Annotated in this window: 52 protein-coding genes and 1 tRNA gene (1 of these 53 only partly in view); 29 read left to right on the forward strand and 24 right to left on the reverse strand. The window is 47.6% G+C overall.

The window, feature by feature from the left end; translation table 11 throughout:
• The 4 genes from BTV99_RS00455 to BTV99_RS00470 all read left to right on the forward strand — a co-directional run.
• On the forward strand, positions 1–3,397 hold the final stretch of the coding sequence (locus BTV99_RS00455; RefSeq protein WP_075100391.1) for an Hpt domain-containing protein. The gene continues 3,581 nt to the left of window position 1, outside the view; only the last 3,397 of its 6,978 coding nucleotides appear in the window; its start codon lies off the left edge, out of view; its stop codon occupies positions 3,395–3,397.
• Positions 3,387–4,388, forward strand: coding sequence for a chemotaxis protein CheB (locus BTV99_RS00460; protein WP_075100392.1), 1,002 nt, complete (start codon positions 3,387–3,389; stop codon positions 4,386–4,388). Before BTV99_RS00455 ends, BTV99_RS00460 begins: the two co-directional genes overlap by 11 nt.
• Before the next feature lie 17 nt (positions 4,389–4,405).
• Entirely contained in the window at positions 4,406–4,912 is a 507-nt protein-coding gene (locus BTV99_RS00465) for a hypothetical protein (protein WP_075100393.1), read from the forward strand.
• Between the two features lie 121 nt (positions 4,913–5,033).
• Complete coding sequence (locus BTV99_RS00470; RefSeq protein WP_075100394.1) at positions 5,034–5,561, forward strand: cytochrome b; 528 nt, start codon at positions 5,034–5,036, stop codon at positions 5,559–5,561.
• Positions 5,562–5,771: 210 nt separating this feature from the next.
• On the opposite strand, the gene minE is transcribed toward BTV99_RS00470, so the two are convergent.
• The 5 genes from minE to BTV99_RS00495 all read right to left on the reverse strand — a co-directional run bounded on the left by minE (position 5,772) and on the right by BTV99_RS00495 (position 10,719).
• Complete coding sequence (minE, locus tag BTV99_RS00475; protein WP_075100395.1) at positions 5,772–6,062, reverse strand: cell division topological specificity factor MinE; 291 nt, start codon at positions 6,060–6,062, stop codon at positions 5,772–5,774.
• A gap of 2 nt (positions 6,063–6,064) precedes the next feature.
• Positions 6,065–6,877, reverse strand: coding sequence for a septum site-determining protein MinD (minD, locus tag BTV99_RS00480; protein ID WP_075100396.1), 813 nt, complete (start codon positions 6,875–6,877; stop codon positions 6,065–6,067).
• Between the two features lie 511 nt (positions 6,878–7,388).
• The gene (minC, locus tag BTV99_RS00485) at positions 7,389–8,225 is read right to left on the reverse strand and encodes a septum site-determining protein MinC (protein WP_075100397.1); all 837 of its coding nucleotides are present in this window, start codon (positions 8,223–8,225) and stop codon (positions 7,389–7,391) included.
• A gap of 135 nt (positions 8,226–8,360) precedes the next feature.
• Entirely contained in the window at positions 8,361–9,458 is a 1,098-nt protein-coding gene (locus BTV99_RS00490) for a hypothetical protein (RefSeq protein WP_075100398.1), read from the reverse strand.
• Between the two features lie 295 nt (positions 9,459–9,753).
• Complete coding sequence (locus tag BTV99_RS00495) at positions 9,754–10,719, reverse strand: acyltransferase (protein WP_075100399.1); 966 nt, start codon at positions 10,717–10,719, stop codon at positions 9,754–9,756.
• 456 nt (positions 10,720–11,175) lie between these two features.
• Here BTV99_RS00495 and BTV99_RS00500 point away from each other — a divergent pair, with 456 nt between their 5' ends.
• The 7 genes from BTV99_RS00500 to BTV99_RS00530 all read left to right on the forward strand — a co-directional run bounded on the left by BTV99_RS00500 (position 11,176) and on the right by BTV99_RS00530 (position 19,791).
• Positions 11,176–11,832: an OmpA family protein gene (locus BTV99_RS00500; RefSeq protein WP_075100400.1), complete on the forward strand. Its 657-nt coding sequence runs from the start codon at positions 11,176–11,178 to the stop codon at positions 11,830–11,832.
• Between the two features lie 304 nt (positions 11,833–12,136).
• Complete coding sequence (locus BTV99_RS00505; RefSeq protein WP_075100401.1) at positions 12,137–13,597, forward strand: imelysin family protein; 1,461 nt, start codon at positions 12,137–12,139, stop codon at positions 13,595–13,597.
• Positions 13,598–13,869: 272 nt separating this feature from the next.
• The gene (locus BTV99_RS00510; RefSeq protein WP_075100402.1) at positions 13,870–15,531 is read left to right on the forward strand and encodes a di-heme oxidoredictase family protein; all 1,662 of its coding nucleotides are present in this window, start codon (positions 13,870–13,872) and stop codon (positions 15,529–15,531) included.
• Between the two features lie 95 nt (positions 15,532–15,626).
• Positions 15,627–16,775: an imelysin family protein gene (locus BTV99_RS00515; RefSeq protein WP_075100403.1), complete on the forward strand. Its 1,149-nt coding sequence runs from the start codon at positions 15,627–15,629 to the stop codon at positions 16,773–16,775.
• Positions 16,776–16,778: 3 nt separating this feature from the next.
• On the forward strand, positions 16,779–18,377 hold the full coding sequence (locus BTV99_RS00520; protein ID WP_075100404.1) for a DUF1513 domain-containing protein: 1,599 nt from the start codon (positions 16,779–16,781) through the stop codon (positions 18,375–18,377).
• A gap of 70 nt (positions 18,378–18,447) precedes the next feature.
• Positions 18,448–19,074, forward strand: a complete 627-nt coding sequence (locus BTV99_RS00525) for a M48 family metallopeptidase (protein WP_256713693.1) — start codon at positions 18,448–18,450, stop codon at positions 19,072–19,074.
• Between the two features lie 114 nt (positions 19,075–19,188).
• Positions 19,189–19,791 (forward strand): methyltransferase domain-containing protein, encoded by a 603-nt coding sequence (locus tag BTV99_RS00530; protein ID WP_075100406.1) that lies wholly within the window; start codon positions 19,189–19,191, stop codon positions 19,789–19,791.
• On the opposite strand, the gene BTV99_RS00535 is transcribed toward BTV99_RS00530, so the two are convergent.
• Together BTV99_RS00535 and BTV99_RS00540 are read right to left on the reverse strand one after the other, a co-directional pair.
• Positions 19,772–20,440: a hypothetical protein gene (locus tag BTV99_RS00535; protein WP_075100407.1), complete on the reverse strand. Its 669-nt coding sequence runs from the start codon at positions 20,438–20,440 to the stop codon at positions 19,772–19,774. The two genes, BTV99_RS00530 and BTV99_RS00535, sit on opposite strands and share 20 nt — an antisense overlap.
• Positions 20,441–20,494: 54 nt before the next feature.
• Positions 20,495–21,403: a hydrogen peroxide-inducible genes activator gene (locus BTV99_RS00540; protein ID WP_075100408.1), complete on the reverse strand. Its 909-nt coding sequence runs from the start codon at positions 21,401–21,403 to the stop codon at positions 20,495–20,497.
• Positions 21,404–21,696: 293 nt separating this feature from the next.
• On the opposite strand from BTV99_RS00540, the gene ahpC reads away from it, so the two are divergent.
• On the forward strand, positions 21,697–22,263 hold the full coding sequence (gene ahpC, locus BTV99_RS00545) for an alkyl hydroperoxide reductase subunit C (protein ID WP_075100409.1): 567 nt from the start codon (positions 21,697–21,699) through the stop codon (positions 22,261–22,263).
• 532 nt (positions 22,264–22,795) lie between these two features.
• Here the strand turns inward: ahpC and BTV99_RS00550 are convergent.
• Positions 22,796–23,044, reverse strand: a complete 249-nt coding sequence (locus tag BTV99_RS00550; protein ID WP_075100410.1) for a YdcH family protein — start codon at positions 23,042–23,044, stop codon at positions 22,796–22,798.
• 411 nt (positions 23,045–23,455) lie between these two features.
• Here BTV99_RS00550 and ahpF point away from each other — a divergent pair, with 411 nt between their 5' ends.
• Entirely contained in the window at positions 23,456–25,033 is a 1,578-nt protein-coding gene (gene ahpF, locus BTV99_RS00555) for an alkyl hydroperoxide reductase subunit F (RefSeq protein WP_075100411.1), read from the forward strand.
• A gap of 180 nt (positions 25,034–25,213) precedes the next feature.
• On the opposite strand, the gene BTV99_RS00560 is transcribed toward ahpF, so the two are convergent.
• The 4 genes from BTV99_RS00560 to BTV99_RS00575 all read right to left on the reverse strand — a co-directional run bounded on the left by BTV99_RS00560 (position 25,214) and on the right by BTV99_RS00575 (position 28,431).
• A complete protein-coding gene (locus BTV99_RS00560) occupies positions 25,214–25,546 on the reverse strand; it encodes a TIGR01244 family sulfur transferase (RefSeq protein ID WP_075100412.1) in 333 nt (110 codons plus the stop codon).
• A gap of 199 nt (positions 25,547–25,745) precedes the next feature.
• Positions 25,746–26,072 (reverse strand): beta-lactamase hydrolase domain-containing protein, encoded by a 327-nt coding sequence (locus tag BTV99_RS00565; RefSeq protein WP_075100413.1) that lies wholly within the window; start codon positions 26,070–26,072, stop codon positions 25,746–25,748.
• A 259-nt stretch (positions 26,073–26,331) separates the two neighbouring features.
• Positions 26,332–28,041, reverse strand: coding sequence for a SulP family inorganic anion transporter (locus tag BTV99_RS00570; RefSeq protein ID WP_075100414.1), 1,710 nt, complete (start codon positions 28,039–28,041; stop codon positions 26,332–26,334).
• Between the two features lie 102 nt (positions 28,042–28,143).
• Positions 28,144–28,431: a helix-turn-helix transcriptional regulator gene (locus BTV99_RS00575; protein ID WP_075100415.1), complete on the reverse strand. Its 288-nt coding sequence runs from the start codon at positions 28,429–28,431 to the stop codon at positions 28,144–28,146.
• Positions 28,432–28,792: 361 nt separating this feature from the next.
• Between BTV99_RS00575 and BTV99_RS00580 the strand changes: the two genes are divergently transcribed.
• Both BTV99_RS00580 and trxC read left to right on the forward strand, forming a co-directional pair.
• A complete protein-coding gene (locus BTV99_RS00580) occupies positions 28,793–29,662 on the forward strand; it encodes an MBL fold metallo-hydrolase (protein WP_075100735.1) in 870 nt (289 codons plus the stop codon).
• An 85-nt stretch (positions 29,663–29,747) separates the two neighbouring features.
• Positions 29,748–30,185 (forward strand): thioredoxin TrxC, encoded by a 438-nt coding sequence (gene trxC / locus BTV99_RS00585; protein WP_075100416.1) that lies wholly within the window; start codon positions 29,748–29,750, stop codon positions 30,183–30,185.
• A 290-nt stretch (positions 30,186–30,475) separates the two neighbouring features.
• On the opposite strand, the gene BTV99_RS00590 is transcribed toward trxC, so the two are convergent.
• The 4 genes from BTV99_RS00590 to BTV99_RS00605 form a co-directional block, all read right to left on the reverse strand.
• Positions 30,476–30,877 (reverse strand): hypothetical protein, encoded by a 402-nt coding sequence (locus BTV99_RS00590; protein ID WP_075100417.1) that lies wholly within the window; start codon positions 30,875–30,877, stop codon positions 30,476–30,478.
• 214 nt (positions 30,878–31,091) lie between these two features.
• Positions 31,092–31,451, reverse strand: a complete 360-nt coding sequence (locus tag BTV99_RS00595) for a SirB2 family protein (RefSeq protein ID WP_075100418.1) — start codon at positions 31,449–31,451, stop codon at positions 31,092–31,094.
• A 95-nt stretch (positions 31,452–31,546) separates the two neighbouring features.
• Positions 31,547–31,867 carry a BolA family transcriptional regulator gene (locus BTV99_RS00600; RefSeq protein WP_143507013.1) on the reverse strand — a complete coding sequence of 107 codons (321 nt, stop codon included), beginning with the start codon at positions 31,865–31,867 and terminating at the stop codon, positions 31,547–31,549.
• A 251-nt stretch (positions 31,868–32,118) separates the two neighbouring features.
• Positions 32,119–32,931, reverse strand: a complete 813-nt coding sequence (locus BTV99_RS00605; RefSeq protein ID WP_075100420.1) for a M48 family metallopeptidase — start codon at positions 32,929–32,931, stop codon at positions 32,119–32,121.
• 378 nt (positions 32,932–33,309) lie between these two features.
• Between BTV99_RS00605 and BTV99_RS00610 the strand changes: the two genes are divergently transcribed.
• Positions 33,310–33,384 (forward strand) — tRNA-Gly (locus tag BTV99_RS00610).
• A gap of 229 nt (positions 33,385–33,613) precedes the next feature.
• Here BTV99_RS00610 and BTV99_RS00615 read toward each other — a convergent pair.
• Positions 33,614–34,540, reverse strand: coding sequence for a LysR family transcriptional regulator (locus BTV99_RS00615; RefSeq protein WP_075100421.1), 927 nt, complete (start codon positions 34,538–34,540; stop codon positions 33,614–33,616).
• Positions 34,541–34,931: 391 nt separating this feature from the next.
• Positions 34,932–35,540, reverse strand: a complete 609-nt coding sequence (locus BTV99_RS00620; RefSeq protein ID WP_075100422.1) for a YceI family protein — start codon at positions 35,538–35,540, stop codon at positions 34,932–34,934.
• A gap of 223 nt (positions 35,541–35,763) precedes the next feature.
• Between BTV99_RS00620 and BTV99_RS00625 the strand changes: the two genes are divergently transcribed.
• The 4 genes from BTV99_RS00625 to BTV99_RS00640 all read left to right on the forward strand — a co-directional run bounded on the left by BTV99_RS00625 (position 35,764) and on the right by BTV99_RS00640 (position 39,189).
• Positions 35,764–36,351, forward strand: coding sequence for a YoaK family protein (locus tag BTV99_RS00625; protein WP_075100423.1), 588 nt, complete (start codon positions 35,764–35,766; stop codon positions 36,349–36,351).
• Positions 36,352–36,636: 285 nt separating this feature from the next.
• Positions 36,637–37,350: a pirin family protein gene (locus BTV99_RS00630; protein WP_075100424.1), complete on the forward strand. Its 714-nt coding sequence runs from the start codon at positions 36,637–36,639 to the stop codon at positions 37,348–37,350.
• 88 nt (positions 37,351–37,438) lie between these two features.
• Positions 37,439–38,377, forward strand: coding sequence for a pirin family protein (locus BTV99_RS00635; protein WP_075100425.1), 939 nt, complete (start codon positions 37,439–37,441; stop codon positions 38,375–38,377).
• Between the two features lie 200 nt (positions 38,378–38,577).
• Positions 38,578–39,189, forward strand: coding sequence for a nitroreductase family protein (locus BTV99_RS00640; RefSeq protein ID WP_075100426.1), 612 nt, complete (start codon positions 38,578–38,580; stop codon positions 39,187–39,189).
• 205 nt (positions 39,190–39,394) lie between these two features.
• On the opposite strand, the gene BTV99_RS00645 is transcribed toward BTV99_RS00640, so the two are convergent.
• The 3 genes from BTV99_RS00645 to nadR form a co-directional block, all read right to left on the reverse strand.
• The gene (locus BTV99_RS00645) at positions 39,395–39,841 is read right to left on the reverse strand and encodes a DUF962 domain-containing protein (RefSeq protein ID WP_075100427.1); all 447 of its coding nucleotides are present in this window, start codon (positions 39,839–39,841) and stop codon (positions 39,395–39,397) included.
• Between the two features lie 266 nt (positions 39,842–40,107).
• Positions 40,108–40,839: a nicotinamide riboside transporter PnuC gene (pnuC, locus tag BTV99_RS00650; RefSeq protein WP_075100428.1), complete on the reverse strand. Its 732-nt coding sequence runs from the start codon at positions 40,837–40,839 to the stop codon at positions 40,108–40,110.
• A gap of 182 nt (positions 40,840–41,021) precedes the next feature.
• A complete protein-coding gene (gene nadR, locus BTV99_RS00655; protein WP_075100429.1) occupies positions 41,022–42,068 on the reverse strand; it encodes a multifunctional transcriptional regulator/nicotinamide-nucleotide adenylyltransferase/ribosylnicotinamide kinase NadR in 1,047 nt (348 codons plus the stop codon).
• Positions 42,069–42,776: 708 nt separating this feature from the next.
• Here nadR and BTV99_RS00660 point away from each other — a divergent pair.
• The 4 genes from BTV99_RS00660 to BTV99_RS00675 all read left to right on the forward strand — a co-directional run bounded on the left by BTV99_RS00660 (position 42,777) and on the right by BTV99_RS00675 (position 47,587).
• Positions 42,777–42,989, forward strand: a complete 213-nt coding sequence (locus BTV99_RS00660; protein ID WP_075100736.1) for a PspC domain-containing protein — start codon at positions 42,777–42,779, stop codon at positions 42,987–42,989.
• Positions 42,990–43,626: 637 nt separating this feature from the next.
• Positions 43,627–44,673 (forward strand): glycine--tRNA ligase subunit alpha, encoded by a 1,047-nt coding sequence (glyQ, locus tag BTV99_RS00665; protein ID WP_075100430.1) that lies wholly within the window; start codon positions 43,627–43,629, stop codon positions 44,671–44,673.
• 9 nt (positions 44,674–44,682) lie between these two features.
• The gene (gene glyS, locus BTV99_RS00670; protein WP_075100431.1) at positions 44,683–46,776 is read left to right on the forward strand and encodes a glycine--tRNA ligase subunit beta; all 2,094 of its coding nucleotides are present in this window, start codon (positions 44,683–44,685) and stop codon (positions 46,774–46,776) included.
• Positions 46,777–47,272: 496 nt separating this feature from the next.
• On the forward strand, positions 47,273–47,587 hold the full coding sequence (locus BTV99_RS00675) for a hypothetical protein (RefSeq protein ID WP_075100432.1): 315 nt from the start codon (positions 47,273–47,275) through the stop codon (positions 47,585–47,587).
• Positions 47,588–47,715: 128 nt separating this feature from the next.
• Here the strand turns inward: BTV99_RS00675 and BTV99_RS00680 are convergent, their stop codons facing one another.
• The gene (locus tag BTV99_RS00680; protein ID WP_083608458.1) at positions 47,716–48,129 is read right to left on the reverse strand and encodes a cell division protein ZapA; all 414 of its coding nucleotides are present in this window, start codon (positions 48,127–48,129) and stop codon (positions 47,716–47,718) included.
• Positions 48,130–48,194: 65 nt separating this feature from the next.
• Positions 48,195–48,635, reverse strand: coding sequence for a hypothetical protein (locus BTV99_RS00685; protein WP_075100433.1), 441 nt, complete (start codon positions 48,633–48,635; stop codon positions 48,195–48,197).
• Positions 48,636–48,862: 227 nt separating this feature from the next.
• Between BTV99_RS00685 and BTV99_RS00690 the strand changes: the two genes are divergently transcribed.
• The 3 genes from BTV99_RS00690 (at position 48,863) to BTV99_RS00700 (ending at position 52,038) form a co-directional block, all read left to right on the forward strand.
• Positions 48,863–49,516 carry a UPF0149 family protein gene (locus BTV99_RS00690; RefSeq protein ID WP_075100434.1) on the forward strand — a complete coding sequence of 218 codons (654 nt, stop codon included), beginning with the start codon at positions 48,863–48,865 and terminating at the stop codon, positions 49,514–49,516.
• Positions 49,517–49,573: 57 nt separating this feature from the next.
• Positions 49,574–50,809, forward strand: a complete 1,236-nt coding sequence (argE, locus tag BTV99_RS00695; protein WP_075100435.1) for an acetylornithine deacetylase — start codon at positions 49,574–49,576, stop codon at positions 50,807–50,809.
• A 494-nt stretch (positions 50,810–51,303) separates the two neighbouring features.
• Complete coding sequence (locus tag BTV99_RS00700) at positions 51,304–52,038, forward strand: LysE family translocator (RefSeq protein ID WP_075100436.1); 735 nt, start codon at positions 51,304–51,306, stop codon at positions 52,036–52,038.
• Positions 52,039–52,164: 126 nt separating this feature from the next.
• Here BTV99_RS00700 and miaB read toward each other — a convergent pair whose 3' ends face one another.
• The gene (gene miaB / locus BTV99_RS00705) at positions 52,165–53,658 is read right to left on the reverse strand and encodes a tRNA (N6-isopentenyl adenosine(37)-C2)-methylthiotransferase MiaB (protein WP_075100437.1); all 1,494 of its coding nucleotides are present in this window, start codon (positions 53,656–53,658) and stop codon (positions 52,165–52,167) included.
• A gap of 451 nt (positions 53,659–54,109) precedes the next feature.
• Between miaB and BTV99_RS00710 the strand changes: the two genes are divergently transcribed.
• Complete coding sequence (locus BTV99_RS00710) at positions 54,110–56,122, forward strand: transglycosylase SLT domain-containing protein (RefSeq protein WP_372046325.1); 2,013 nt, start codon at positions 54,110–54,112, stop codon at positions 56,120–56,122.
• A 534-nt stretch (positions 56,123–56,656) separates the two neighbouring features.
• Positions 56,657–57,286, forward strand: coding sequence for a hypothetical protein (locus tag BTV99_RS00715; protein WP_075100738.1), 630 nt, complete (start codon positions 56,657–56,659; stop codon positions 57,284–57,286).
• The last annotated feature ends 385 nt before the right edge of the window (positions 57,287–57,671 follow it).

Below are 57,671 nucleotides of genomic sequence, written 5' to 3' on the forward strand. Positions count from 1 at the left end.
GCAAGCCATGCTTGGTGAGCAGTATCTCATCCATGACGATCAGACAGCCTCCGACAATAAGCCAACGATTGAGCAGTTGTTGGATGACAATATTGATGAGTTATTAGACGCTGAGTGGGAGCTAGAGGAGGCGCTAAGTCAGGGGGATATCTCGCAGGCTCAGCGCTATATAGAGCAGCAACTTAGCCAAATCAAACACCTCACCAATAAAGCCCAAGAATTTCCAAAATTCACTGCCATCCTTGGCGGTTTGGCGCACGCTTATGCTTATCTACAGCGGCATCCAGAATCGGCAAAACAAGCAGAGGTGCAGGCGGTGTTACTCGCTGGCCACGCGCAATTGGTCGGCTTGTTTGATGCACTCGCTGGCAGCACTTCACTAAAAGTCGACCCGCAAGTGCTACATGAGTTGCAGGCGCTTGCTGGCTTCGATGACGGCGATGATGCTGAGTCGATGGTTCGCACGGTTGCTGCACCCGAGCTGCAGCTTGAGTCGATCGATACCGATGTAGAGCTGCTTGAGATTTTCTTAGAAGAAGCGCAAGAGCTAGATGACGCGCTGGATGAAAGCTTTAGTAAGTGGCGTGCCGATATCACCAATATCAACGCGCTTAAAGTATTGCAGCGTCACCTACACACCATCAAAGGTGGCGCAAGAATGGCGGGTATTAGCAGTATTGGCGACCTGACCCACGAGGCGGAGAGCATTTATGAAGCCTTTGTAGAAAACAGGAAAACACCAACCGCACAGTGGTTAAAGATTATGCAAGTGGTGCAGGACACCATGTCATTGCAAGTCATGCATATCGTTCGTCATCAGCAGTCGTTTTTTGCTACAGAATTGATTGAGCAGTTACAACAGTTTGAAAAAGCAGACACATTGCCAGCGGTGGTTGAGCTGATCATACCAGCACCGACCAACCACTTCGACGCCGCCACCCAAGTACAGGCTGACAATACCCAGCAGAGCCATGAAGTAGCAGACACGGTCAGCTTAGATACCATGATCAAGCAATCATGGGCCAATGGCTTGCCTGATCCTGATCTTTTGGCGGTGTTTTTAGAAGAAGCAGAAGAGCTGACCAACCAAAACCGACACTTGCAAGTGTTTTTACAAGATGCCGAAGATACCGTGGCGTTACAGTCGCTACAGCGTGATCTGCATACCATCACAGGTGGCGCCAAAATGGTCGGCGCCAGCGGCATCGCTGACTTGGCTTATGAGCTAGAAGCGACGTATAAAAACTTTGCCAGCCGTCGCCGTCCTGCAACCGAAAAAGCTCAAGCATTGATTGTTGCTTGTCACGACTGGCTGGCAGATGCGGTATTTATGCTAGGTCTACAGGTCAACCCGCCAACGCCGACGCTACTGATTGAAGCGCTCCAGCAGTTTGGTAAAAACCCTAATAGCCTAAAACAAGTGCCGAAAGAGTCGCTGCAAGCACAGCGTACAGCGATCTTGCTGGCAAAAGAAGCACAGGATTCACAATATCTAGAAAAAGACATCAGTCAGATGCCATCGATGTTTGCAGAGACTGATGAGGAAGAGCAGAGTGCCAGCAGCAATGAGATGATTCGTATCTCAGGTGGCTTGATTGAGCATATGATCAACCTATCGGGTGAGTCTGCGATCAACCGTGCTCGTATCGATATGGGTATGAGCAGCTTGACCAACAGTATCGAAGAGATGGGCATTACCGTACAGCGCTTGGCCGATCAGCTGCGCCGTATGGAGACGGAACTTGAAGCACAGATACTGTCGCAAATCGATGACGAGCTGATTAATAATGAAGGTTTTGATCCATTGGAGATGGATCAGTACTCGTCACTCAATCAGTTGTCCAAATCATTGTCAGAGTCGGCATCGGATTTGGTCGATATCAACCACACTTTATTAGAAAAAACCCGTGATAGCGAAAGCTTGCTGCTGCAGCTGGCACGTACACAAACCGAGCTACAGGACGGTTTGATGAACTCGCGTATGGTGCCGTTTACGCGCTTGACCCCGCGTCTGGAGCGTATCGTCCGTCAGACTGCAAACGAGCTTAATAAATCTGTAGAATTGACCATTATCAATGCTGATGATGAGATGGATAGAACCATTTTGGAGCGGATTACCTCACCGCTTGAGCATATGCTGCGAAACGCTGTCGACCACGGTATCGAAAACACCTCGGCTCGACTCAAAGCAGGCAAAGAGCGTAGCGGTCATATCACTTTAGAGGTGCACCGCGAAGGGAGTGAAGTCGTCATTCAGTTATCGGATGATGGCCGCGGTATCGATGTAGAAGCCGTACGCAACAAAGCCATCTCTCAAGGCCTTATCGATGCCAATGACGATAGCCTGACTGATGTCGATATCATGCAATATATCTTTAATGCCGGCTTGAGTACCAGTAAGCAAGTGACGCAAATCTCAGGCCGCGGCGTTGGTATGGATGTGGTGATCAGTGAGATTCGCCAGTTGGGCGGGGCGGTCACCGTGGTGTCGGAGCTGGGCAAAGGGTCACGCTTTACCATGCGCTTACCACTGACAGTTGCCGTGTCTGATGCGCTGGTCGTGCGTGCCGCCGATCGCTACTATGCCATTCCACTGGTACAGATCGAGCGTGTGGTGCGTATCAACCCAGAAAAACTTTATGAGTATTATCAGTCCAACGACGCCACGTTAGCGTTTGAAGGGAATGATTACCGCGTGCGTTATCTCAACGAGATTCTCTCGGGTAATAAGCTCAACGAGCTGATGGTCAATACCAACACTAGCCTACCCCTGATTATCATCAAAAACCGCACGGGACAAAACATCGCCTTACAGGTCGATCAGATTGCAGGCTCGCGTATTGAAGTGGTCGTCAAACCACTGGGACAGCAGCTATCCAACCTCTCAGGCGTTTCGGCGGCGACCATCATGGGTGATGGCTCGGTCATGCCGATTTTGGACTTGATTGCCCTAATGCGAAATGCCCCAAGGGTCAAAAACGTGACCAAGCCTAGCGGCACTCAGTCAAAACCGACGGTACTGGTGGTGGATGACTCAGTCACGGTACGTAAAGTGACCTCTCGCTTCTTAGAGCGTCAAGGTTTCAATGTAGCACTTGCCAAAGATGGTATCGATGCTATCGAAATACTACAAGAAACCACGCCAGATATGATATTGCTCGATATTGAGATGCCGCGGATGGATGGCTTTGAGGTGGCAACACAAGTCAGAAACAACCAGCGCTTACAGCATATTCCAATCATTATGATCACCTCGCGTACTGGTGAAAAGCATCGTCAGCGCGCCTTAGAGATTGGGGTAAATGACTATATGGGCAAACCGTTTCAAGAAAAACAGCTGCTTAACAAAATCCAGAGACTGCTGGGCGATGAGGTCAGCTTAACTTATGAAGGATAATGCAGGTGTTTTGGCACTAACAGGGAAGACAAAAGCAAATATAAAGGTGCTGGTGGTGGCCGAAGACCATCATCAGCGCATGGCGTTTTCAGACACGGTTCGTAGCTGCGGTTTTGCGCTAATAGACTGTGTATCGCGCGCGCAATTGCAAAAAAAAACCGCACTTTTTGAGGCCGAAATAGACATTTGGCTGATCGATAGCGACTATGATGATGATATGGCGACGGTGACGGCTGCTTCCAAACCTGCCGCCGTGCTGGTGGGATTTAGTCAAGCCCCTTATCTCAATGAAGCGCAGCTGTATGCTAAATGGCAGCGTAAACTAAAGCGTAAGCTGGCGCAGATGCTGGCATTGCCCGTGTTGGTGCATACGCCTGTCTATAAAAGCGATGATACTGATAATGACTGGCATTATGTGGTGTTTTTGGGTGCCTCTATGGGTGGGCCGAGCGCGGTAAAAGAGTTTTTGGATAACTTATCGCCCACGCTACCGATTTGTATTTTACTCGCGCATCATTTTAACCAAACTATGATTGGTACGCTGCCACGTATTTTAAATCGCCACAACGAGTGGCGCTGTCAGGTCATCACCTCATCGCAGCGTCTGCGAGCTGGTCAATGTCTGATAGCCCCTATAGACAAGCAGATAGTCTGTGACTCTACTGGGCGGGTGATACTGCTAGAGCAGCCTTGGGATGGTGAATACAAACCAGCTATTGGCCAGATTTTAAAAAACACCAGCGATGTGTACGGCAGTGAGCTTATCAACATCATATTTTCAGGTATGGGTGATGATGGCTCGCAATACTTGGATCTTATTCAAGACAATGACAGCCAATTATGGGCACAAGAGCCAAGCTTGAGTGCTTGTCCGAGCCAACCGCAGGCCATCATTGATTCAGGTTATTGTGGTTTTGTCGGCAGCCCTGTTCAATTGGCACAAAAACTTACCGACTATATTGGTGAAAAGGCGACGGCCTCTTTGCGTTAACTTACTGTGAGCGATGTATGAAACAAATTTTACGACACTCGTTTGAAGCAGTCAGCTTGCTGACCACAAACCACGGTATGCTGGATGTCACTTTTGTTCCCGCTTTTAATCAGCCTGATTGGATTATTCCAAGCGGTCTGATTTTGAGCATTGAGGACACTCATGAGCGCGCCTCCAGCTATTATTGGCAGCAGCAAGTATTGCCTGTGTTTGATCTGCTCACGCAAGAACAAACGCCTGATAAGATGATTATACTAGAAGGTAACACCATAGAGCACCGCATGGCGCTCCAGACGTCAGGTCAGTTGTATCAGCGCCAAGTGGGTATCTCTGATGTGAGAGATACAGATAGGCAGGCGTATTTTGCCGACTCTGACAGCGCGGATAAAATTAACGCTGAGGGACGCTTTACGGCAGAGGGTATGCTATCCTACCTTTTTCAAACGGTGATGATTGAGGACACCGTTTATGTGGTGCCTGATTTAGAAAAAATCGCGCATCAGTTGGTTGAGATGGACAGCTAGCGTTCGGTTGGTATCGTTAATCGGTTTTAAAATAGGTACAAACCTACGGCTATTCGTTTTTCTTGTGTGCATTGCCAACCAATCACTGTCATAAATAGCGATAAGGGTAATAGAGCAGCTCATGAATAACACACAGTCAAATATGTCCAAGTGGTCAGTCACTAGTCGCGTGTTTCATTGGATTAGTGCGGTTTTATTGCTAATCACTTGGCTTCTGATATTGTTATACGAAAACCTCGATAGCAATCTTTATATCGGCTTGCATAAGGCGTTTGGGGTCAGTTTATTGTTTTGGATGATTGCGCGGGTGATTAACCGTGTCTTTACCAAAGCGCCGCCAGCACTGCCCATGCCAGCTTGGCAGTTGTGGGTCTCTAAATTGTCGCACTTTGCCTTGTATGCCACATTGATCGCGATGCCGTTGGCGGGTTTGTTGATGTCTGTATATGGTGGCAGACCGGTGGATATTTTTGGTTTGTTTCAGATTCCGGTGTTTGTCACACCAGATAGAAGCTTGGCGCGTTTTTTTAATGACATGCATACCGATATCATTTGGCCGATGATTATCGCCTTTACATTGCTACATATCGCTGCAGCGTTGTATCATCAGTTTGTCAAAAAAGACAACCTGCTCGCTCGTATGAAATAAGCACACTGAGCATCGATATTAAGCGTATGCAGCGTAGGTGATGGACTGACGCAACGAGGTATAACAGAAGATCGTCTCATATGAGTAATGTCATATCACTTGCTAAAAGTCACCCGTCAGATTGCCACATAGAAAAGCCCTAAGTAAGATGCTTAGGGCTTTTTCGTATGCGTCACAAAATCGCTGATAAGAGGCGCTGTACTGCCAGACTTATCTTTTGTGCTCAGGCAAATTGATGTTCATTTCTAAGACGTCTAAGCTGTCTTCGGAGCGATGATTGATATTGACATCATCAATCTGTACACCATTGACGTATTTATTGACCACCTCTAGTATTTCACGCTTCATTTTTTCGATGCGATCGACGGTGAGACGACTGTTTAGGCGGTTTTCGCTTGCAACGATGACCTTAAGACGCTCAGTGGCTAAGTTGGCGCTACCAGCACTACTGCTGTCATCAGTACCAAATAGGCTACTCCAAAATCCTTTTTTCTTACTCATTATTAACTCCCAAACCAGCGCTGTAGTAGACTCTTTTTCTTCACATCGATATGACGCAGCGGACGCTCTTCACCCAAAAAGCGGGCGACGATGTCATCATAACATTGACCAGCAACCGAATCGCCATAATGAATCACAGGCTCACCATGGTTAGAGGCTTCTAGGACAGAGTGGCTTTCGGGCACCACACCGAGCAATGGTACTTTTAAAATATCATTAGAGATGGTGTCAATGTCCATCATCTCATTTGCTGCTGCACGTTCAGGATTGTAGCGCGTGATGACCAAATGCTCGCGGACAGAGCCTTGGTTTTCTGCAACTTTTTTTGTTTGACTTTGTAAAATACCAATAATGCGATCTGAGTCACGAACCGAGGAAATCTCAGGGTTGGTGACGATGATGGCTTCATCAGCATGATACATGGCCAGCTGCGCGCCGCGCTCGATACCAGCAGGCGAGTCGCAGATGATATAGTCAAACTGCTTAGACAGCTCAGACATGACCTCGCTCACGCCCTCATCTGTCAAAGCGTCTTTATCACGCGTTTGACTGGCAGGAAGGATATACAAGTTTTCAAGCTGTTTGTCTTTGACAAGCGCTTGCGACAAACGAGCATTGCCGTTGATCACATCGACAAAGTCGTACACGATTCGATTTTCGCAACCCATGATTAAGTCTAGATTACGTAGACCTACATCAAAATCGATAACGACCGTCTTATAACCACGCAATGCTAAACCGGCGGCAAAAGAGGCACTTGTCGTGGTTTTGCCCACGCCGCCTTTACCTGAAGTGATGACAACTATCTTCGCCACAATGGCACACTCCTATGAATCAATGGGATATCTATTATAAAAAATAGCGCACGCTTATATCGTTCACTGTAAATATAAGCACTACCTGCGAAAGTAGCCTAGCATAAATAAACAAAAATTTATAGCAAGTCTATACGGCAGTAAACAATCTGTATCAGTCGCCCTGCACACCATCAGATGCCAGTGTATTTATATCTAAACGACGATACCGAGTTCAATACCAACATAACTTGTGCTATGGCACCTCTTTATAGCCTATAGACCGGCGTAACATAAACGCCTTAATAGATGATATAGCGAGCGCTGATGAATAGGGTAAATAGTGGCAGAGCCAGCAATTCATCATAGAGCAGTTTTGTTAAATAAACTTACAGTACTATTAAAGCGGTCATTATCTATAGCGAGACTGCCAATATCGTAGCATTATTTGTCGCCAGCCATGTTTTTATTTGCGCAGACGTTTACAAGCCAGAGCTGCTGGTATTGCGGCTGGCATTTTTGTCTACTAGCGCTATACATCATCCATGACTGTAAATACTAAACCTTCTCCTTCGACAAACCGCACTTGTACTGATTTGTCGATCACGTGCTCAGGTAGGTTGTCGCGCAGGCAGTAAGTGCCAGCGACCGATACCAATGAGGGGTTAAAGACTTGACAGAAGATACGCGCGTCTTTGTCGCCGGTGGCACCTGCTACCAGACGGCCTTGCGCACGCCCATATACGTGTAGGCTGTTGTCAGTGATGGCTTCAGCGCCGCTATTGACGCTATTGGTCAAAATCAAATCGCCGCCCACATGATTGAGGCTTTGGCCTGAGCGTAGCATTTGGTCATAAATAAGGCTGGTGATTTGCTCAGCGCTGACCAATGTCTCAGCGGCAACATCAGCGAGCGTTGTCTCAGTGGTAGCGGTGCTATCTGTCGCGGCGTTGTCTTCTGGACTGCTGGCCGCGCTTGATTCAGCAGGTTGGTCTGCGGTGACTTGCTGACGCTGGGTCGCTGGTTTTTTGGTCGGTAAAATGCGCTCAATACGCTTGCCATCAGCAGGAAAAATGGCCAAACGCAGCTCACGCGCCTGTGCGTCTAGCAAACCTGTGACGACACCGATGGGCTGTAGTCCCCACGACCATAGCAGCTCTACCAAAGCAGAGAGATCCTGCTCGACCTCGCTATCGATAAGGACTGGGATATTGCTTGATTTACCGCTGAGTGTGGCTGCAAGCTGAGCGTCGATAGCACTGAGATCATCTGTGCCAAACTGCAAACGCGAAAAGGTCAGCATCTTGCCATAAAACGCCAACGCTGGTGCGGCGCTTGGGCCTTGGGTGCCATTATCTAAAACTGTCATATATCAATCCTCAAGAGATAATCTTGTCGCTGTCTTTACCGTACTATGTATTGTCGTGTCATACGCTGTATGACTCAGTGATGCTGTGTGGTACCAGTCGTTATCTGGCATTGGGCTGATGGTCAAATGTATCGCTCAAAGGTTGAGCATGTCTTGATGTTTCCACTGCTGTACTTTTACCTGTGCTTCAAACTCCGTCAAACTATCGTCGATAATACTAGAGACTAAAGTGTCCAGTGCGCTGTTGTCGGTGTCTATTTGCGCAATACCACTGGCAATGGCCACCATCAACTCATCTAAGCGCTCAGGGTCTAGCAGACGTTTATTTAGGGCGTACACGACGTTTTCCCCAATATTGTGCCCGACATGCTGTAGCTGCGACTCAATCAGGCTGCCAGCGATGGGTATCATGCGCAGATAGCGACGCAGCTCAGGCGTATTGGCCAAGCCTTCTTCGATAGCGCCGCCCATCTCACGGGCGAGTATGCTGCCGCCGCCTGAGGCTGCAGTCAATGCCTGTAGTTTGGGCACCAGCTCTGTGCGCAGGACGGAGAGTACCGCAGCTTCTATCTCACGACGATTGCGCGCTATCGTGGATTCGATAAAGGATTTGTGTGTTTCAGGATTGGTCAGCTGCTGCCGAAAGTTTTGGATGGTAGTCAGTATCACGCGATCAGACAGCTCTTCTAATAAGAGGTCAATATAAAACTTGATGCGATTGATCCAAGGCTGCGGCAGTACTTGATAGCCAAGCTGATACAGACGGCGACCAATGATGACAGCACGAAACAAGCGCAGCGCGCGCAGCTGCGGAAAACAGCCAAGCACTTCATACCAATGCACAAAAGGAAAAAAGAACCAGCGATAATATACGTTGTCTTTGATTGCAATCGCCCAGCGTAGCAACAGCTCTGCGATCAAAAATATCGTAAAAAAGCCACCAGCGGTACGCAAGGGGTCGTGTAAGGTGTTTTGATACCAAAGCAGCGCCTCACTGATGCGCAGCCACTCTGCGACATGACTGCTAAAATTGCTCATCAAAATCGCATCGATACTGATCAGCAACAGATCAATACTGATGGCCACGATCATCACAATATCATAAGCCAGCTTTGCGCGGTTTGGCTTCGGCCGATTGGGGCGACTAGGCGGCGGATGGTCAGGTAGCCGAGTTGACTGATTGGGCACAGGGGCTGTGTTCAGCTGCGAGCTAGGAGTAGATGAGGCGGGCACAGTCAGACCTTATTAATGATAAATGGTACAAAGCATAAGTGAGATAGACGGCGTACGATACATACATCCTCACCGTCATCACACCATCAGCGGATCATGACTCACATTATCAATGAATAGGACTAAAAAACAACCCATCTTTTATGATATCGGTCGCTTGCAATAAAAACGATACGTGAATGCCGATAGTGTGGCTCGCCGCGCAAGACCAGCCACCAGTGATTTGGCTACTATTTAGCCATCATGCAGCATTCAAGTATTATGAAGTACTCAAGTATTATGAAGTACTCAAGTATTATGAAGTATGGTCAGCGGCAGGGTTGTGCTCAAAATCTGCTAACATGTCGCTGATGCGCTGATCTTTGTCGCGCCAGACTTGCTCAATCCACGCAAACATTTGTGCTTTTACTTGCTCATCGTTTTCGTAGCCGCCGCGTTTAATCCCAGCAAACAGCTCAGCTGGGATGTCTAGGTATCTGACGTCAACGCCTAAGCGTTTGATATTGCCTTTCCACAGATCGCTGTAGGTAGGGACGCCATCAGGATACACGATGGTCATATCCAGCAGGCCATCCATCTCACTGCCCAGTGCATTGATGGCTAAAGAAAGTCCGCCGGCGCGTGGCTTGAGCAAATGTGTATAAGGAGATTTTTGCTGTTCGTGTTTGGCTTGGGTAAAGCGCGTGCCCTCTAGGTAATTTAACAACGTGAAGGGCTTGTCTTTTAACAACGCGCAGGCACGTTTGGCTTCCTCGATATCTTGGCCTTTTAGGGCGGGGTTTTTTGCCACTGCTTCTTTTGAATGTCGGCGCATCATTGGGAAATCCAAAAAGTAAAACGCCTGACCCACGATTGGGATATAAATCAGCTCAAACTTGGTAAAAAACCGTGTGAGCGGCAAGCGTTTTTCGCTGATGTATTGGACAATGCTGGTATCGACCCAAGACTGATGGTTGCTAATGAGCAGATATTTGCCCTCAGTATTGACGTCGTCGGGCAGGCTGATCCGCCAGTCCTTACGCGGCAACATGTTATCAATCAAGGCATTATTGCTACTGATCCAGTGGTTGGCGATTTTGATGACGGTTTTATCGGCGATCGGCGCGCCGGTGATGATTTTGCCCACGCCCATTAACCACAAAGGAATACTACCACCAAAGCTGTTGGCTGCAATGACGCCCGTCGCCGTCGCAAGCGAGACCGCTTTTCCGAGCTTAGGGCTACGCTTATGTATTTTTTTGATAGTAGATGTCAGTCGCATGCTAAATCCTTTTCAATCGGTATTGTTGGGATATTTATGGTCCACCGCTTAAGACAAAAGGTGTGGTGAAGTAAGTTCATATACGAAGTGATTTTAGCAGAAAGCACTCATAGTGTACGAGTGTAAACGTGACTTGCGATAACAAGTTTTGAGATGAGGCTGATAATCGGCGTGAGAGCGAATGATTTTGTCGGTAAAGAGTCTTTTTTATGATTATCAGTGCTCATGAGTAAAAAATATCGCAGCGGAAGAAAACCGCGCAAAACCCTGTCTTTTTTAATAGTATATTCTGCATTTCTCATACATAGGTGTGACAAAATATTACACATAATGAGATTGTAATTGCCATAATAATGATGAGTGTATACAAGCACCTAAATGAGATTAATGGAAAAATCTTTATAAAAAGCACAATTTATTTGTCATTTTAATGGTTTAAACTTAAGAGGAAATATTATGCGTAACAAACTAATGATTGCGGCAGTGGCTTCAGGCTTGGCATTAAGCGGTTGTACCACTGACCCTAACACTGGACAACAGCGTCTAAACAAAACCGCTCTAGGTACGCTAGCGGGTGCAGCGGGCGGCGCGGTAGTATCGAAAGCGACTGGCGGCGATAAGACTGGCCGTGATGCGGCTATCGGTGCTGCATTGGGTGCTGGCGTCGGTTACTACATGGAGCGTCAAGCCAAACAGCTTGAGCAGCAAATGGCAGGGACAGGCGTAACGGTTGAGCAAAACCCAAATACAGGTAACATCGACCTTGTCATGCCAGGCAACATCACCTTTGCTTTTGATGATGCGACCCTAAGCTCATCTTTCAAGCCAACACTTGATAAGCTGGCCTCTACCATGAACCAGTACAACAAGACCACGGTAAACATCGCAGGTCATACAGACAGCCGCGGTTCAGCTTCTTATAACATGGGTCTATCACGTGACCGTGCTTATTCAGTAGCCAACTACCTAACAGCACGCGGCGTGTCTTCTAACCGTATCAATGTAGTGGCTTACGGCGAGTCCCGCCCAGTTGCGGACAACAGCACCGACTATGGTCGCCAGCAAAACCGCCGCGTTGAGTTGACCATCAACTCGCCACAGAGCGTTAACTAATTTGTCGTTCTATCGATAAGTAAAATAGCTATAATATGTAGATCGATCATAAAAGAGTCAGCGAATTGCTGGCTTTTTTTATGCCTAATATCAGACTATCGCCATCGCTGTGAATGCTGATGTAAAATTAAATATTGATAATGATTATCAATAACCCTATAATTCATAGAGGTTTTAGATAAGTGCCGTAACATAAGCGCAATAACTGATACTGACTTTATCTACATTATGATATATAGATAAAGTCAGTACGCGCTGTGACACTGACGACGATTTTTCTTTTGTAATATCTTTGAGGATGTGTATGACGATTACCACAGGAACGAGCCGTAAGATTTTCCCCACCGCTTTGGCTGCTGCGCTGGCAGGGTTATTAATGGTGTCGGGTTGTACCAAACAAACCGACGAAAATGCTGAGACAAGTGCAGAGAGTCAAACAGAAGTACAAAGCGCAGAGTCAGCGGACAGCGGCGAGCTATCGGCGACCGATCAGGCACATACTGACAGACTGGTAATCAGCTATGCCAATATGGCTCATGCCGCCTACAAAGACTCACTTGAGACGGCTAAAGCGTTACAAAAAGCGGTAGAAACCTATGTAGACACGCCCACTGAGGCCAATCTAGAGGCGGCAAAAGCAGCTTACAAAACGGCGCGTCAGCCATACTCTCAGACAGAGGTTTTCCGTTTTGATGAAGGGTTTGTGACGGCCAATGATAAGCGCGCCATCGGTAGCGTCGATGGCTGGGAAGGTCAGGTCAATGCGTGGCCACTTGATGAAGCTTTGATCGACTATGTCAGCGATAGTTACGAAGGCGAGTACAACAGCCAAGACAATATCATCAATAGCGACAGCATCACGGTCGGTAGTATCAAACAAGACACCAGCAGTATTACACCTGAGCTACTGGCAGATATGAATGAGATCGGCGGTAGTGAAGCCAATGTCACCACAGGCTATCATGCGATTGAGTTTATGCTATGGGGCCAAGACACCAACGGCGTCAGCGCAGGGGCAGGCGAGCGCCCTGTGACTGATTATGTCACCGAAGCTGGACAATGTACCAGTGGTGATACGGTCAATGAAGACGCCAGTATCTGTGAGCGTCGCGGCGAGTTCTTAAAAGCGGCAGCGCAGTTGCTGGTAGACGACCTCACAGCGATGGAAGCCGAGTGGCAGCCTGAGAGCGAAAACACTCTACGTAGCGATCTGATGGCGCGTAAATACGACAATGGCCTACGTCAAATCATGTATCAAATGGGCAGCTTGGCCTTAGGTGAGCTGGCCTCTGAGCGCATGCAGGTCGCGTTTGTGACGGGCTCTACTGAAGATGAGCACGAGTGCTTTAGTGACTTAACTCACCTAAGCTATGCCAATAACGCACGCGGCATCCAAAATGTCTTTAATGGCAGCTATAAGACTGTCGCTGGCAAAACCATCGGTGGCTACGGTGTCAAAAACTATCTGATCGATAGTGGTCATCAAGAAGCGGTTGATAAGCTGACTGCTGACTTTAAAAAGGTCGAAGACGCTTTTAATGTCATCGTAGAAAAAGGCGAAAAAGAAGGCATCAAGGTCGATCAAATGATTGCAACAGTCGGTCAAGCGAGCAAGCATGACATCTCAGCAGAAGAGCAAAACAAACGCCGCGGCTGGATCGAGGCGGGTATCACAAGTCTGCAAGCGCTGACAGATGGTATCGAAAATGCGGCAAAAGCAGTCGGTATCGATAACTTAGACGCGGACGCTGGCTCACAGTTTTAAGCGATTGACTTCTCTTGCTTAGAATAATTTCATGATGTCGATAATGTCTTACAAGTCATGAAAAGCTGATGAAAGATATGTTTGTAAAAGTGCAAGTTATATATAATACATGCGTTGTTAACGACCGTTAGCAACGTATTTTTACGTGCAATAAAATAGGTCAGACGTTAATTTATAGCGTCGATGTATTTTTATACCGTTATATTGATAAGAAAAAATACTGTTATAGCCAGCCATTTTAATGGTTCTACTCTAGAACTAAGGCAACTCCTATGAGCGTCATTCATACCAAGTCCTCTGCTTTCCCTTTCTTTTCTTCAAGCTTACAAGGTACATCGTTTAAACTTGCGCTTACCATCGTAGGTGCAATCGCCATCAGCGCTTGTCAGCCCACGGATAGCACGTCAGACAGCGCATCGATCAATAAAAACACCAATGACACTGCCGTTGCAAGTGGCGAAGGCGCGTCCGCTTTGACGCCCAAACGTACGCAAACCGTGGAATCGCTGGCTGGCGTGCCGATGCAGCAGCTGGTGACATTTGACCCGCAAGAGATCAAACAAGGCGGCGACACGGGTATTAGCATTACCAGCAGCGAGAGCTATTCCAAACCTTCATCCAATCTGTCCGCCTCACGTAAGGGCAGTTTTTTTATTGGTAATGCGTTTTTTCGTCAGCCGTGGGTGGTTGCACCTGCCAGTACCGATAGCCGTGATGGTCTTGGAGCATTGTTTAACGTCGCGGCTTGTCAGTCTTGCCATATCAAAGATGGCCGTGGCCACGCACCGATGAGTAGTGAGGACGATGCCGACAGCTTGCTGATTCGTTTGGCGATGCCAGCGACCACCGATGAGGAGCGAGCGCAGCTACAAAACTCGCTAATCGAAAAAATCGTGCATCCGATGTATGGCGGCCAGCTACAAGATCGCGGTATTCAGGGCGTACCTGCTGAAGCAAGAATCGCGGTGCAGTGGACAGACAAGCCCGTCACTTTCGCTGATGGTCATGTCGAAACCCTGCGCGCGCCTACCTTTCATCTGACTAGCCCTGGCTATGGCGCGTTTGATGATGAGATGATGGTATCGCCGCGCGTGGCCTTGCCGATGATTGGGCTTGGACTGTTGGAACAAATACCCGATGACGATATCAAAAAACAAGCCGTCGATAATGACAGCGCTGATATCAGTGGTAAGTTTAACTGGGTCATGGATCCACAGACGGGCAAAACCGCGTTGGGACGCTTTGGCTGGAAAGCAGGACAAACCAAGCTTTTGACACAAAACCAAAGTGCCTTTAATGAAGACATGGGGCTGACCTCAAATATCCGCCCTCATGAGTCCTGCATGCCTGCGCAAACGGCGTGTGTCAATGCAACCACGGGCGCTGATGAGCAAGGCGGTGGTAAGCCGCCGGTGGAAGTCAATGACGAGGTGGCCAAGTTTGTGGAGTTTTATACGCGCAATCTGGCTGTCCCGCATCGCCGCAATGCCGAGGATAAGCTGGTGCTTGCTGGCAAAAAACGCTTTTATGATATGGGCTGCCAAAGCTGTCATACCCCGCGCTATCAGTTGCCAAAAACCGACGATGACCATCTTGAGCAGCACGGACAAGTGATTTATCCTTATACTGATTTGCTGCTGCATGATATGGGCGACGAGCTTGCCGATCGGACGATCGCTGGTAAGCTGCCGCCCAAAGACGCACAAGTAGAGTTTTTGGCCAACTCTTATGAATGGCGAACGCCGGCTTTATGGGGTATTGGTCTTGCCCAAACGGTCGATCTGCAAGCGACGTTTTTGCATGACGGCCGTGCACGCACCTTGATGGAAGCGGTACTATGGCACGGCGGCGAGGCCGAAAAACAAAAACAAAAAGTCCTACAGTTAGACAAGCAAGGACGGGCTGAATTGACAGCGTTCTTGCAGTCGCTATAAATTGCGTGACAAAAGGCTTGTGGGCAAAGGTTGCGCTCTTAGCAAATGACCAATAAACGATTGACAAAATCATTCATACAAATACCGAGAAAATTATGAAAATAAACCCTGCTGTAGCAATGGCACTGTCTGCTTTGAGCGCGGGTCTGCTGATCAGCTGCGTCAAACCTGCAGATGAAAACAAAGCGCCAGACTCTGAGGGTCAAGAAGTCGCGCAAGATAGCGCCGCTACGCCGTCTGTAGATGATAAAAATAACAGGACAGAGCGTATCGCTGCTGTCGATATCAGCGCTGAGACAGAAAAGACCTATCTGAGCCATGTGGCAGATGATCTCGTCATTCCTGCCTATGCCGATGCAGCGCGCCAAAGTGAGCTGCTGCATGAGCTGGCACAAAAGCACTGTCAGTCAGGCGCAGTCAGCGGTGATGAGCTGCAAACGCTGCGGGATCAGTGGCTGGTGCTGGCACAAGCGTGGTCGCGCGCTGAGATGATCAACTTTGGGCCTGCCACCGCTAGCATGAGCAACCTATATATCAACTACTATCCTGATGAGCGCGGGCTGGTGCATAGCGGTGTGGCTGATTTGATCGCAGCCAATCCAAAGCTCACCGCAGCGCAGCTCGCTGATGAGAGTGCTATCGTGCAAGGGGTGCCAGGGCTAGAAGAAGCACTGTACGCCAATGATCGCTTGGATGCGGGGCAGTGTGCTTATGTGCTAAGCGCCAGTGACGCCTTGAGTACGCGCCTACAAAACATCGAAAAAGACTGGCAAAAAAATGCGACAACACTGTTGGCGATTGATAAAACAGCTGATAGCGATCAAGGCTTAAACCAATGGTTCAATTCGTTATTGTCATTGGTTGAGACCATGAAGTCGAACGCCATTGATCAGCCTTTGGGACTGACCGGCAAAGCCAAAGGTCATGTGCCAGCCGCCACTGCTGGCCAAAGCCGCGCCATTATCAATGCCAAATTAGCCACGTTAAATGAGGCGCTGACCGACCCTGTCCTGACGGCTATCCTTGGCAGTAATAATGAAAACAACGTCGCTGATACGCTATCGACTGCCTTAGCAGATGCCACCACGCTATTGGCGCAGATGCCAGAAGATATCGCCACGGCTGATAAAGCAACGCAGCAAGAATTGTATGACCATCTAACCTCCATTACCCGTATTATCAAGCGCCAGCTGATACCGACACTCGGTATCCGTGTGGGCTTTAATAGTACCGATGGCGATTAAATAATGCGTAAGCGTAACGACGATACCCTTACCCGAGCTTTACTGCTGCACGAAGGTAACCAGTCTCGCCACGAGCGACTGACGTCCGCTGTCACGACGACGCTCGCTAGTGTCACAGGTACGGCGGCGCTGGTCGCTGTCCATCATCATTATCGTAAACGCCGGCAGCCCGATGCAAGCTTGCAAGATTACGTGATCGGTGTCCGCGCGCAGTGGCAGACATGGCAGTTGAGCAGTAGCTTAGTGCCACAGCCGTCGGCGCAGCCTAAGTGGTCAAAGCTATCACGCTTTCGCCATGCTTGCCAGCAGGCGGCGGTGACATGGCAGCGAGCCTATCAGCAGCCTTATTCAGATAACACTGATAACACTGATAACAACGTTATATCTGATTTGGCTGCTGTGCATACCACCACCATGATGGCACGCCCCGTGTGCTGGGTAAGTGGGGTGGCGTCTATGCCAAAAAATCTCACCGTCACTGACCACCCTGATGGCCAGTCTGATAATGATTTTGGCGTCGTCGGTATTGACGCTGATAGACAGATCGTTTGGCAGACCACCATGCCTGAGCGTGTCCATGATATCGTCGTACAGCCGTCTGTCGATGGAGTGCTTGATACAGATACCCAGTACGATATGCAATACCATAAAACCAATCATCAGTCGCACCGCGATGTCGTGGTGATGGGACGTCGTCCTAGTGAGAGGTTTTGGGTGCTTGATACTGCCACAGGACAGGTCAAGACAGCCATTCAAGCGCCAAGCCATCGACATTTTTATGGTCATGCCTGCTATAGCTTAGATGCCCAGCGTTTGTATGTGACCGAAAACGATACGGTGAGCCTCGATGGCAAAATCGGTGTCTATGATGCGACTAATGGCTATCAGAAAATCGCAGAATTTGATACTTTTGGTATCGGCCCGCATGAGCTGGTGATGCATCCTAATGGCGACACACTGGTGATCGCCAATGGCGGTATCAAAACCGAGCGCGCCTCACGCGAAGAGCTAAATCTCGATAGCATGCGTCCATCATTGGTGTATCTCAATCGTCATACGGGCGCGTTGCTGGAGCAGGTTGTCCCAGCGCACAACCAGATGAGCGTGCGCCATCTCGCCATGCATGACGATGGCACGGTGATGATTGGTATTCAGTTTCAAGGAGATAAGCATATCAATGTGCCCTTGGTACTGACGCATCAGCGCGGCGATGCTGATTTCGAGCCGCTCACCATGCCTGATGATGAGTGGCAGCGCTTTCATCAGTATATCGCCAGCGTCGCCGTCGACAGTGTGCATGATTTACTATGCGTCACCACCCCGATTGGCGGCTGTGCAGTGATTTATGATCTAAATACGCGGCAGTTGATCGACGATGTCAGTTTGCCAGATTGTGCGGGCGCGTCGGTGTTGGCTAATGAGAAAAAAGCAGGATTTATCGTGAGTGATGGGCAAGGGCAGCTAACGACATTAGAGATGAAGTCGGCACCGACAGCGGCGTCAGCCGCCAGCACCAGCACATCATTAGATAACGCTTGGCAAGTGAGGAGCAATAGCAAGTGGCATAAAATGTCTTTTGACAATCATTTGCAAGCGCTGTAACGGCGGTGAATGCTAAATAAGAATGTAAGAATGTAAGAATGTAAGGAGACAGGCCATCAGTTTACATGCGGTGAGACAACATCTTGCGCAGGCAGGGATAGAGCTGCAAGTCCATAAAAAACGCGTCAAAAACATCAATTTTCGCTTAAAGCCTTACACATTGATGGTCTCCACACCGGCTTTTATCAGTACCGCGCAAATCGAGCAAGCCATTGCCAAGCGTGTGTCTTGGGCAATCGACAATCACGCACAGGTCTTAGAGCAGCACCAGCGTAAACACCGTCCTTTAGCGGACTCTTCAACGGCCGACAGCCCTATTTTACTTTGGGGTGCCGAGCAATCCCTGACCCTCAGCCGTGATAAAAAACTGGCCTATTACCGTGAGCAGCTTGCGGCTACCATGCCGTCATTGTTTGACAAATGGCAACCTGTGGTCGGTGCCTATGCCAATGAGATACGCCTAAAAAAGATGCACACGCGCTGGGGCAGCTGCAACACGCGCGCGCGTCGTATTTGGCTATCTGTATATCTGCCTGCCTATCCGCTTGAATGCACCGAATATGTCATCGTCCATGAGCTGTGTCACCTGCATCATGCCAACCATAGCCATGAGTTTTGGCAAACGGTGGCGACCGCGATGCCAGACTACCGGTATTGGCACGATATGCTAGCAGGCAAGACAGGGCAGTTGGATTAAGAGTGCATCGACTATATCAATAATAACGCCAAGTAACCTATATAATACTGATATGATAATCTATAACAGTACAAAACGTATTATTTAAAATAAGCAATCAAGGATAAATATAATATGGGAAATGTCAGTCAAGCCGAGTTTTGGCAGCAGCGCTACGAGCAAGACAGTATCGGTTGGGATATGGGACAAGTGTCGCCACCGCTCAAAGCCTATATAGATCAGTTGCCTAAATCTGCTAAGGCGCAGGCTATCTTGGTGCCAGGAGCGGGGAATGCTTACGAGGTAGGCTATTTGTATGAGCAAGGCTTTACCAATGTGACGCTGGTGGACTTTGCTCCAGCGCCCATCAATGACTTTGCCGAGCGCTATCCTGACTTTCCATCTGAGCATTTAGTTTGTGCCGACTTTTTTGAGTTATCGCCTGCACAGTATCAGTTTGATTGGGTACTTGAGCAGACGTTTTTTTGTGCCATTGACCCTTCACGCCGCGACGACTATGTCAAAAAAATGGCCTCACTGCTCAAACCACAAAGTAAGCTGGTTGGTGTGTTGTTTGATGTCGATTTTGGCCGTGATGAGCCGCCCTTTGGTGGTACAAAAGAAGCGTATCAGCAGCATTTTGCCAGCCATTTTGATATCGATATTATGGAGCGCTGCTATAACTCACATCCGGCACGGCAAGGCAGCGAGCTATTTATTAAGCTGCAAGCAAAGTAAGCTCGCGTTGGATGTTCGCTCGCGCTGGCGTCTCAAGCCGCTCATAGTAATAATGAGTCAGATAAAGTTTTGGATGCGCCAATAGTCTGTTTAATACCGCCATTCGTCCTGTACGATATTCGGCTAATGGCACATGGCCATACTCTTGGCGCACTGCTTGCGCATAGCGCTCGTACTGTGACCAAGGCGCAGCCAAAATGCTTAAATCCATATCCAACAGATAAGCGGCATCATTGACTTTGTCAGGGTCGGATAGCCCCGTAAGTTGATGGTTGGCGGTCATCATGATCAGCGCATAGAGGTGCTCGCATTGCTCAGCGCTCAGATACGGGCGTAACGTCTCTGCTGCGTACTCGGCGCTTTTTTGCTCATTGTCTGTACGCAGCGGATCGTATACCACATCATGATAAAACAGGGCTAATGCGACAATATGAGGCTCATTAAGCTTATGCTTTATTTGCTCAAACTGTCCAAACAATTGCTGCAAGTGGCGTAAGGTATGATAAGCGCGCTGTTTTTCGTTATAGCGAGTAGCGATATCTTGCCACAACGCATGGACTGTCGCCGGCTTGATATCGCTATTTATCGCAGATAAGTGCCGGGCAAGGTAATGACCAGAATTAAGAGCTATTTGCGAAAATTGGCGCATAACTCACCTAAGTTGCTTTGCTTATGACTACTCATTACGGCTAAGTCCTGCAGCTTAGGACTTGTTTGCCGCGTCTTCAAAGGCCTGCTTAAATACTTTACCCAGCAAGTTGACATCATCGACTCGCGCATAGTTTAAACGCGTGACAAAGGCGATATGACGATGCGGGCCGTCTTCTGCCAGTGGTACGGCGACAGCGTTGCGGTTTTGCAAATGCAGCTGATCTAAGGCCATCTCTGGCACCAGCGTCGTCCCCATGTTGGCAAGTGCCATCTGAATCAAAGTATTGAGACTGGCATCAGAAAAGCTCGATTTCATCTGCGCGCGATCGAAGTGACAGACCGATAAGGTTTGATCGGTCAAGCAGTGCCCTTCACCGAGGAGCATCAAATTGGCTGTCGCCAGCTCATCAGCATTGATGGTCTCAAGTTTGGCGTGCACATCGTCTTTGGGGAATACGGCAAAAAAGTCCTCACTCCAAAACTCAAAACTGTGTAGCCCATCGACGGCATAAGGCAACGCAATAATAGCAGTATCGATATGGCCGTAGCGCACCTGCTCGAGTAGGCGTTCGGTTTGCTGCTCGATGATGGTCATGCGAAACTCAGGATAATGCTCGCGCAGCGCGGGCAGTACTTTAGGCAGTAAGTACGGGGCAATCGTTGGAATGATACCGACCGTCATCGGATATGCAAGCGGGGTCTTGTGACTGTGGGCGCGGGTGGTCAAATCCCGCACTTCAGAAAACACCCGCTGAGCGCGTGTCAAGATATCTTGCCCAATCGGGGTGATCAGCACTTGCTTATTATTACGCTCAAAAATCTGCGTATCTAGCTGTTTTTCGAGCTCAGCGATACCGAGACTCAGCGCAGACTGTGAAATATTACACTCTTCGGCCGCGCGCTTAAAATGGCGGTGTTTGGCGACGGCTAAGGCAAACTCAAGTTGACGTAAAGTAATCATAAAACCTCTCTATTTATGGGCTTTTTAATGCTATCTTGTCAGATGATTGATGTAAGATACTTGCTTACTATCAGGCCAGCATACACGCGTACAGCACTGATGATAAAAACTAGAGATAATAGTTTAACAAGTTTAATAAAACAAAACATCACATTAAAAACTTTTAACTGGATTAACCATGAAATTCGCGTATAGTTTGTCATGTAACCCAGAGAGTTAAAGGCTTGGTAAAAACAGCCAACTCTATCATCACAATGCAACTTAAAACACTGTAATCAAAAAAGGAGCCAATCATGGCAGCTATTATCAATCAAGAAATCCCAGAATTCTCAACAGAAGCGTTTGTAAACGGTGAGTTCAAAACCATCACTTCAGAAGACGTAAAAGGCAGCTGGGCTGTGTTTATGTTTTACCCACATGACTTTACTTTTGTTTGCCCAACTGAGCTTGAAGACATGGCAAACCATTACCAAGAGCTAAAAGACTTAGGCGTAGAAGTGTACTCAGTATCAACTGACACGCATTTTGTGCACAAAGCATGGCACGACTCTTCAGAAGCGATTGGTAAAGTCACTTTCCCAATGCTAGGTGATGGCACTGGTAAAATCACTCGTGGTTTTAACATCATGATCGAAGAAGACAACGCTGCCCTTCGCGGTACTTTCATCGTCGACCCAGACGGCCTCATCAAAGTAGCTGAAATCCATGACCTAGGCATCGGCCGTAGCGCAAAAGACGTGGTTCGCAAAGTAAAAGCCGCTCAGTACGTTCGTGACAACGACGGCGAAGTTTGCCCAGCCGCTTGGGAGCAAGGTCAAGCAACGCTAAAACCAAGCCTTGATTTGGTTGGTAAAATCTAAGTAGTCGATAGACCTCTTAGGTAACTTTATGGCACTGACGACTAACTATGTTTAGAGCCAGTATCATATAGACAAAGACCCTATCAGCAGATGTTGATAGGGTCTTTTTTTACATCTCGCCCACAGGTTGACACCAGATTTTACCAAATTCTATTTTCGGTTATTTGTGCTGATTACAGGCTTTAAATGATAAGCGGCAGTAGATTATTCAACAGCTTGTTTTATCATCGATGATTTAATCAAGACCATTATGAATATGATAATAAAAGAGTAAAATCATAAGTCATCAATCAAAAAATAAAAACTTTCCTTAGCAGCAGCAGTCTTTGCTAGGCTCGCTAAAACAACAGCACCCAAGCCCTGAGGTACTACCGCGCGACTATCCAGATGGCAAGCTGGCTGGCAAAGTCGCGATCAATCGAATTGAAGACACGCCCTAGTTATATTATGAAACAAAACCCCCATCAGCAAAGATTGATGGGGGTTTATATGATTAAAAAATGTTTGTGTTTTTGCCCTAGGGCGTGTGGTACTAAGCCTGAGACTGTAGTTTGTTTTTATCGATGATTTGATAAATTTCATCTTTTAAATGCAGCTTTCGTCGTTTCATTTGCTCGATTTCGTCTTCGCGGCTGGTATGTTTGACTGTGTCTTTTTCCAGCTGATTGATTTGCTGATCCAGCATGGTGTGCTCATCAAAAATGCTGGCAAAGTGACTGTCTTTTTGTTTTAGTTCGCTGATGATCTCTCGGTTATCTTGCCATGTATCAGTCTTTCTCATATTGTCATCCTTGTTATGAAGCGCCAGCTTGCCACAAACACCAGCAAGTATGAGCGCATGATCGTTAAGATTGCTGTAATGGTGAGACTTGAGGTTGATGCAGACAAATAAGAACCCTTCCCATTCGCCTTATTTGATTGTAGCGAAAAAACAGCCTTGATACCATGGCAATCCGTCAAGGGTGGTTTTAGTATTAATCATATTTAATAGTTTACGATTGGTTTTATAAAACGTAAGGTTTGAGTTTCTCAGCTTGCCCAACATGCCTAAACCTATGATAATAGAGACATCAAAGGGCATAAACCAAATGCCCAACCGCTTTTTTATAACAGAAACAGTCACAAAAAAACCGTATTTGAACAGGCAATGCGACAGTTGCCGTTACATATCCAATAATGATGGGGAACAAACATGATAGATCAAAATTTATTAGATGCGATCAAAAGCTATAGCGAAAACATGACTCGTCCGATTACCTTTGTATTGGGTAGCGGTGAGCACGAAAAACGCAGTGAGTTGATTGAGTTTTTGAGTAAAATCGCAGGCACGACTGATAAGATCAATTTCGATGCACAAGCCACTGACGACAGTCTGCCAAGCGCGATCAGCTTTGCGATTTATAGCCATATCGATGGCGCGCTGAGTGATACGGGTATCGTCTTTAGCGGTATCCCAGGTGGCCATGAGTTTACCTCGCTGGTTTTGGCAATCTTGCAAGCGGGCGGTCATACGCTAAAGTTAGACGAGGGTATTCAAAAACTGATCAAACGCTTTAATAAGCCGTTGCAGTTCCAGACTTATGTCTCATTGTCTTGCCACAGCTGCCCAGAAGTGGTGCAAGCGCTTAACCAATTTGCGATACTCAACGATGATATCAGCAACGAGATGATCGATGGTGCGTTGTTCCAAGAGCAGGTCGAGGCAAACAATATTCAAGGCGTGCCAGCGGTTTTCTTAAACGGTAAGCCATTTGCCAATGGTCTGATCGATACGGCAAAGCTCATCGAAAAACTGCAAGAGCAGTTTCCTGACTTGCTAGCAGAGGCAGGCGCTGACGAAGACCAATTAGAGCAGCAAGATGTCACCATCATCGGTGCTGGTCCTGCTGGGGTTGCCGCCGCGATTTATACCGCGCGTAAAGGCCTCAAAGTCACCATGGTCGCTGACCGTATTGGCGGACAAGTAAAAGACACGCAAGACATTGAAAACCTGATTTCTGTACCGTTGACCACGGGTAACGAGTTGTCAGCCAACTTTGAAAAACACTTGCGCGAGTACAACATCACCCTAAAAGAGCACGTCAGTGTCAAAGAAATCGGTGAGACGGCTGAGGAAAATTACAGCATTCATCTAAACACTGGTGAGAGCTTTGAGACGCGCAGCATTATCCTTGCGACCGGTGCCCAGTGGCGTAAGCTTGGTGTGCCAGGCGAAGAAGAAAACATCGGTCAAGGCGTGGCTTACTGTGCTCACTGTGATGGCCCGTTCTTTAAAGGTAAAGACATCGCGGTCATCGGTGGTGGTAACTCAGGTGTCGAGGCAGCACTGGACTTAGCGGGTATTGTCAATCATGTGACGGTGCTTGAGTTTGCAGACGACCTCAAAGCCGATCAGGTGCTGATTAATAAAGCCAAAGAAAAAGACAATATCGAGTTTATTACCAATGCGGCCACTCAAGAGATCAAAGCGACTGACAATAAGGTGACGTCTATCGTTTATCAAGATCGCAGCACTGGTGAGACCCATGAGCGCGATTTGTCAGGGGTGTTTGTCCAGATTGGTCTGATGCCAAACACGGATTTTGTCAAAGGCTTTGTCGATCTAAACCGCTTTGGTGAGATTGAGATTGATGAGCGCTGCCGCACCGATCGCAAAGGTATCTTTGCTTGTGGTGACGTGACCACAGTTCCCTTTAAGCAGATCAATATCGCGATGGGTGAGGGCAGTAAAGCGGCATTATCAGCATTTGAATACTTGGTTATGCAGTAAGCCTCTACTTAACTACTTATCTTTTATAAAACAAACCCCTGAAGCCTATATAGACTTCAGGGGTTTTTATGGTTCATCGTTTATGCCAAGCGTCCTGAGCACTGTTAATTAATGTCATTAGCACTGGCACTTATTGTTATTACCATGAGGTATCTGGCGGGTGCCTGACTTAATGATAGTCTAGTCGTCTAGCAAATCCATGCGCTTCGCCGCTTCGTAGATACCGGTTGAGCGGTTGCCCGTACGGCAAAAGATCAGCATGGGCTGCTCAGCTTGATTAAAAAAATCTGCGAATTCTTCGACGTGATGTTGGCTGAGCTCACTACCGGCAAAAGACACTTCTTTGTAAGCCAAGCCTGCCTCGGTCGCTGCCGCTTCAATCTCTGCGCTGGTTGGCTGTCCTGGCTCTTCGCCATCAGGACGGTTGTTGATGATGGTTTTAAAACCATTTTCGGCGAGCATAGGGACTTGGTCAGGGGTGATTTGCCCTGTGATATGAACTTGATGACTCATAAATCTTCCTATTTTTAGTTGTGTGGGCTGGTTTTTGCGCCAGCATTTTACGTGTATAGAGCTGTTGGGCTCTATCATGGCTTATCAGCCAAAAATCAGAGATGGCTGCTTGTCGCTTATAGCTTATAGCGTGTATTCATAAAGCCGTACAGTCATAGAGCGCAGGGTAATACCGCCAGCGGCACTCGGCTATATAGGCTTACAACAAACCCTGCATTAAGGCGCTTTGATACAAGAGCTTGGCACGCGCTCCAGTACCACAAAACATCAAGATGGGTTTGGGCAGCGCGTGATAAAGGTCGGCAAACTGCTCGACGGTCAGCATACTCAAACGCTCATCATCAAAAGGCAGGTGCTGATAGCTTAGGTTTGCCTGCTCGGTGGCATCGGCAAACTCGCCACTATTGGGCTGTGACTCCACTTCTGCATCAGGGCGGATGTTGAGCACAGAGCGATAGCCCAGCTCGGCAAGTTTGATACACTGGCTGGGATAAATTTGCTTATAAATCGTTATGTCATCGGTCATAAATAGCTTCGATTAAATATGTGAAAAATGGGATAGGGCAGTCGGTCTGTCATCAGACGACAAAGCGTCAGGCACCCTCCGTGAGCGGGAGATGACAGCCTACTATTTTAGTTTATTTGTCTATACAAAAAACAGCCTGTTTTATATCCTATCATAACGATATTTTATTGCTAGTGACACCAGTGATTGATGCGATGTCGTAAAAACAAAGCGGCAAACAGCAGCTTGCAACTATAAAATCATACATACCAGCCGCCCGCTAGCGCGCTGTCAACGCATTGACCGCGTCGAGTGTACTGAGATAGACCTGCCCTGATAGCTCGGTGATGAGCGGCGTGTGACCAATGACATCCATGACAGGCCCCTTCACAAAACTAAAGTGCAGACGTTTATGTTGTTGTGCCAGCTCTTTATTGAGCGTACTGAGCATCTCTTGGGCGGTCAGGTCGATATGGTTGACAGCAGACATGATTAAGATAAGCTCGCGCGCCTCGGGGTATTGTTGTAATGCCTTTAAAATGCGCAGGTGCACCGATTCGCTGTTGCCAAAAAACAAGCTTTCATCGATACGCAGTAGCAACAAATTATCAAAAGTCACCACATCATGACGATTGATATTGCGAAAGTGTCCTGTACCGCCCAGCTGACCGACGATCGCCACGTGCGGCTTACTTGATTGCCAAATAAGGCTGGCAAAAGACACCATCAGACCGATGACCAGTCCTGTATTTAGACCAAATATCAGTACACCTGCAAACGCTGCAATAAAGCTGGCGGCATCCAAACGATCTCGCCGCCACGCCGACTTTAGGGTATCGATATCGATAAGCCCAATGATAGAGGCCATGATGGTCGCTCCTAGCAGCGCATAAGGTAGCGGCGCGAGTGCATTACCAAAAGCGATCAGCGCGGCGATCATCACCACCACAGTGACGAGGCTGGCCATTGGCGTTTTGGCCCCTGAGTCGACGTTGATGGCGGTACGCGAAAACCCGCCAGCGACCGCAAAGCTCTGAAACAGACCGCCAGATAAGTTGGCCAGCCCAAGACCAGTTAGCTCACGGTTGGCATCGAAACGCTCACCGCGCAAGCGTGCATAAGTGCTCGCCACAGAGCTACTGGACACAAAGACAATCAGTGCCATCAGCCCTGCAGTGGGCAAAAGCTTGAGCGCTTCTTGCACATCGGGCAGATGCGGTAGTGTGAAGCTTGGCAGCCCTTGCGGAATACTGCCGATGGTCGCAACCCCCAGCGCGCCCCAATGCAGCGCCATACTCAGTATGATCGCCATACCGAGCAAAATCAGGGGAAATAAGCGCTCGGCCCATTTAGCCGATGACGCTGACAGCCATGTACGCCAGACCCACTTGCTGGCATAGCGGTTCGCTACCAAAAGGGCAAAGGCGATGACACCGATAAGCAAGGTCAGAGGATGCAGCTGGCGCACGTACATCTGCAGGCTAGACAGATAGCCAATCAAGCTACTACCTGCGACTGGAATCGCAGTCAAATACTTCAGCTGACTGACAAAAATAAGCACCGCTGCACCGCTGACAAAGCCTGCCGAGACCCCGCGGCTGATGAACTGCATGATCCAGCCGAGCTTGAGACGTCCGGCTACCCAGAGCAGCGCTCCTACCATAAACGCCAATAGGCTCGCCATCAAGGCGTACTGCTCAGCGCCTTTATCGGCATAGGGCAGCAAGCTACTTGCCGTCATAATAGCCGTGATGGCGACAGGACCGACCGCTTGGACATTGCTCGAGCCCAGCCAAGCATAGACAATGACTGGCACAATCGCCGCATACAGGCCATACACAGGTGGTAATCCTGCTAATACTGCGTAGCCGAGGCTCTGCGGAATGACAAGCACGCCCACGACCAATCCGGCGATGACGTCAGTTGGCAAGGTGGCTAGCTGGTACTGGCGTAGCCACGTGGGAATCAGGCGAGCAGCGATAGAAGACATATCAGCACATCATCTTAAAAAATATTTTGACAACAAAAAATAGCAGCGCCATCAAGTGATAGTGGCCGTCCGCGTCTGTGAACGGCTATTGACTGACTGTGGCTAGTCGGTTTTGGCACAAAAACGTTGGTACAGCAGATTTAAGACCGCCAGCGCATCCTCACTTGCGATACGATAGTAGATCTGTTTGCCTTCGCGGCGGGTCGTGACCAGCTCATCTTTGCGCAAAATACCGAGCTGCTGCGACAAGCTGGGCTGTCCAACGCCGACCAAACTTTCAAGTTCACTGACGCAGTATTCACCTTGGGTGAGCTGACACAGCAGCAGCAAGCGATCAGGATGCGAGAGCGACTTTAATAGTTGGCTGGCTTGCATAGAGGCTTGTTGCATCTGCTTGGCAAGATCGGCAGGGACAAAGTCTGCTGAATGTGTGGATGCATCCTCATTCGTACTCTGAATGGATGCACTCGATGCTGAAGTAGAAGTAGTCAGAGTGAGCTCCTTATAAAATAGCAATAATTATCTCGGTGACATCAATAAATATATGGTTAATTATCAATGATATCATCAATGATAGCAAGTTATCATTAATTACATTATATAAATTGATAAAATGTATGGGAGTTGCTATATTAACACCATAAACGAGTCGGCAACTGAGTAAATATTATATACGACTCGATATCATACTTAACTATTATTTATAGGTTAAAAATATTTATAGATGAAACATTTTGATAGCGAGGCTGCCATGCAAGTTCATTCTTTCTTACATAGCGATACTGAGACCTATACGCACGTACTGGCTGATGTCCAACACAAGCTATGTGCCATCATCGATCCTGTATTGGATTTTGATGCCAAGTCTGGTCACACCGCTACCAGTAGCGTCGATGAGGTCATCTCCTTTGTCCGCGAGCAGGGCTGGGAGCTGGTGTATATCATCGAAACCCATGCCCATGCCGATCATATATCGGCGGCCATTCATGTCAAAAAAACACTCGGCGGGCAGCTCGTCATCGGTCAGCACATCACGGAAGTGCAAAAAATATTTAAGCAAATTTTTAACTTTGACATGAGTTTTCGTACCGATGCCAGCCAGTTCGATATTTTGACAGATGATGGCGATACCTTAGCGCTTGGCGACATCACCATTACAGCGATGTATGTGCCAGGTCATACGCGTGCAGACATGGCCTATCTGGCAGCTGATGCCGAAAAAACCGTGGTGTTTGTTGGAGACACGTTGTTTGCCCCCGATGTCGGCACGGCGCGTTGTGACTTCCCAGGTGGTGATGCCAAGATGCTGTATCACTCTATCCAAAAGTTGCTGGCGCTTCCCGAAGATACCATCATGTATCTGTGTCATGACTATCCGAGCAAAGGACGCAAACACTGCCCCACAACCACGGTCGCCGCCCAAAAAATGGGCAATATCCATGTCAAAGGCGGTATCAACGAGGCAGAGTTTGTGCAGATGCGTGAGCGGCGCGATGCCACGCTTTCGATGCCGCGTCTGATTATTCCTGCTGTACAAGTCAATATCGATGCAGGGAATTTTCCGCAACCAGAAGCCAATGGTACCCGTTATCTTAAAGTACCCATCAATGCGCTGGGATAATGGCAGCATGTAAAGTTATGCTATATTTAAAAGTAACAAACACATACGCCACAAAAATCATAAGGGCTAAAAAAGGAGTCTAATGATGAATGAACAAAACCTGCATCTGGTCTGCCCACACTGCCAAGCGACCAACCGTATACCAGCGGCACGGCTGACTGCTGCGCCAAACTGTGGTCGCTGCCGTCAGCCATTATTGACAGGCAGCGCGCATGAGCTGAGCGCACACACCGTCAATAAAGTCATTCAAAAAAATGAGGTATTGACCATCGTGGATTTTTGGGCGAGCTGGTGTCAGCCGTGTCTGATGATGGCGCCGCAGTTTAAAGAGGCTGCCAGTCAATTGCCACAAGTGGTCTTTGCCAAATTGCAAACCGATAAGTACGAACAAGCCGCCGCCCCTTATCGTATACGCAGCTTACCGACGATGGTGGCCTTTAGAGGTGGTAAAGAGATTGCGCGGCAGTCAGGCGCGCTACCCAGTCAGCAAATCGTGCAGTGGGTACAAAGCCTGCAATCATAACCACTAGGGTGTGTCCTCATTTTAAAAATGGCGATAAAAATGAGATAAATCGCCGTCAAACAAGGAAAATAGCGCAGATAATATTGAGATATTAGTCAGCTATTTGACACCGTTTGGCCAGATTTAGCCATTTTTAGCCCATTTAGATGGCTATCGATTGAATTGATGACACGCCCTAGATGTCCTCATCAAAAAAGCCAATACGTTGATCGCGTATTGGCTTTTTTATGGTCGTATGAGCAACGATGGTATTTTATCGATTTGACCTCTATCAACTCACCATAGTTTGTTTACTCACCATATATCTTGATGCCATTGGCAAAGCTGCAGCGCTGGATGCGCGCGGACTGAACAACGGCATCACGCTCGCCGTAGAGCCGTGATAGCTTGGCATCGCGGGCTTTGGTGTTGTTGCTTTTTCCCACGCCAAAGCTGATATTGGGTGAGATACCCCAGCGGCCCGCTGAGACTCCGACCCCCACGCCAGAGGCAGCGATGGTCGACTGCTGATTGCGCGCAGTTTCGACATAACGATTGATACGGTTGTACTCTTGGCTCAGCGCTTGGCAGTCATAGTTTTGGTAGGTGCTGGGCGGCACATACTGCGGAGTGATATTGCCAGTCGAGGCGCAGCCTGCAAGCGCAAAAATGCCTGCTGAGGCCAGTAATGTCGCGGAAAATAGAGTTTTCATAGTGGCTCCATAAGGCAAGATGGGGGTCATATAAACAGCAATATCTGCTATAAACGCCGTTATTTATATTTAAGATAGCAAAAATAAACAGATTAAGATATTGAAAAATATGTCATTTATGAAATATGCCGGCTATAGTCAGTTGCAAACAAAACTGTCATAAGTTCCAAAGCGCTACTGGGATGAGTTTTTCGCAGCCTCCGTAAACAGCGCCTTAAAATAAGTTGGCTGGTTTGACCACAGCAAGTATCACGATACCTGCATAGGCGATCGCCGATATCAAAATCCCCGTTTTCCTTTGGCCGGGCGTTGCATGGTTGTTAAAGGCTTTTATGCTGGCACTGATGGCAGCGACTAGCAAAATAATCTTGGCAAACACCCACTGTACAGGAGCGTTGGCACTCATTAGTTGCATCAACATGATGGCACCTGAGCCGATGACAAGCGCATAAATGATGTGCGTGGCTATCTTCACCGCCTTTGGAGCGCGTCTATTGGCACTCAATGCCAGATAGCTTTGATATAAAAACAGAACGATGGTCAGGACGGCCATCAGCATATGTAAATGTTTCATTAAATATCTTTTCCTCTGAGGTGATCCAGTCACGCAGCGCTACTGTCATAATGTTCATAAGACGCGCAGTTATGGTTGATTATTCTGTCGATGGTTTAGCTGTTTTGACCAGCACACAAGGGGCTATCTGGGCTTTGCCCTTGCCATTCTGTTGGCGTATAGGCATGTATGGCTAAGGCATGGACCGGGCCACCTTGCGAGGTGAGTAGGGGCGCGACCAAGCCATAAACCAGTTGATGGCGAGCGACCAAACGCTTACCCTCAAAGGCGTCGCTTACGATAGTGAGTTTAAAATGGCTTTCTTTGCCATCAAAGTAGCCTGCATGATTCATCGATTCGTTAATCAGCTCGATATGCTGCGGCTGTAAGCTCTGTAGCTCAGCATAGAGGGCATCAGCGGTAGGCGTGGTACTCATGGATAGCATCCTTTTACGCGATATTGTTTGATAAGGTGGTGTTTGATGAGGTATGGGCACCGATGACGTACTAGCGTCTTGCAGCGATGCTTGAGGTTATTATAGCAGACGCCGATTATAGCAGACACTGATGCGCAAGCCTTATCATTCAGCAGACAATGGAGTATGGCCACTTTTATAAAAAAGCAGAATACAAACCGTGGTCTGTACTCTGCTTGACAGTCAATCTAATCAGTCATGCTAAATGATGATTAGCGGCGTGCTTTTTGGTAAAGCGGCATGACTTTGGGCATCAATGACTGCAACTGGGCAATGCGATTGCTGCTGCTTGGGTGAGTGCTCAAAAACTGCGGCGGCTCGCCTTGGCTGGCGCGCTGCATTTTTTGCCATAAGCTAATCGCGGCCTGCGGGTTGTAGCCTGCGCGAGCCATTAGCTCAAGGCCAATCTGGTCGGCTTCTGCTTCTTGAGTACGACCATGCGGACGACTCAGGCCTAGGTCACCGGCGACATTGGCCAGCTGCGCCTGACTTTGCGAGAGACCAAAGATACTAGCGGCGACGCCGATGCCCGTTTGAGTGGCGTATTGGCGGGAGATACGCTCGCGTGAGTGCTCACGTAATGCGTGAGACATCTCATGTCCCATGATGGCAGCGATTTCATCATCAGTCAGATTGAGGCGATCGATGATGCCTGAATAAAACATGATTTTGCCACCTGGCATCACAAAAGCGTTGAGCTGATTTGATTTGATCGTGTGTACTTCCCATGGCCACTTTGCCGCATCAGGACGATAGACGCCGACTTGCCCGATCAGACGGTTGGAGATGTTTTTGAGGCGATTGAGCTGGGCTCTATTGGTATCGAGCAAACCGCGAGCTTTTGCTTCTTGCAAGGTCTTTGCATAGCTTTGCGCTGATAATTGTAACACCTGCTCATTAGAGACCAAGAGCAACTGCTGGCGATCAACGCCCACCGCGCCAGTATTGGTGGTGCTACTACAGCCAGTCAGTGTCAGCGCCGACAAAGACGCGGCCATGACAGTTGTGGTCAGTAATTTTTTCATAATAAACATCCTCACTGTAAATAATAAATAAAGTTGCACAAAGTATAATAATGTTAATAAGTCAAAACCAAGACAGAAAAAGTAACAGTACACCCTATGATTGTAAGTAAACAGCGCGCCCAAACACAGTGATAGACATGCAGAGCCGTGAGGCCAGCAAGTACAGCCCTTTATTTGCTAAAATATTTTAGAAAAACTGGCTGATAATACTCATTGTAAAATCAAACGTTTATAACAGAGTTGCTGGTAAATAAAGGCTGACGGCGAGAATATTTGCACAAAATGCCAAAAAAGGTGTTGACAGGCTCAGAATTTTTGCTAAAATAGCCAGCCTATCGAGACGGAGTTGTTGTTAACAATAACGCGATTCGATGTTTAGCGGGATTAGCTCAGTGGTAGAGCATAACCTTGCCAAGGTTGGGGTCGAGAGTTCGAATCTCTTATCCCGCTCCAAATATGGCTCTGTTAGAGCACTAAAGCCTCACATTATTGTGAGGCTTTTTTTATGGGTGAAATTTGGCAGCTGATTAAATCTTACGCATAAACGATTACAAATTACGGATGAATTGACACACGTATTTTAGAGTAAGCGCGCATACTAAGTAACATACGAGGTAACACACGAGACATCATAAATAATAATGATAAGGGGGCTGTAGTAGATAAGCACTATGCTAGACGGCTAAGTTTGTATAGGCCTTTCAGAAAAATTATCCCAATACGGGTCATCACCGAACCGCTCGGCAATGAAGTCAATCAAATAGCGACAGCGCTGTGATAAAAAACGGTTTTTTGGATACACGGCATAAGCGCTGAGTGTCGGCAGTTGATACTGTGGTAGGATCGGCACCAGCTCGCCGCGAGCCAGCCTTTGATAGGCGATAAAAGTCGGCATAAACACAATGCCATGACCCTTTACTGCCAAATCGACCAAAAACTCGCCATTGGTGGCTTTTATTTTGGCATCGATAGTATGGGTGTGTTTTTTGCCTTGAGCGTCCGTCAGCTCTAAATGACTGGTTTTACTCAGACCGTATTGTAAAAATTTATGGTCCGCCAAGTCAGCCAAAGTCTTAGGTGTGCCCATTTTGCTCAGATAGTCAGGGCTGGCGCAGAGGGCGTAACGAATCAGCGCCAGACGCTTGGCCTGATAACTCGAGTCTTGTAGCTCTCTGATACGGATGGCCAGCTCATAGCCTTCTTCGATCAAGTCGACATGCCGATCAGAAAAATCCAGCTCAAAACTTAGGTTGGGATGTAGATTGGCATAATCATCAATCACCGCGTTGAGGTGCATCAAGCCAAAGGACAGCGGTGCCGTCATTTTTAAGGTGCCCTCGATGCGAGTGGGCGCGCCGCTGGTTTGCCCATTGAGCGCATCTACTTCACTGAGTATATGCATCACCTGCTGATAATACTGCTCACCTGCTTGCGTCAAATTGGACTGGCGCGTGGTGCGGCTGATCAGCTGACTGCCGAGGCGAGTTTCTAACTCCTTTAAGCGGCGGCTGACGGCTGATTTGGCAATATTGAGCTGCTCGGCAGCTTTGGTGATACTGCCCGCTTCGACAATGCGTACAAACATTGCCATATCTTCTAGCTGTCCCATCCTAATTGTCCTCTTGTTGTTTTGACGCATCGTTTTATGGCCAGGCCGAGATAACAACGATACAGTAAGCAGCATGATAGCTAGGTATCTGACTTATTTGGATTCGACTATAGTCGATTCTAAATAAAACAGATACATTATATATCAACGTGAAACTGGTATAAATTTTCCTTGCGTGCTGTGCCTGCGCCGCTCGATGCTGCGTAAAATTTATCCCAGTCCCACTGTATCTTTTTTATACTGAACTCACTATATACAAACGCCAACAGCGCATATTAAGCTTTTTATAGCGTCAAAAAAGCTGAGTTAAAAACTCAGCTTAATTGTAGTACATATCGTGTATCTGTTTTATCTCTAATCGACTATATGATCTTTATAAGACAAGCCGTCGTTACTTGAGATCGGCCTTTTTACTGCCTTCTACCTGAACGACCAGTTTGATGTTTTTCATCATACCGCCATCGGTATAAGTATTGAGACCCCACTTGGTTCTGTCGATGGTGGTTTCAAAATCGCCGCCGCACGCTTCAGCGTTTAGCAGTGGGCTGTCATAGCAGTTAAACTTAGTGGCTGTCAGCGTCACAGGATGCGTCTGACCCAGCAGTGTTAAGTCGCCTGTGACTGATTTGACGTTATTACCATCAAACTGCCAATTGGTAGATTTAAAATAAGCGGTTGGATGCTCTTTGACATTAAAGAAATCCGCAGATTTTAAATGACCATCAAACTCTTTGAGACCCGTGCTCAAGCTGCCCATCGGAATGGTAATGCCGATAAAGCCTTTTTGCTCTTTGGGTGCGTACTCAAGAATGCCTGAGAGGTTATAAAAGCCACCAGCATTAGTCGATGTACCAAAATGATCGACAAAAAAGCGCACCGCGGTATGCTTAGGGTCCAGCTCATAGGTCGCTGCCTGACCGACAGTGCTCATCATGCCAAGGGCGCTGATAGCAGCGAAGGCGAGGACACGATTGGCTTGTTTGATAGAAGGGAGCATCATGGTTCATTATCCTTATTTGTGATCGAGAATTGTGGTAGAGCAAAGAGCACATTGGCTTAACGTTTTCTCATCTATTTCCGTTAAGTAGTGCTTATAGATGTTATGGTTAAGTTTAGCAAGAAAACAGGAGATTTGAGCGCTACTGTCTATTATAAATGTGTCTCTTCGTTGCTTTTTGTAACGCTTGCATGCTGTATAAATAGAGAAGGCCGCTACCATCGTTATGCCGAATTATATCGGCAACTTGGTATTGGCAGGCAGTGGTTTGGTCAAAGGCGAGGACGGCCTGTGGATCAAGCTGGCTTCTGTGCCGCTGTTTATTTTAATGGTCGTTGTGACCAAAATCTATATCGATAACAGTCGCCAGCAGCGGCTGATACTGACTCATTTGCTATTGGCAGAGGCGGTGTTTCTCACCGCGTTTATGATAGCAGGATTGTCCTTCCAGCCGTTTACTGATGGCAATAGTATCACCGTTGCGATTACCGGCGGCTTGGGTCTGACGGCCTTGGCGATTCGCAATACAGCCAGCAAAACTGTCATCAAGCACATGAGTCCAACGGTGCTGATGACGGGTAATACCACTCAGTTAGGCATTAATTTATCAGACTATCTTGCCAATAGAACACTCGATAACGCCAAAAAACTTGCGCATAGCTCAGCGCTAGTGAGCAGTTTTGTCATTGGCGCATTATTGGGTGCACTGCTTTATGTCAAATTAAGCTACTGGGCTGTCGGTCTATTTGTATTGCCTGTGCTGTATTTAGCATGGCTGGCTCGTGACAAAAGCTTTTTACAAAATATAGGCTAAGACTCTAAGCGTCAAATTCACTTGGCACTCCGCGCTACCGCACCTTAAAAAAACGCCTGACTCTTTTATTTAAAATCGACTATAACAACTTCTGCTAACGTTTCTAATAGGTTCGTATTAAGGTCAGTATTAGTAGCTTTTATTGTTCTAAATATAAGAATAGTGATTTGCAATTAGCTTTGTTTATCTATTATAAGACAACAATTATAATAAAATCATTACTTAAACAAGCGCGTTAATGAGCAGTATTGAACCAGTTAACGTACGACGATATAAGGCTTTGTTATGCAAACTATCTATCATGCAGCAGACTCTCGCGGCGATGCCGACCACGGCTGGCTCAAAAGCCGTCACACGTTTAGCTTTGCCAACTATCATAATCCAGCGCGTATGGGTTTTGGCGCGCTACGTGTCATCAACGATGATTTTGTCATCGGTGGTCAAGGTTTTGGCAGACACTCACATCGTGATATGGAAATCATCAGCATCCCATTATCGGGCAAGCTCGGTCATGGCGACAATATCGGCAACGAAGGCATCATCGAAACAGGCGAAATCCAAGTGATGTCGGCAGGCACGGGTATCACTCATAGTGAGATGAACGGCGATGCCAATGAGCCGGTGAAGTTTTTACAGATTTGGGTCATTCCAAACAAAATGAATGTCACGCCGCGCTATCAGCAGTTGCGCATGGATGACATCCTGCAGCCAAATGAGTTTAACCAAGTACTGTCACCCAATGCCGACGATGCTGGCGTGTGGATTCATCAAAATGCGTGGTTTAGCATCGGCGACTTTGACAAAGGTGTGACACAGACCTATGACTTAAAAGACCCTAACAACGGCGTGTATGTCTTTGTCATTAGTGGTCAGGTTGTGGTAAACGGTAACACTTTAGATACCCGCGATGGCCTTGGTGTTTGGGATACTAAAAGTTTTACGATGGATGTCGCTGAAGACGCTAAAGTCCTTGTCATGGAAGTGCCTATGAGTTTTTAGAAGCTTTAAAAAGGTGGCGGCGCTATGGTCATCATCTTTGACACCAGCTAACACACATCATTGATAAATTGATAATAAGAGGTGAGTCATGAGTATTAAAACCCTAGAGCCGCGTTTGGCCGATGTTGGCGGTATTCCTATCGCCCGTCTGTTACCTAATACTGGCAAAAAACCGATCGGTGCGTGGTGCTTTTTGGATCACGCAGGCCCTGCTGAGTTTGAGGACGGTGAGGCTGGCATGCAAGTGGGTCGTCATCCGCATACCAATTTGCAAACCTTTAGCTGGATGTTAGATGGCGAAGTGCTGCACAAAGACAGCTTGGGCAACGAGCAAGTAATTACCAAAAACCAAGTCAACGTCATGACGGCAGGTACGGGGTTGACCCAAGGCATCAGTCATACCGAGCAAAGTGTCTTTCCTGATACGGGCGGCTCGCCAGATGCGGCGCGTGCGCTGAGTATGGTGCAGCTGTGGATTGCTCTACCAACAGACCAAAAAATCGAGCGCGGCTTTCATCACTATCCAGAGCTACCGACGTGGACGGAAAATAATGTAGAGATGATATTGACCACGGGCAACTACACCAGCGTCACAGGCGAGCGCTACGAAGCGCCAACGATACAGTACTCCAAAATGGTCGGTATCGATGTGTACTGGCTAGAGGATGACGAGGTCACCCTAACGTTAGAGCCTGGTTTTGAATACGGTATCTTGGTCAGCGAAGGGCAGATCGAGTCTGAAGGCAAAATCTGTGAGCAAGACCAGCTATTTCGCTTCCACGATAGTGATGTCGAAAATAACGAAAGCATCAAGCTGGTCGCCAAAAAAGGCACACGAGTGATGTTTATCGGCGGTGAGCCCTTAAACAATCAAGTGCTGCTGTGGTGGAACTTTGTCGCTGATAATAAAGAAGAGATTGAGCAGTCTATCATCGATTGGAACAATGGCCATGAGCGCTTTGGTAATGTCAACTCTGATATGAAACGTCTGCCCGCTCCAGCGCTGCCTGACGGTTTTAGAGGATGATTTGATAATACAGATTGTTAATTTATATTTTATGATTCACGTTATTGTGAAGATTTTTTACAAAATTTGAATATAGATCGGTGGGTGTTGCTTTTACAATCGAATGATGATTAAGCAAGTTTTAATATTTTTACTATCGACTCATTTTAAAACACATACTTTATATACAACCTAAATATTTAACCCGACGGAGTCTTATTATGTCAGACCTAACCACCTTACAAAATCTTGCCGAAAAACGCCGCTCTATCTATGCCTTGAGCGATCAACTACCAGTCTCTAAGGATGAGATTGTAAAATTGGTAGAGCACGCTATTTTACACACGCCTTCCTCCTTCAACTCTCAGTCAGCTCGTATCGTTGTCTTGTTCGATGAGGATCATCAAAAACTGTGGGACATCACCGAAGAGACATTGAAGGTCATCGTGGGTGACGACGAGAAATTTCAAGGTACAAAAGATAAAATCGCAGGCTTTAAAGCCGGTGCTGGTACGATATTGTTTTTTGAAGACAAAGGTGTAGTCAGAAGCATGCAAGAAGCGGCCCCTTTATATGCGGACAAATTCCCAATCTGGGCACATCAGACCAGCGCCATGCATCAGTATGTGATTTGGACGGCATTGGCAAGCATCGATGTTGGCGCTAACTTGCAGCATTATAATCCAGTGATCGATCAGCAGGTTGCCGATACTTGGAATATCGCTGATGATTGGGAGCTAAATGCGCAGATGGTATTTGGTGCCATCGAGCAGCCAGCTGGTGACAAAGAGTTTAAGCCAGTAGAAGAGCGTATGAAGGTGTTTGGTAAATAAGCACCAAAGCTCGGTAATATGAGAGATAAAAAACCAAAAAAGCGCCATCCAGCTTATGGGTGGCGCTTTTTTAGGATGAAGAAATCAAGAGATTTGTCGTCGTACAGCTTCGATGGCATAAAGACAAAACCATATAAACGAAAAGAACAGGTATAAAAAACGTCAGAATACCAACCCTGAACACATAATGCGCTCCACCGGATGGTTAGCTACTGTTTTTGTTACCCATCAGGCTATTGGCCACCCATGCAGGCCCAATTAATAAAAACTGTAAGTCTTCAAAAAATGAGGGTTTTTTGCCTTCGATTTTGTGACCGATAAACTGCCCAATCCAAGCCACAACAAAGACACCTGCCCAGACCTTAAAGCCCCACGGTAGTAAGGTCATGACAGATAGGCAGATAAGGATAAACATGCCCATCGCCAAAAATAACGGCGTGGACAAACGCATGTAGAACAGCAAGACCAAGGCACTAAGCACTAAGGTAAACCAAACGGATAGCGACATACCCATTCCAAGCAAACTGACAAAGATGGTCGGCACGCAGAGCCAATGGATTTTTTTGTTGATTAGGTTTTGGTGGCTGACAGAATACTCACTGAGCCACTGCTCAAGTGTGCGTTTTGACATGCGGGGCGGACGACGAGACATACTAACCTCCTTGTTAGTCATTAAGATACGACACTCCTCTCCCACATCAGAGCGTCTCTAGTATCATTTGTAGCACTAATTGGGCTTCTCTACCATAGTATCTGATAGACGGTTCAGTCAGCGCTGAGCATTTCTCTCACTTTTGGCTTTACTATGGCGGTTCTTTAGTCTGTCAGGTCTGTCAGCTTTATCCTAGATGCGATAGGGTTTATCAAAAGCGTCTAAGCCATACATCTAAGTCATCTGAGCCCTATTATTTCAGTATATTAGCTTCTCTCGCTACGATGCCATTCATACAGACCGATAAAGGAGTTGACTTGATAGATCATGGTCTGAATGGCAAAAATGTAGTTGCCAGACATAAGATTGACAATGAGCCAAACAAAATTGACGATAATCCACAGCCACCAGTTAAACGAATAGCGCAAAATCATGGCGGCTTGGGCGGTGATCGAGAGCACAAAGGCGAGGACATTGATCCAAAAAAAAGAAATAAAGCCTAAAAATAGACTGTTGTCGTCTTCAACCACCGCATAACCATAGCTGGCTAAAAGGTCGTTGACGGTAGGAAATAGCGCCAGCCCAATCACAATAAAGGCAATGGTAATCAGCCAAACGGCTTTGCTGGCAGACTTGGGTATCATGTCGCCGTCAGGGTCGGTGTGCTTTGACCAATAAAAAATACCATAGACATGGGTGAAAAAGTTAAACAAAGGCGCCAGCATCAAACCCACCGCGCCTGAGGTTGCCTGCACCACCACTTCGCCTGCAGTGGCGGCCATGCCAAAGCCATTACCCAAGACGTTTTTGCGAAATGATAGCGATACCACACAAATCAAGCCGATAAAGGACACCGCCAAATAAAACCAATCTAGGGTGGTATGATCGGTGGTCAACCAAAAGCCTGCTGATAAAGCAATCACGCCGCAGATAAACCAAGTGATGATCCACTGCATGGCCCACTTACCAGTGATATTGTCTAATAGCTGAATACGCATAGGTTTTTCCTAAAATAAATGTTGGGATCGGCTTGTTTGACTGTTGTGGTTTTGACTTTTTTACAAGCCGCTTCTTTTATAATATGCTGTTTTTATTCTGTATTTTTACTTCATCTGTCTTTTACTTCATCTGTCTTTTACTTTATCTGTTTTTTATTTGGCGTTGACTCACCGCGCTTTGTTTATTGGTTTTTGTTATAGACATATCGATCGATAAAACGTAACGCTTGCCGATAGCGAGCATCATAATCAGGCGCATCGATCAAATGTGGCTCGATACCATGGCGGGTGAAAATATCCATCAGCCGCTGCTCAAAGCGCCCGCGTGCCTCACGGGTGCCCAGTGAGCGCATGCCGTCATCTACCCATGGCGTATTGTTGTCTAGCATGATGGTATGGTCCAAGCGAAACTCATCAATACATGCGGCCACAAACGGGTGGCTACGACCTTCGTACTCTTCACAAAACGCCTGCGTGGTCACAAAATCAGTATCGACAATGGTCACAGGGGCAGTCGCTACGGCTGCGGCCTCTCGAATCGCCTGAGCATGATTGAGGGCGATGGGGCCATAGTCACTATACTGTAGCCCAATCTCGCTGCCACCCAAGTCCGTACCGACGTATAAACGTCCCATCTCTAACGCAAAGCTTGCGCCATAATAGTTGGCAAGCTTATGTACCAAGGTTGTTTTCCCTGAGCTTTCACCGCCGACGATCGCGACCGTCTTTGTGTAATCACCGCGCGCTTGAGGGTGAATCGCTGACCAATGGGCGATAGGATCGCGAGCGATGGCATAAGAGTCAAACGCGGGCTGTAGCGCCGTTGTCACCACAGGCATCTGTAGGTGTTCTGTGATATGGGGTTGGGCTAAAGGATGGTTTTGTGCCACAAACAGCACCGCTTCTGCAGGCAACGCGAGCGCTTGGCTCAGACGATGCAGCTTGGCATTGCTGGCTGGGATGTCGATGTGCACTTCATCAAAGCTATCATGAAGCGGCAGGGCAATCTCATGGGTGGTATGAATATGAATAAAAGGCAGGTCAGCACAGGCCATCTGTAGCCAGCGTGCCTTATCTTGTAGCGTAATACTAAAGTCTGGATGCGGCGTCGGGTGTGCTGTGATGACGATATGCAGTATTTTAGCTTGCCCTGCGGCCTCCAAAATACTGCGCATTTGCCCCAGATGTAGTGGTTCAAAATGACCAATCATCAACCCCGTATCGTACATAGCAATCCTTGTTGGTTTTTAATAAGCGTTTTTATAAAAGTAAGACAATCTGCATGGTATAAAGGTTTTGGTCGATTTGCAGGTAGGTTATTGTAAACAAGCGCTGATAAAGGTTGTTTTTATTAAACAGGCGTTAAGCGGTGATAAAACAATGTGGCTAGGGTATCGGCAGTTTAAAATAAAATCGATACGCTCATATGAATGTGCAACTGGTATAAATTTTCCTTGTGTACTGTTATCACAGAGGCTGCAAAAAACGACTTGTCGTCTCGCTGTATTGTTTTGATATCGGATTGCCTATAAACCTATAAACACAATCATCAGTATAACCAGAAAAGTCATATAAGCGTATCTGGTTGATTGTGCTTGGTATTTTAGAGTAGGTAGGCAGTGAAAGTAAGGTTTTGGCAACAAATCCATTTTTGAAACATTTTGAAATAATTATTTAAAATCAGTAGCTTACAGGTAATTAGGACAGATTAGGGCAAGCTTAGGTAGCATAAACTCACAAAGCACTGGTACATCTTCAACAGACCATAAGAAAATAGTTGCTATACTGATTTGTAAGTTAGAAAGGCTACAGATTAAGCCTAACTAAAAGACATAAGATAAAAAATACAATGCGAAAACTATAAGGCAAAAATAGCGGTCTTTTATCTAGTCTCAAATAACAAGAAATAGAAAACATAAAATAGAGAGGTATTGGATTTGGCTAAATTAGCAAAATTACATCGCTCGCAAAACAATCGTATGATAGCAGGGGTGATGGGCGGTATTGCAGAATACGTCGGTTGGTCGCCTACTTGGGTAAGAGTATTGTTTGTGATTGTGTCTTCACTGAGTGCAGCGGTTCCAGGTATCTTAATTTATATTATTTTATGGATTATCATGCCAAAAGCCACGCATGAGTCTTATCAGTAGCGCCCGATAGGCTGATGTTTTATAGATTGACGTACAAACGGTTCGTACCCAGCTTTGCTTATATTAAAATCTGTATCAAAAAACAAGCGTCACCAAGTAAGCGTTATTAAAAAAACAAAAAGCCTGACCCATCAGGATACCAGCGACATACTTTTCCTCCTGCCCAGATGCTCACGCATTTGGGTATTTTTTTGTTTTTGCCTTTATGATCAATTGAAGATAAAACTGTTATATAAACTTAAACGCGCTACTGGTATAAATTTTACTTGCGTGCTGCGTTCCCAGAGGCGGCGCAAAATTCATCCCAGTAGCGCTATGTTCTTCTTAGAGTGCATCGACTATATGGTCAATTGAAAAAATGGTTATAAGTTGAGAGGTGCGACGGGTATAGGGTTTATGTGCGTGCTGTGTTTACGCTGCTGGATAGACATAAATACCCTCGATGCCATTTGATATGGGGCATAGCGCACGGTATTTGGACAGATAGCATAAATTTAGTTGCGGTAAATATGGATAAAATGGTCAATTTTTAGTAAGGTGAGCAGGCAAATAGAGTCGTTGCCAAATAGGCAATACGAGCGCTATCAATATTTCATAATACTCATTCCACAGTGGCTTTATTAAGATGCCCCAAACTATGACAATCCAAACTATGACATCACAAGCGAAAGATTCTCAACCGATGACGTTTCAAGATCTCATCCTAACCTTGCAAAATTATTGGGCTGACAAAGGCTGCGTGGTCTTGCAGCCTTACGATATGGAAGTCGGTGCCGGTACCTTTCATACGGCGACGTTTTTGCGCTCGCTTGGCCCTGAGCGCTGGAATGCTGCTTATGTGCAGCCATCACGCCGCCCGACAGATGGCCGCTACGGTGACAACCCAAACCGCTTGCAGCATTATTACCAGTTTCAAGTGGTGCTCAAGCCCAATCCGCCCAATATCCAAGAGCTGTATTTGGACTCACTGCGCGCCATCGGTATCGATCCGCTGGTTCATGACGTGCGTTTTGTCGAAGACAACTGGGAGTCGCCAACGCTTGGGGCGTGGGGACTGGGCTGGGAGATTTGGCTAAACGGTATGGAAGTCACGCAGTTTACCTATTTTCAGCAAGTGGGCGGCATTGAGTGCTTTCCAGTCACCGGTGAGATTACTTACGGTCTTGAGCGTCTAGCGATGTATGTACAAGGCGTCGATAGCGTCTATGATTTGGTTTGGGCGGATGGTGAGTTTGGCCGTGTGACCTATGGCGATGTCTTTCATCAAAACGAAGTGGAGCAGTCCACTTATAACTTTGAGCACGCCGATGTGCCGATGATGGGGCAGATGTTTGATTTTTATGAGCAGCAGGCTGATAAGCTTGTGGCCGAAGGATTGCCGCTGCCAGCCTATGAGATGGTACTCAAAGCCTCTCATGCCTTTAACCTACTGGACGCTCGTGGCGCCATTTCTGTGACGGAGCGTCAGCGCTTTATTTTGCGTGTCCGTACCTTGGCGCGCAAAGTGGCCTTTGGTTATGTTGAAGCGCGTGCCAAGCTTGGCTTCCCATTGGCTGATGAAGAACATCGCCAAGCAGCGCTCGATAAGTATCTACCAAAAGCACCAGAAGAAGACGCGGCAGCAGACGATGTGACAGGCGATAAAGCCGTGACCAACAACCACCAATCTACCAACGACAAATAGGAGCATCCCATGAGTATTATTTTATTTGAACTGGGGTGTGAAGAGCTACCTCCAAAAAGCCTAAAACCGCTACGCGATGCCTTGCAAACAAGTGTCACCGAGCAACTAAAAGACGCCGATATCAGTTTTGATGCCATCAAGTCCTTTGCCGCACCGCGCCGTTTGGCGATTCAGATCACAGGAATTAGCGATAAGCAGCCTGATCGTACCGAGCAAAAACGTGGCCCTGCGATTAAAGCAGCGTTTGATAGCGATGGCAACCCAACCCGTGCAGCGATGGGCTTTGCTAAGGGTTTAGGGATTGAAGCCAGCGAGCTGATAACGATTAACACCGATAAAGGGGATTATGTCGGCTACGAGCAGACTATTCACGGTCAAGCGACCACAGAGCTGCTACCGAGCATCTTTCAGACGGCATTAGATAGTCTGCCAATTGCCAAGCGTATGCGCTCAGGTAGCAGCCGTGATGAGTTTGTGCGTCCGGTACAGTGGGCAGTCTTGATGCAAGACGATGCGGTAATCGATGCCACTATCCAAGGGCATCAAACCAGCAACCAAACCCGTGGTCACCGCTTCCACAGCCCTGACTATCGTAAGATTGCTCATGCTACCGACTACGAGTCGCTGCTAACGGATCTAAAAGTGGTGGCCGATTTTGATAAGCGTCAAATGCTCATCAAAAACCAAGTCAAAGCACTGGCCGATGAAGTCAACGCCGACGCCATCGTACCGCAAGAGTTGCTAGATGAAGTGACCGCGCTGGTTGATTTCCCGATTGCGCTTAGAGCAAGCTTTGAGCCGCGCTTTTTGCAAGTGCCGCAAGAGGCGCTAATCTCCACTATGCAAGCGGATCAAAAGTATTTTTGCTTAACCGATAAAGCAGGTAAGTTGCAGCCGTACTTTATTTTTATCACCAATATTGAGTCAAAAGACCCGAATCAAATCATCGAAGGCAACGAAAAAGTCGTGCGGCCGCGCTTGGCTGATGCCGAGTTTTTCTTTTTGCAAGATCAAAAACAGCCACTGTTTGCTTTGACCGAGAGCTTAAAGACTCGCGTTTTCCAAGACAAGCTCGGTACGATTTGGGAAAAGTCTGAGCGTATTGCCAAGCTTGCTGCCTTTATCGCCACTTTGATGCAGCAGCAAGGCCACGATATCGAGGTCGAAGACACCGTGCGCGCTGCCATCTTGTCCAAAGCTGATCTAGCAAGCTCGCTCGTCGGTGAGTATCCGGAGTTGCAAGGTATCGCCGGAACCTACTATGCACGCTTAAATGGTGAGCCTGCGGCAGTCGCGGACAGTCTGCAAGAGCAGTATTTGCCGAAGTTTAGCGGTGATGTATTGCCGCAGACGCCGATTGGTATTTGTCTGGCATTGGCCGATCGTTTGGATACGCTGGTCGGTATTTTTGCCATTGACCAAGCACCTACCGGCTCAAAAGATCCGTTTAGTCTGCGCCGCTCGGCCATTGGTATTTTGCGTATCTTGATCGAAAAACAGCTACCGATCAATCTTGCCGCTTTGGTTGAGCAAGCGGTTAAAGGCTATAGCACCAGCGATGGCAGTAAGATTGCTAAAATGGGTGATACTTTTACCCAAGTGATGGGCTTCTTAAATTCTCGCTATCGGGCGATGTACACCGAGCAGGGCGTGAGCGTCGATACCATCCAAGCGGTTCAAGCGATCCAGCCGCATATGCCGCTGGATTTTGATCAGCGTATTCGTGCGGTACAAGCGTTTAGTGAACTGGCTCAAGCTGAAAAACTTGCCGATTCAAACAAACGGGTAGCAAATATATTGGCCAAGTCAGAGGTCAGCGTGGCAGATAACGTCGACGAGGCGCTATTGTCTGAGCCTGCTGAGCAGGAATTGTATCAAGCTGTTCAACAAGCGCAAACAGCGGTCAAGCCTTTGCTAGAAACCGCTGACTATACGCAAGTTTTGCAAACGCTGGCAAGTCTGGATGCGCCTTTGACCCAGTTTTTCGCTGATGTTATGGTCAACAGTGAAGATGCGGCGCTAAAAAACAACCGCTTGGCGCTGCTCAAGCAAGTACGAGCGCTGTTTTTGACCGTGGCTGATATCAGTGAGTTACAGCTATAGCGCGCTCGTTGTCGCTAAGATATAGTCAGGTCAGTATAAAAAGAATACAGCGAGACTGGGATAAATTTTTGCCGCACCCGTCGGCGCAGCACCGAACGCAAGGAAATTTGTACCAGTCCAGCGAGTTTATACCGTGTATCTCGTTTATTTAGGGCGTGTCCTCATTTTAAAAATGGCGATAAAAATGAGATAAATCGCCGTCAAACAAGGAAAATAGCGCAGATAATATCGAGATATTAGTCAGCTATTTGACACCGTTTGACCAGATTTAGCCATTTTTAGCCCATTTAGATGGCTGTTGATTGAATTGAGGACACGCCCTAGTAACGACTATATCTGTTATAGTCAAAGGTTCCCGGCCTGTTTTTGCTGGTTTATATTGCATCTACCAGCCTATTTAGCCCATAAAAGAGCTGGCCTTATATTGCCAGCTTTTTGGGCGATGCTGCCGCGCTGCATTTATCATGTCTGAACCCATCTTCAAAGGAGCACCGCCGTGTTTGCTGTGATTATTGTGATTCTCATCATCTGGGCTGTGATGTGGGCCTTTTATAAGTTTATGTATCCGCGGCCGCCCAAAAGCATGATGCCGCAAAAAGGCGATGTGGTCACACCGCGCACCTGTGATTTTTGTGGCAATAGCTTGGCTGAGTACCGCGGTGTCCTCGAAACCAAGCCCGTATCTGTCACGGCAAATGCTGCACAGCCAAGTGCTAGTAGTATGGAGACGGATAGTAACGTTTTGTTTTTTTGCAATTACGAGCATCAGGCAGACTATCATGCAGGCAAGGTATATGATCCTAATGCATGATGGCGGCTAGCCATAGTATCAAAAAGCGTATCAAAAAAGCGCTTGGCTCTATGAGCCAAGCGCTTTTTTATTTACTCATAAACTCTCTTGTTAACCTATCTATCAAGCAGGCCAAAAGACACGCTGGCCTACAAAATAGATTGGGCGTCTTTCATGATCTTATTGAGTAGCGCCTCAGACTGCTTGTCTTGCTGCAGGCGATCCTCTTCGCTTCTTTGATTGGCATGGATTTTCTCATATAAGTTAAGGCAGCACAGCACCAGCAGGCTTTCTTGGCTCAGGCTGGGTGCCTCACGTCTGAGATCCAGCGCGTAGTTATTGATATAGGAGACAGCAGACAGTAGCTCCTCTTGCTCATGGATCGGACAGTAAATGGGGTAGGTCACGCCCGCGATGACAATATCGACTTTTTTGACTTGGGACTCGGGTGTCACAGGCTTGCTGGTAGTGCCTGCCGTGGTTGGGCTGACAGGGGCTTTGGATACGCTAGGTCCTGCTTGCTTAGGCGGGTTGTTTGCGGCATTGGTGTGGTCATCAGTCATGATAAATCCTACAATATATGGGTCAGTAAATGGGGGTGTCAGCTATTACAGCGATCACCAAGACTCTAACTTTCGGCTTGGTCGATACGTGTGAGGCGTTTGAGGACAACTTGAGTACGCTCTGCTGCCAACTGGTTTTTTTTCTGTAATTCGCTATTTTGTTGTTTGATATCGCTATACTGCTGCTTTAGCTCATTATTATGCTGCTGCAATTCACGGTTTTGTTGTTGTAATTGGCTGATCTGCTTTTGTAGCTTGTCTTGCTCTTCACCGATCATATGATGGGCTTCGGCCAAGCTTTGATAGCGTTTATCCAGATCGTTCAGTTGTTTTTTGGCACCGTCACGCTCGCTATGGCTGGTATTTAGCTTGTTTTGTAAGTCGGTGATTTGCTTTGGATCTGTGGTTGGGTGCTTTTTTAGGCTGCTAAGTTCAGCACTGATAAGCTGATACTGTTTTTTGATGTCGAGTATCATTTTTTCTAATATTCTAAGTTGATCATACATAGTCAGTTTTTATCCTTAACAAGTAAGCGTGAATGAATTTTGTTTTGTGTATTTAATAATGCCATAGGTGACCGCATAATATCTATATCAACAAAGTAATTACATATACCTAAATCTTATCTATGTATTTTTTGGCTCAGCGCGATGAGTGGTATCGAGCTGATTTTTTGTTTTATAAGCGATTTTTCTGATTTTATAAGTCACAACCATTTACTAGGACAATTATTATGAATGACAATATCTCCGGCTGGAATACGTGGCTGACCGCATTTGACGACTGGAATGACGTATCGATCAGTGAGGTGCATGGTCTGATGACGGGGTTGATGACGGCGTGTAACGCGCCTGACGAGCAAGTATGGGCAAAGGTGTTTGAAGAGCTGAGCTTTGCGCCACTGCCTGAAGCGGCGCTGACTTTGCTCACAGAAGAAGCAGAAGACACGGTGTTTCAGCTCAAAGACAAAGACGATGCTTATGCGTATATGCCGCTGCTACCAGATGACGAACACGATCTATACGAGCGTGTGATGGCGCTGAAACAGTGGGCCAATGGTTTTATGACAGGCTTTGGTATCACTGACTGTCAGATCAGTGGGGATGAAAACGAGATGCTATCGGATTTGGCCAAGATTGGGGCGATTCGTCTGGCAGAAGATGAGGACTTTGAGGGCGGCGAAGAGTCTTATTTGTATATTTATGAGTTTGCGCGGATGGTGCCCGTGAGCTTTGCAACTCGCAAGCGCAAACCAGTAAAAGACATCGCGCTAATCGCTGGATTGGCCATCGATGCAAAAACCACCAAAGAGCTACAAGCAGAAGGTAAGTTGCCAAAACCGATGCCGCCTGTGGTGGATGCGATGAACCAAAATAATCCCTCTTAAATCTCAAAGGGGGACGATGCCTATGTCGTAACAGGTACCTCATAATAAGGATGTTTTATGGCTTTACATAGTGATGATCAGCTCAAAGACGACTCGTACGCCACTGGCTATCCTACAGATAGTATCGACTGGCTTAGGCGTTTGATTGGTTTTGATACCGTCAGTCGCCACTCAAATCTAGTGTTGATTGAGGATGTGCAAGCGTACTGTGAGCAGTTGGGTTTGACCGTAGATCTGACCTTTAATGACGCCAAAGATAAGGCCAATTTGTTTGTCACAGTACCTGCTGGGGCAAACGCTGATGAGGTGAACCACGGTCTGGTACTGTCTGGTCATACCGATGTGGTGCCAGTGGAGGGGCAGGACTGGACGACAGCACCGTTTACTGCGACCATTCGCGGCGATAAGCTCTATGGCCGCGGTGCCTGCGACATGAAAGGCTTTATTGCTTGCGCGCTGACGCTATTACCGCAAGCAGTAAAGTTGTCTAACGCCGGTCAATTGCGCCGGCCGTTGCATTTGGCATTGTCGTTTGATGAAGAGGTTGGCTGCTTGGGTGCGCCATTGCTGCTGGCAGATCTCAAGGCGCGCGGTATCACGCCTGATTATTGTATCGTCGGCGAGCCGACCAACATGACGATGGTTGTCGCGCATAAAGGCGTCGCGGTTTATTGTTGCCGTGTACATGGTCAGTCGGCGCATTCGTCATTGACCGCGCAAGGTGTCAACGCCATCAGCTATGCCAGCCGTTTGATTGGTTATGTCGATGAGCTGGCAGACGAGATCAGCGGCCGTGATGACAATGATGAGTGGTTTGATGTGCCGTACTCGACGTTGTCTGTCGGCACCATACAAGGTGGCACTGCGACCAATATCGTGCCCAATCTGTGTGAGTTTACCTTTGATTATCGTAACCTGCCGCACATGACACAAGACGATATCTTGGTACCGATCAAAGCCAAGGTCGCAGAGCTGAGCGCGCAGATGCAAGCGCGCGCTGCTGATACCGGCATTGAGCTGCTACAGATGGAGGCCGTGCCTGCGATGACTGACAACGACAGTGCCGAGCTACAAGCGCTGATAGCGGCGCTCACCGATGATGACAGCCGTCACAAAGTAGCTTATGCCACAGAGGGCGGACAGTTTACCAATAGCGGTATTCCGACGATTATCTGCGGTCCTGGTAGTATCGAGCAGGCGCATAAGGCTGATGAGTTTGTCGCGCTCAGTGAGATGGCGCGCTGTGATGCGTTTTTGCAAAAGTTATTAGCAAGCGCTACATCGCAGTCGTGAGTTTAGGGCGTGTTGAACATTCAAATATTAGGACTGCTGATAGATAAAATCGCACCAAACTAGGCGTAAACCGACGATAATGTCGAGGCCTTAGCTAGGTTTACAACACCGGCTGGGGTGATTTTAGCATCAGCCCTTCGGGGCGGGGCTATTTTTTGCCAATACATGGCGAAATTGTCTATCCTAGAATGACTAGGCTTCGAAAATTTCACTGCGTATTGGCAAAAAATAGCCGCCGCCAGTGCCACATTTGAATGTTCAACACGCCCTAATACAGTCAATTTGATATAAAAACAAAACGACACAACGTTTCATTGGAGCGCCTGAATAGCCACGTATCTGATGTATTTGGATTCGTCTATAGCGAGTCTGACGTATTAAATCGCTTGTTTTTTATATAAGTAGGCATAAAATACACCGTCCTTGTGGTGGTGTTTACGTATCTTAGTTTTAGGTATATTCAGTTATTTTTATAAAAAAGTAGGGGTTGGCTGATGTCTTGGCATCTGTTTGCGATGTTTTTTGCAAGTACGTTTTTTATCTCGGCGACCCCTGGTCCTAATATGCTGCTGGCGTTTCAGTATGGAATGAACTATGGGGTAAAGCGCACGCTATGGACGCTGGCGGGTCTGAGTCTTGGGCTGTTTTTATTGCTACTCTCGACGCTACTGGGGCTCGATGTGATCAGTCGTCAGTCGCCGTGGCTGCTGACCCTGATTAAGACCGTTGGTGCTGCTTATTTGATCTATTTGGGTATCAGCTCTTGGCGTGATGCAAGTGCAAGCAGTTTGATGAATGATGCGCGCGAGATGAGCGAAGAGGTGGCGGCCGATTATCCAGAGTTGCCGTCCTTGGCCGCGCACGACACGCCTCGGCCGCGTTCGCTCTCTAGCGCCGCGGTAAAGGCCTCGCCCAGCAACATGACGCTATTTCGTACTGGGGTATGGGTATCGTTGTCCAACCCCAAAGCCATTTTGTTTTTTGCCGCCTTTTTCCCCAAGTTTATCAATTTTAGTGCGCCATTATGGCCGCAGTATCTTATGCTGACTTGCGGGCTGTTTTTGAGTGAGACGATTTGGCAGATTGTCTATACGCTTGGTGGCAAAAAGCTGGCCAGCTGGCTAGATGTTGGCAGTCGCTTGGCATGGCTCAACCGTGGTTGCGGGGTGATATTTATCCTTATTGCAGCGGCACTATTGGCTGAGGTATTGAATGGATTTATGGTTTAACCTTGCCAAGGTCGAATGTTCAAAATGCCCTAGCTACTGCTAAAAAAAGCCGCTCCCTACCTCAGTAGAGAGCGGCTTTTTGATGAGCGTTTAAGAAGCAGGAGGCTGATACCTACGCAGGCGATATTACGCCAATACCTCGACCAGCTCCCCTTTGACCATGTGCGGGCTGACAAAGTCGGTCACGCGTACGCTGACGATTTTACCGAGTAACTCGTTCATTTGTGCCTCATTATAAGGGAACATCACCGTGCGGGTGTTATCCGCGGTACCAATCAAGCAATCAGGGTGACGGTCGGCCACTTGCTCAACCAAGACGCGTGTCGTAGTGCCGACCATCTCATGGGTCTTGGCTAGCGTTGACTCAATAATGACTTTTTGAAACTCTGCCAAGCGCGCTTTTTTGGTGGCAAAGCTCACATTGTCAGGCAGCTCAGCGGCGGGCGTGCCCGGACGCTTAGAGTAAATAAAGCTGTACGAGTGATCAAAGTTCAACGTCTTTGCCAGGTTCAATGTATCTTGAAAATCTTCATCGGTCTCACCAGGGAACCCGATGATAAAGTCGCTCGATAAGTGAATGTCGGGACGAATGGCTTTTAACTTATTGATCTGATTGATATAGACATCGATAGTGTGGTTGCGTTTCATCGCCGCAAGGATATTATTTGAGCCGCTTTGTACCGGCAGGTGTAGGTGCGACACCAGCTCTGGCAGCTTGGCATAGGCATCGATGATATCGTCAGTAAACTCCAGCGGGTGGCTGGTGGTATAGCGAATACGCTCGATACCATCGACGTGCGAGACATAGTGCAGCAATTCTGCAAAACGGCAAATACTGCCGTCGTCTTTTTCGCCGCGATAGCCATTAACGTTTTGACCAAGTAGGTTTATCTCACGAATGCCTTGCTCGGCAAGACTGTCAATCTCGGCCAAGACGTCGTCGAGCGGGCGCGAGAGCTCTTCGCCGCGAGTATAAGGCACCACACAAAACGAGCAATACTTCGAGCAGCCTTCCATGATAGAGACAAAAGCTTTGTAGCCCTCGACACGCGGCTCCGGCAAAAAGTCAAACTTCTCGATACTCGGAAATGACACATCAATGGTGCCAATACGGTTTTTGGGTGCGATATTACGCTGCTCATTTGATTGATCATACAGCTCTGGCAGACGGTGCAAGGTTTGTGGGCCAAACACCATGTCGACATAGGGCGCGCGCTTTTGGATATTATCGCCTTCTTGTGAGGCCACGCAGCCGCCGACACCGATGACCAAGTCGGGACGTTTTTCTTTCAGTTTGCGCCAGCGGCCCAGCTCTGAAAATACTTTTTCTTGCGCTTTTTCGCGGATAGAGCAGGTGTTCATGAGCAGGACGTCTGCTTCATCGATGTTGTGCGTGACCTCCATACCGTGTGAATCACCGAGCACATCGAGCATCTTGCCAGAATCATAGACGTTCATCTGACAGCCTTGCGTGGTAACAAAGACTTTTTTGGTCGGGGCTTGATCGGCAGACATGCTGGCAGAACTTGAGTCTTTGAGTGCCGCAACGGTAGGCGCGCTCGCCGTTGTTGGGGTAACATTAGCGTCATCGAGGCGGGGATTAAATACAGTAACACTCATAAGGATAAGTCCATGATTGACTAAAATATAGCAGGGTAGCCGATTAACAGGTGGCGTATTTTATCACAACCCTGTGCCAATGTGAAAAATTAGCAAGGGTCATTAAGCGGCGATAGGGTGGGTTATTTCTAACAGTATCAATTATTTACTGCGATTAATCACCACTTTGCAAAATAACACCGCTTACTATCACTTTTATGTTACACCGTACTGTCGTATTTATTAATAAAAGGTAAAGGTGATGGTTGAAAGTGCAACGGGTATAGTATGATAAGTGGCATACGCTTAGCGGTACGTGATAAACCGCTGTTTACCTATTGATAAAGACATAATAAAGAGAGTCAGTATGACAAAGTTGCGCGCCGCTCATAGTATCAAGGATAGAGCCTCTGTTCATCGAGAATACCGCCCATCGCGGTTGACCACCAGTACGCTGCGGTTTGGCGTCTTCATGGCGACAGCCCTTGGTGCGCTTGGCCTATCACAAGTTGCTTGTGCGGAGCTGACGTGGGGCGAGGATGACCGCTTTGAGCAAAAACCCAGTTATCAACAAGACAACAGCATTGACTCGTTTATGGCGGCGGCGATAGCAGCCGATCGGGGAGATGTCAGCGCACTGTATAATTACGAACAGTTGATGAGTGGTGGGTTGTTTGCGATGTACCCGACCTATTGGCGCATGAACTTGGATTTGGGCTCACAAAGCTCGGCGGCGGTGGCGCAGTTTGTCCGTCAGTATCCTAATACGGTCATGGCCGAAAAGCTGGTGGCGGACTTTGCTGAGACCAAAGCGGCAGCCAATGATTATGCCGCTGTACGGCAAGTGGCCAATCTGATAACCAATGCCGATAGCTCTGAGCGCTGTGCGGTGGCGCTTGGTTTTAATAATGGCGGCGATACCATGCGTGCCATGGCGGCCAAGTCTGATGTATGGCTGACCACCAAAAAGCAGCCAGCACTGTGTGATCAGCTGGCGATGGAGATGAATAATAACGCCTTGATTAGCAACCAAGATCGCGCCGCGCGCCTCAAGCGCATGCTACGTAAAGGCAAGACGGGCGATATCATGGCTTTGTCATCGCGATTAGGGACGCCCATTGCTTATGCGGCGTTGAGTGAGATTCAGCTCAACCCATCGGCGTTTTTTACGCGTTTTGGTCGTGAGCCTGCCAGCCAAACCAACCAATACTTGTACTTATATGCATTGGGCCGCGTCGCCGATAAGTCTTATCGTGAAGCAGCGCTACAGTTGGACTTTGATATCAAACAAGACAATCAGCGCGCGACACGCTTGCTCAATGACGAAACCCGCCGCTACGCCTATCGTATCCTTGGGGTACAGCGTATGAATCATAATACCGATGATGGGTTTAATGCTGAAGCGGTAGACTGGTTTCGCAATAGCTTAGATGATGACTTTAACTTTGAAGAAGCCGAAGACTATGCCATGGCCGCGATTCGCTTTAGCCGCTGGGATGATGTGGTCGAAGCCATCTCAAAGATGGATGGCGAAACCCAAAAAAGCAATCAGTGGCAATATTGGCTGGCACGCGCTTATGAGCAATCAAGTGATGCAGGTAAACGCGGCCTAGCAAAAAGAATGTATCAAAATATCGCCAAGAGTAATGATTACTATGGCCTGCTAGCAAAAGATAAAGTCGGTCAGCGTTTTGATGCCAGCCGTTTGGGCGGCAATAACTTGCCAACTGTCAGCGCCGCAGATCGCGCCCGCGTCATGCAAAACCCACACTTTGCTCGTGCATTTGCACTATACAACTCTGACGCGAGTCGCGGCTATGCCAACCGCGAGTGGAACTGGGCTGTCAAGCAGGCCCGAGACAATCGTGATGACAGCCTCATCATTGCTGCCGCTCAGCAAGCCTATGACATGGGCTGGCTGGATCGGGCTATTTATGCGATTGATAATACCGATAGCGTAAACAGTCTGGCGCTATCGCATCCGATGCCGCACCAGAGCGCAGTGGTACGCTATAGCCAGTCGGCAGGCATCGATCCTGCGTGGGCTTATGGTATCATGCGTCAAGAGAGCCGTTTTGTGACGTCGGCACGCTCAAACGTTGGTGCAAGCGGCTTGATGCAAATCATGCCAGGTACAGCAAAGTATATCGCTCGTCATTTGGGCGAGAGCTATAGCGCCAGCCGTGCCAACAGCGGCGACACCAATATCCGCTATGGCACATGGTATATGGGTGATATCTTAGGCAAGCTCAACTACCAGCCAGTACTGGCCACCGCAGGCTATAATGCTGGACCCAACAACGCCAAACGCTGGCAGCCTGTGTATGGCTCACTTGCGGCTGACCAGTATGTGGAGTCGATAGCTTTTCCTGAGACTCGTAACTATGTCAAGCATGTGATGGAAAACGCGACAGTATATAGCAGTTTGCTTGGCCGCAGTCAGCCGATCTCGCAGCGTATGGGCACCGTGCCAGCAGCGTTTTAATACTTTTATCCTTTAATAGCCATCAATGCCTCGTCTTTGATGGTTTGCCTTTGGTGGCTTATTTTAGGACAGATGTAGCGACAACATGGCCATTGCTCGTGGCGCTGCCGCTTTGGCACAGACCTGACTTTGTCAGGGAGTCGCATATATGGCGGTGTTACAGCTGCCGCCTTGCTCCGATGTTTACGTTTCTGCTATAGATTAAAAAAAACGGTTTGCTACCATGATTTTATTGTGTTGTGGTTATTGGCCTGTTGTTTAGCGCCAAAGTTTTGTGTTTATCAATTGGTAAGCACTCATATTTTTGTTACCTTTATGCTTAGTAAGCCTTGCGATGTCCGATATCGACGTCTTTGTGCAGCCCTAAGTGATAGTCCATGTTTTGTCATTGCTAGATGTTTCCAGCCTCCTATGATCAAAAAACGTTTTACCCTGTCTGTATTATCAAAAGCGAGGCATCCCTCATCATCACAGATGAAAATGCACTTGTTCTATAAGTCGGCGTCCAAGTTTAGCCCATCTGGCCGAGCCATTATGGCGTCATCTAGTATAGGCGCGCTGATCATGTTGCAAGGCGTGATGTTGTTACCCGCGCACGCTGCTAGCACCGTCAAGACAGGACAGCGGGTTTTGATGATTGAGATGACCCCTGCGCTATGCAGCATCCAGCCGACACGCGCGCGCATGCGTCAATGCCTAGAAGGCTACTCTTTGACGGTGTCGGGGCTAGATATGGGCTATGGTGAGCGCTGCGGCGTGGGCAGTGAGCCGCGTCTGACACCGCTACAGCTAAAAGTCGTCAATCGTATCATGCCTGATACCACGGTTCGTAGTCAGGCATGGCAGCGTTACGGCGCTTGTAGCCCTCTGAGTGCGGCCAGTTACTTTCGTCAAATCACCAACTACGCGGGTGCGCTAAAACTCCCAAACGAGCTTAATACGGGTAACAGTTATACTGTGTCTAAGGCGCGATTTATCAGTCAAATGACGCGCTTAAATAGCGGTATGTCCGCCAGTGGTATTGATCTGATCTGTCAGGCTGGCAATCGTCGTCAGTCGATTTTGACCGACATCCATGTCTGTTATGATGGCAGTGATTTTGGTAAGTGCTATCAAGTGGTAAATAATTGCGGTAGCAAGTTTATCATCTCAGGCGGTAAGTAGGTGTTGTCGTACTCCAACATGGACACTGGCCGCTGTACTATTCGGGTATGAGCGCTGTTTTTTTGCAGGCTGTGTTGCCACGCTCTCTTTTTGGTGATTGTTTAAGGCCGTGTTTTAGTCTTTACTCGCTGTCTTTTATTTTGTTTCTACCTTGTTTTTACCCGTTTTTTTAAGCGCTGGTCGCCTCAGTGTTTTTGTGACCCCGTCGATTATCCTGTATAAAATGTAACAATATAATCTGTGACAATCCGCGGCAAGCCTCTGATTGTCTCTAGACGATTTACCAAACGAAGTGCTACACTAGCTCTCGGTTTAGCGCTGCCTTTGTGCAGCAAACAAGTCGATATCTAAAAAGATAATCATCTATTACAATCATGAATGATCT

This window comes from Psychrobacter sp. Rd 27.2, assembly GCF_001921755.1.
Taxonomy (GTDB): domain Bacteria; phylum Pseudomonadota; class Gammaproteobacteria; order Pseudomonadales; family Moraxellaceae; genus Psychrobacter; species Psychrobacter celer.

Excerpts from the sequence above, each read along its gene's own strand:
- BTV99_RS00460 (WP_075100392.1), top strand. The coding sequence starts at position 3,387 with ATGAAGGATAATGCAGGTGTTTTGGCACTAACAGGGAAGACAAAAGCA.
- BTV99_RS00465 (WP_075100393.1), top strand. The coding sequence starts at position 4,406 with ATGAAACAAATTTTACGACACTCGTTTGAAGCAGTCAGCTTGCTGACC.
- BTV99_RS00470 (WP_075100394.1), top strand. The coding sequence starts at position 5,034 with ATGAATAACACACAGTCAAATATGTCCAAGTGGTCAGTCACTAGTCGC.
- minE (WP_075100395.1), bottom strand. The coding sequence starts at position 6,062 with ATGAGTAAGAAAAAAGGATTTTGGAGTAGCCTATTTGGTACTGATGAC.
- minC (WP_075100397.1), bottom strand. The coding sequence starts at position 8,225 with ATGACAGTTTTAGATAATGGCACCCAAGGCCCAAGCGCCGCACCAGCG.
- BTV99_RS00495 (WP_075100399.1), bottom strand. The coding sequence starts at position 10,719 with ATGCGACTGACATCTACTATCAAAAAAATACATAAGCGTAGCCCTAAG.
- BTV99_RS00500 (WP_075100400.1), top strand. The coding sequence starts at position 11,176 with ATGCGTAACAAACTAATGATTGCGGCAGTGGCTTCAGGCTTGGCATTA.
- BTV99_RS00505 (WP_075100401.1), top strand. The coding sequence starts at position 12,137 with ATGACGATTACCACAGGAACGAGCCGTAAGATTTTCCCCACCGCTTTG.
- BTV99_RS00510 (WP_075100402.1), top strand. The coding sequence starts at position 13,870 with ATGAGCGTCATTCATACCAAGTCCTCTGCTTTCCCTTTCTTTTCTTCA.
- BTV99_RS00515 (WP_075100403.1), top strand. The coding sequence starts at position 15,627 with ATGAAAATAAACCCTGCTGTAGCAATGGCACTGTCTGCTTTGAGCGCG.
- BTV99_RS00520 (WP_075100404.1), top strand. The coding sequence starts at position 16,779 with ATGCGTAAGCGTAACGACGATACCCTTACCCGAGCTTTACTGCTGCAC.
- BTV99_RS00530 (WP_075100406.1), top strand. The coding sequence starts at position 19,189 with ATGGGAAATGTCAGTCAAGCCGAGTTTTGGCAGCAGCGCTACGAGCAA.
- BTV99_RS00535 (WP_075100407.1), bottom strand. The coding sequence starts at position 20,440 with ATGCGCCAATTTTCGCAAATAGCTCTTAATTCTGGTCATTACCTTGCC.
- BTV99_RS00540 (WP_075100408.1), bottom strand. The coding sequence starts at position 21,403 with ATGATTACTTTACGTCAACTTGAGTTTGCCTTAGCCGTCGCCAAACAC.
- ahpC (WP_075100409.1), top strand. The coding sequence starts at position 21,697 with ATGGCAGCTATTATCAATCAAGAAATCCCAGAATTCTCAACAGAAGCG.
- BTV99_RS00550 (WP_075100410.1), bottom strand. The coding sequence starts at position 23,044 with ATGAGAAAGACTGATACATGGCAAGATAACCGAGAGATCATCAGCGAA.
- ahpF (WP_075100411.1), top strand. The coding sequence starts at position 23,456 with ATGATAGATCAAAATTTATTAGATGCGATCAAAAGCTATAGCGAAAAC.
- BTV99_RS00560 (WP_075100412.1), bottom strand. The coding sequence starts at position 25,546 with ATGAGTCATCAAGTTCATATCACAGGGCAAATCACCCCTGACCAAGTC.
- BTV99_RS00565 (WP_075100413.1), bottom strand. The coding sequence starts at position 26,072 with ATGACCGATGACATAACGATTTATAAGCAAATTTATCCCAGCCAGTGT.
- BTV99_RS00570 (WP_075100414.1), bottom strand. The coding sequence starts at position 28,041 with ATGTCTTCTATCGCTGCTCGCCTGATTCCCACGTGGCTACGCCAGTAC.
- BTV99_RS00575 (WP_075100415.1), bottom strand. The coding sequence starts at position 28,431 with ATGCAACAAGCCTCTATGCAAGCCAGCCAACTATTAAAGTCGCTCTCG.
- BTV99_RS00580 (WP_075100735.1), top strand. The coding sequence starts at position 28,793 with ATGCAAGTTCATTCTTTCTTACATAGCGATACTGAGACCTATACGCAC.
- trxC (WP_075100416.1), top strand. The coding sequence starts at position 29,748 with ATGAATGAACAAAACCTGCATCTGGTCTGCCCACACTGCCAAGCGACC.
- BTV99_RS00590 (WP_075100417.1), bottom strand. The coding sequence starts at position 30,877 with ATGAAAACTCTATTTTCCGCGACATTACTGGCCTCAGCAGGCATTTTT.
- BTV99_RS00595 (WP_075100418.1), bottom strand. The coding sequence starts at position 31,451 with ATGAAACATTTACATATGCTGATGGCCGTCCTGACCATCGTTCTGTTT.
- BTV99_RS00600 (WP_143507013.1), bottom strand. The coding sequence starts at position 31,867 with ATGAGTACCACGCCTACCGCTGATGCCCTCTATGCTGAGCTACAGAGC.
- BTV99_RS00605 (WP_075100420.1), bottom strand. The coding sequence starts at position 32,931 with ATGAAAAAATTACTGACCACAACTGTCATGGCCGCGTCTTTGTCGGCG.
- BTV99_RS00615 (WP_075100421.1), bottom strand. The coding sequence starts at position 34,540 with ATGGGACAGCTAGAAGATATGGCAATGTTTGTACGCATTGTCGAAGCG.
- BTV99_RS00620 (WP_075100422.1), bottom strand. The coding sequence starts at position 35,540 with ATGATGCTCCCTTCTATCAAACAAGCCAATCGTGTCCTCGCCTTCGCT.
- BTV99_RS00625 (WP_075100423.1), top strand. The coding sequence starts at position 35,764 with ATGCCGAATTATATCGGCAACTTGGTATTGGCAGGCAGTGGTTTGGTC.
- BTV99_RS00630 (WP_075100424.1), top strand. The coding sequence starts at position 36,637 with ATGCAAACTATCTATCATGCAGCAGACTCTCGCGGCGATGCCGACCAC.
- BTV99_RS00635 (WP_075100425.1), top strand. The coding sequence starts at position 37,439 with ATGAGTATTAAAACCCTAGAGCCGCGTTTGGCCGATGTTGGCGGTATT.
- BTV99_RS00640 (WP_075100426.1), top strand. The coding sequence starts at position 38,578 with ATGTCAGACCTAACCACCTTACAAAATCTTGCCGAAAAACGCCGCTCT.
- BTV99_RS00645 (WP_075100427.1), bottom strand. The coding sequence starts at position 39,841 with ATGTCTCGTCGTCCGCCCCGCATGTCAAAACGCACACTTGAGCAGTGG.
- pnuC (WP_075100428.1), bottom strand. The coding sequence starts at position 40,839 with ATGCGTATTCAGCTATTAGACAATATCACTGGTAAGTGGGCCATGCAG.
- nadR (WP_075100429.1), bottom strand. The coding sequence starts at position 42,068 with ATGTACGATACGGGGTTGATGATTGGTCATTTTGAACCACTACATCTG.
- glyQ (WP_075100430.1), top strand. The coding sequence starts at position 43,627 with ATGACAATCCAAACTATGACATCACAAGCGAAAGATTCTCAACCGATG.
- glyS (WP_075100431.1), top strand. The coding sequence starts at position 44,683 with ATGAGTATTATTTTATTTGAACTGGGGTGTGAAGAGCTACCTCCAAAA.
- BTV99_RS00680 (WP_083608458.1), bottom strand. The coding sequence starts at position 48,129 with ATGACTGATGACCACACCAATGCCGCAAACAACCCGCCTAAGCAAGCA.
- BTV99_RS00685 (WP_075100433.1), bottom strand. The coding sequence starts at position 48,635 with ATGTATGATCAACTTAGAATATTAGAAAAAATGATACTCGACATCAAA.
- BTV99_RS00690 (WP_075100434.1), top strand. The coding sequence starts at position 48,863 with ATGAATGACAATATCTCCGGCTGGAATACGTGGCTGACCGCATTTGAC.
- argE (WP_075100435.1), top strand. The coding sequence starts at position 49,574 with ATGGCTTTACATAGTGATGATCAGCTCAAAGACGACTCGTACGCCACT.
- BTV99_RS00700 (WP_075100436.1), top strand. The coding sequence starts at position 51,304 with ATGTCTTGGCATCTGTTTGCGATGTTTTTTGCAAGTACGTTTTTTATC.
- miaB (WP_075100437.1), bottom strand. The coding sequence starts at position 53,658 with ATGAGTGTTACTGTATTTAATCCCCGCCTCGATGACGCTAATGTTACC.
- BTV99_RS00710 (WP_372046325.1), top strand. The coding sequence starts at position 54,110 with ATGGCGACAGCCCTTGGTGCGCTTGGCCTATCACAAGTTGCTTGTGCG.
- BTV99_RS00715 (WP_075100738.1), top strand. The coding sequence starts at position 56,657 with ATGGCGTCATCTAGTATAGGCGCGCTGATCATGTTGCAAGGCGTGATG.